The following is a 57,671-nucleotide window of genomic DNA, read 5'->3' as shown; positions in this document are numbered from 1 at the left end:
CTCGAAGCTGATATCCCTGCTTTATTTAAACTTGCTAACGAAGTAAACGAACTTGAGCAAACCACCTTACGCCCTCTTCGTAACCTAGGTGATGTAGCTCAAGAGTTAGCGGTGTTCTTACAAGCCCAGTCACGCAAAATTGATTTAATTATGAGCCACATTCTAGCCTCTGAGCAGCCTGAAGATAACGCTAACTATTGCGATAGCTACGGTGGTGGCGGTGTAAAACTAACTTCAACAGAAGTGTATGAATTGGGTCAAACATTTCGTACTAAGTTGTTCTTGCAGCACGAAGCATCTGCCATTTATTGCTATACCGAATTAGTCGCCATTGAAAAGTGTGATGATGATAAATACCAATACACATTATTGTTTACAGCGATTCGAGATGCTGACCAAGATTTAGTCGTAAGAGCTGCGTTGCATGCTCAAACGCGCCAACTAAAAAAACGTCAACAAGAAAACAAGCAACAAGACAGTTAAAAATCACGCTTTATCGCGCACAAAAAGCTGACATCTATGGCTAAAATGCTAAACTAGCCCCACCTTAGTTTGTTTATTACCTTCATGAAATTTAGACTTTTACCTGAATGGGCTGAGCAAGATGCCGTCATGCTTACTTGGCCACACCAAGATACTGATTGGGCAGCAAATTTAACTGCTGTTGAGCCTGTGTATGTAGCACTTTGCCAAGCAATAAGCCAACAACAAGATGTTGTTATTGTGGCTCATGATAATGCGCTTAAAGCACATATTGAGACATTACTTGAAAACGCACAAGTTGATGCTAAACGCATTCACTTTGTGGTGACACTGTGTAACGATACTTGGGCACGCGACCATGGTCCATTAACCTGTGCGAATATTGATGACGCAACAGAATTAAAAGTAATGGATTTTATTTTTAATGGTTGGGGCAATAAATTTGCAAGTGAACTTGATAATCAAATTAATCAAGTGCTTGTAAAACAAGTTGCTAATCCTAAAAATGGTTATCAGCAAAGTGAACTGGTTCTTGAAGGCGGTGGCGTTGAAATCAACGAACACGGTGTGCTACTTACAACGAGCGAGTGCTTGTTAAACCCAAATCGTAACCCAGAACTTACAAAAGCAGATATAGAAAAAACGCTGGTTGAGCAACTAGGTGCTACGTCGTTTCTTTGGGTTGATCACGGTTACCTTGCGGGTGATGATACCGACAGCCATATTGATACACTGGTACGTTTTGCTCCAAACAACACCCTCGTTTATGTACAGTGTGATGATAAAGATGATGAGCACTTTGCAGCCCTTGATGCAATGGAAAAGCAACTGCAATCATTTAAAACAGCTGAGGGTGAAAACTACTCACTGATTGCCTTACCTTGGCCAAAAGCAGTGTTCAATGAAGATGGTGACAGACTACCTGCCACATACGCTAATTATTTAATTATCAATAAAACCGTTTTAGTACCAATTTATGGTGATGAAAACGACCAACTTGCGCTTGGTCAGGTTGCCAAAGCATACCCAGATCACACTGTGGTGGGTATTAATTGTGTGCCAATTATTCACCAATTTGGCAGCTTACACTGTATTACAATGCAATTACCGCGCGGCTTTTTAGCAGGAACTAACAATGACTAAACCAACGCATTTAAAGGTTGCTCTTGTTCAGCAATCAAACACCGATAATGCTCAAGACAATATGGCAAAATCTATTGCTGGTATTCGTGATGCAGCAAGCCAAGGCGCTAAGCTTATTGTTCTTCAAGAGCTACACCGCAGTTTATATTTTTGCCAAACCGAAGATGTAGACGTTTTTGATTTAGCAGAAACAATTCCAGGTCCAAGCACAGACACCTTAGGCGCACTTGCTAAAGAACTCAATGTGGTGATCGTGTCATCATTATTCGAAAAGCGCGCTACAGGGCTTTATCACAATACTGCTGTGGTACTTGAAACTGACGGCAGCATTGCCGGTAAATACCGTAAAATGCATATTCCTGATGACCCAGGTTTTTACGAGAAGTTTTACTTCACACCAGGTGATTTAGGTTTTGAGCCTATTCACACCTCTGTCGGTAAATTAGGCGTATTAGTGTGTTGGGATCAATGGTTCCCAGAGGCGGCACGCTTAATGGCAATGGCTGGTGCTGAAATTTTAATTTACCCAACAGCCATAGGTTGGGACCCGCGTGATGAAAAAGACGAACAAACACGTCAAAAAGACGCGTGGGTTATTTCACAACGCGCTCATGCAGTTGCCAATGGTGTACCGGTGATCAGCTGTAACCGTGTTGGCCACGAAAGTGATCCAAGCGGTCAAAGTGAAGGTATTCAGTTCTGGGGTAACTCGTTTATCGCGGGCCCTCAAGGTGAAATTTTAGCTGAAGCGAACAACAGCGATGAGCAATTATTGGTTGTTGAATTAGACCAAGCACGTAGTGAAAACATACGTCGAATTTGGCCTTACCTTCGTGATCGTCGTATCGATCACTATCAGGACTTAACCAAGATTTATCGAGACTAAGCAGTAAAAACAGTTTAAAGGAGTAGTAAATGGCGTTTGCGCAATGGGCAGCATTGCCTTGGGTAAAATCTGAAAAAGATAAAATTCAATGGGGACAACTTACCGGTAGCGGGCTTAGCATCGCCATCGCAGAAGGTGTAAAGCAACACAACGAGCTGGTTGTTATTGTCACCCCAGATACGCCAAGCGCCCTACGCCTTGAAACTGAACTCGAATTTCTATTGCCTGAAAACCCAGTCATGGTCTTCCCTGACTGGGAAACGCTACCTTATGATCATTTTTCGCCGCATCAAGATATTATTTCAGCGCGCTTAGCCACCTTAAATACCTTAAAAAAAGAACAACAAAGTGTATTAATCGTGCCAGTGTCGACCTTAATGCTGCGTACTGCCCCTGCTTCGTTTATATATGGTTCGACCCTTAACTTCAAAGTAGGCGATACCCTAGATACGCACACGCTACGTGAAAACCTTGAACAAGCGGGCTATCTACATGTACAACAAGTGATGGAGCATGGTGAATATGCGATTCGCGGCTCTATCGTTGACTTATACCCTATGGGTAGCCCTCACCCATTTCGTTTAGACTTTTTTGATGATGAGCTCGACAGCATTCGTCTATTTGATGTTGAAAGCCAACGTTCAGATGAAAAGGTCGACAAAATTGAGTTACTGCCAGCTCACGAATTCCCAACTAACGACGCTGACATAGAGCGTTTTCGTATCAATTATCGTGAACAATTTGGCGCAAGCTCAGAGCAAGACTCAATTTATATGCAGGTGACTAAAGGAACCTGGCCTGCCGGTATCGAATATTATATGCCACTGTTTTTTGATGGATTGGCAACCATCTTCGATTACTTACCAAGCAATACGACGTTTATGCATTTTGGCGATATAGAACATGCTGCTGATCAGTTTTGGCACGATGTAAATGTTCGCTACGAAAACCGCCGTGTTGATCCACTCAGGCCACTTCTTGAGCCAATTAAGCTATATCAAAGCGTTAATGAGCTGTTTAGTGAATTTGCTAAATACGCACGTATTCGTTTATCGCAAGCCAAGTTAGGCACCAAAGCGGGTCATACAAACCTAGCTAGTAAAGAGCTGCCCAATGTTCGTATTGATCATAAGTTACATGAACCGTATCAAGGTTTAATAAACTATGTTACTAGCGAGAAAAAACAAAAAGGACGCGTACTGCTCTCGGTTGAATCGGACGGCCGCCGCGAATCATTACTTACCTTATTAAAACCAAGTGGTTTAAAGCTCAAAGAATTTGAATCGTTTAGCGATTTTACCAACAGTTCGAGTGATGTTGGCCTAATCGTTTCGCCACTTGAGCAAAGTGTGGTGTTAGACGGTAAACCGCGTTTAACTATAATCACAGAGCAAGAATTATTAGGCATTAAGGTCTCGCAACGTCGACGCCGTAAACATAAATATGAAGCCAGCCAAGATGCGCTTATTCGTAACCTTGCTGAGCTACGCGAAGGCCAACCGATTGTGCACCTTGATCATGGTGTAGGCCGCTATCAAGGCCTAGAAACTATCGATGCTGCCGGTGTGATCACTGAATTTGTTACGATAATCTACGCTAACGAGGCAAAGCTATACGTGCCCGTTTCTGCATTACATATGCTTAGCCGCTATTCTGGTGGCGAAGAGGCCTCTGCCCCGCTCCATAAATTGGGCTCCGATGCATGGGAAAAAGCCAAGAAACGTGCCGCTGAAAAAGTCCGTGATGTGGCTGCTGAACTGTTAGATATTTACGCAAAACGCCAAGCTAAACCGGGCAACCAATTTAAGCTTGATGGCAGTGCATATCGTCAGTTTAGCGACAGCTTCCCATTTGAAGAAACTGACGATCAACGCAACGCCATTGAGTCTGTGCTCGGTGATATGCAAAGTAAGCAAGCAATGGACCGTTTAGTGTGTGGTGACGTTGGCTTTGGTAAAACTGAAGTAGCAATGCGTGCAGCATTTGTAGCCGTAAATGATAACAAGCAAGTTGCGGTACTTGTACCCACCACACTGCTTGCACAGCAACACTATGAGAACTTTAAAGACCGTTTTGCTGATTTACCAATTGAGGTCGGTGTTTTATCGCGCTTTAACTCAACCAAAGAACAAAAAGACACCCTCGATAAAATGGCTGAGGGTAAATTAGATATCGTTATTGGTACTCACAAGCTTATTCAACAAGATATTCAATTTAAAGATTTGGGCTTATTGATTGTTGACGAAGAACATCGTTTTGGGGTGCGTCAAAAAGAAAAAATCAAAGCATTACGTGCCGATGTCGATATTTTAACGCTCACAGCAACCCCTATCCCACGTACATTAAATATGGCAATGAGTGGCATGCGTGATCTATCAATTATTGCCACACCGCCTGCGAAACGTTTAGCGGTTAAAACCTTTGTTAGACAAAGAGATGCAGAGCTTATTCGTGAAGCAATTCTGCGTGAAATTAAACGCGGTGGTCAGGTGTATTTCTTACATAATAATGTTGAAACCATAGACCGAGTTGCTGAAGAAATCAGTGAATGGGTCCCTGAAGCCAGCGTAACAACCGCACATGGTCAAATGCGAGAGCGCGAGCTTGAGCAAATTATGAGTGATTTTTATCACCAGAAATATAACGTGATTGTGTGTACCACCATCATCGAAACTGGTATTGATGTACCGACTGCCAACACCATTATTATGGATAGAGCAGATAAACTCGGTCTGGCACAACTGCATCAATTGCGTGGTCGTGTTGGCCGAAGCCATCACCAAGCGTATGCCTACCTTCTCACTGGTAACCCAAAATCACTTAGTAAAGATGCGGTTAAACGCCTTGAAGCGATTGAATCGCTGGAAGACTTGGGTGCAGGTTTTGCGCTCGCAACTCATGACTTAGAAATTCGTGGTGCCGGTGAGCTGCTTGGTGATGACCAATCAGGTCAAATGCAAACCATAGGTTTTAGTTTGTATATGGAAATGCTTGAGCAAGCGGTCAACTCGCTCAAAGAAGGTAAAGAGCCAACCCTTGAGAACCTACTCGGTCAGCAAACCGAAGTGGACTTAAAGCTGCCAGCGTTATTGCCTGATGATTATATTCATGATGTCAACGTACGTTTAGGTATCTATAAACGCATTGCAAGCTGTGCTAACCTCAATGATATGGACGAGTTACAGGTAGAGCTGATTGACCGTTTTGGTCTGCTGCCTGACGCCACTAAAAACTTATTCAGTTTGCAGCAATTAAAACTGCAAGCCAGTCATATTGGCATTAAAAAGATTGAAGCAAACCCGAAAGGCGGCTATTTTGAGTTTAGCCAGCATACAAAGGTTAACCCTAGCTTCATTATAGGTTTGATACAAAGTGCACCGCAGGTGTATAAAATGGATGGCGCAAATAAACTGCGCTTTGCAATTAGCGAAGCCAACGCTCGCGAACGCTTAAAAATGGTCACTGCAATGATTGCAGATTTCGAGAAAAAGGTTAGCCATTAATGTTGTTTAGAAATAGTTTACTACTGCTTTGTTGCTTATTTACAAGCTCGTCATTTGCAGCACGTTGGTTCGAAATAGAAGTTCTTATTTATAAACAGCGCCCGGCCCCCTATTTACAGGAAGATTTCAGTTTAAAACACGATGAAATCAACGCTAAGCGTAGCAAAGATCTATTAACTCCTGCATACACAGCGCAAGCGAAACAAGCATGTATTGAGGGTGATAGCCGCTTTCGTTCTGATTCATTCACAGACTCTTTAGTGAATAGCAATCCTCACTCAAACGTGTGTGATGACAGTGTTGATTTTTTAGCAAGCTATAATCAACTGCCTGTTACACCTGTTGTTGAACCCCGTGAAGACACAGACGAAATATATTTAATTGCACCAGAACAATTACAGTTTGTTGAGCAAAAAAATCAGCTTGATAGAAAAGGCTTAACACCCATTTTGCACACAGGCTGGCGTTTTCCTGAAATGAGTGAAAAAAGAGCACCGAGTATTCGCCTATTTGCCGGCGATCACTTAGCAAAACACGCAAGTCCAGTAGAGAGTGAAAATAACGATTTTATTAGTTTAGTCGGCCCTACTGAACGCTATATTCCTGAACAATTACAACATGTACCTGAGTGGGAATTAGACGGTTTAATGAAGATTTATGTTCGTCATTACCTATTCATCAATGCTGATTTTGATATTAGTCAGCGTTTAGAAAACGGTGATTACGAAAAGGCACGTTTTTCACAATTTAAACGTGTGATCAGTAACGAGATACATTATTTTGATCACCCACGAATGGGAATGATCCTTCAAATAAGACGCTACAACCATTAATGGATACAATTATGAAAAAATATATGGCAATTGCAGCAGCGGCTGCGGCACTTACTTTAGCGGGTTGCTCAAAAGTAAATTTAGAGAACTACGAAAAAATTGAAATTGGCATGGATAAAGCTGAAGTAGAAGCGATTTTAGGCTCTGCAGATAAGTGCGAAGAAAAAACACTCCACACTAACTGTATCTGGGGTAACAAAGATAAAAATATCGAAATTACGCTAGTATCAGACAAAGTATCGCTTTACAGCAAAACAGGTTTAGACGCTAAATAAACCTACGTGGGTGGCCGAGGCCACCCTTTCATTTTTCATCTTTCAGAATGTCTGTTTGTGAGTAGATACGCTCAATATTGATGATCTTGCTGCGATTTAACGTAATCTTGTAACGCTGATATAAAGTCTCTTCTTCACTTTGCGTGAACACTAAAACCACATTTAACTGATAGCGCCTCTCAACAGCTTGCTTAGATATTTTGTTACTATCAAGATGATAAAGTTTACCTTCACCGCGTTTTAAATAACGAGCAAAGGGTGCCAAGCTAAATTGCATGGTTTGTTGCAAGGTGTCGTAGCCAGGTAAAAACTCTTTGGCGTTAACTTGTGTTTCGCTTGCAAAATGCAGCCACTGAGCAGCTTGTTTATTTTGATGACGTCGCTTTGAAAAAATTCTTCTGACTGCTTTAGGAATACGTTTAAAAGTGGTGTATTCAAGCCAAATGTATTGGCTGGCAATTTTGTCTTTAGTTATGCTGTTTTTAAACTGAAAACGCCATTTTGGCCGCCCTCTAACGATAGCCCGCCAGATCACCCGCGTGATATCTTCTTTAAAAATCTCACGAAGACCGTAAATAACGCCTAAGATCAAAATCAAGGTTGCTGTCACTTCGGTAAAGTTTGAACGTGCATTCAGCACGACAAGCATCACAAAGGCCATAATCACAGCCGTCACCGTGCCCTTCACCATGCGCTTTAAGTAACTGTTTAAATGCCGTGTAGTGCGATTGAGTACCACCCCATGCTCAATTAAACGTTGTAATAGGCGCATTTTATTGGTGATACGGTTGGCATCTTCGAGTGTAGATTGCGAGTTATACTCTTGCTCTTCTCGGTAACTGTTTTCGGCTTTACAAAACTCTAATAGCTCACTGCGTTCTTTCGCAAAATCACTGCTGCGCGGCCCTTCATCTAATAACTTCAAAAAAGACTGCTCGACATGCCAGCTTAAGTAGTTATCCGCGTTTTTATAAAATGGCAGTAACTTTTCATCATCAGGGGTATAGCGTCTTAGTTTTTTCAGCAAGCCTTTTGTTTGCTCGCACAATTCGATAGCGGCAGGATAAAACTCATCGGCTTCTTGGTACTTTAAAGTGTCTTTGATATCTGCATTCAGTGCGAGTCGCACTTGATAACAATACAAGTTTAAGTTTTGTCGATAATCTTGTTGTTCACCTTTGTTTTTACTAACAAAACGGCTTCTAACTAAGGGTAAGTGAATGTTGTTAGCGTTATACGCAAGGTGAGATTTAAAATTGTTGTTAAAGAAAGATTCTTCGCTCAGTGTTTGTGGGTTAACACTCATTTCATTCGGAATGGAAAAATACAGGTCGAGTCGTTGCTCTGTGCGTGGTTTAAGCTCAGGCTCAATAATAAAAGATAAGTTTTCGTCTTGTTTAAGCAATATCACCTCGTTTTTAACTAATGCCCCCTTAGTTTACGCGTTGATAGGCTTTCAGACAATAAAAAAGGCCCAGTAAAAACTGGGCCTTAGTAATCATTTCAAACTAGATTAGAACTTGATGTTCATACCAGCGAAGAAACGACGACCTAGTACATCGTATGTGTACGGGTCAGTGTTTGAGTCATTGTTACCTGAGTAGTAAGGTGCTTGCTTATCGAATAAGTTGTTAACACCTGCAGAGAATGACACTGTGTCGTTCATGATGTATGAACCACTGATGTCGTGGTATACAACAGTACCAACGCTTGGTACTAAACACTCGCTGTCGTCAGCAAGACATGAGTAGCTGTCTAAGCCGTCGATCATACGTGCTTGGTATTGTGCATCCCAGTTGTCGCCAGACGCGTTAAGAGTGAAGTTAGACTTAACTTTCGCGTAGCTACCGATACCTGAAGTTACAAGACCTGTGTAATCGATTGTGCTTGTGCCTGAATCAACGATGTACTCATCAAGAATAGTTACATCAAGACCTGTGCGCCAGTTAAGACCTGCAGCTTCAAATGCATACTTGAAGTTTACGTCGTAACCTTTAGTAGATTCATTACCAATGTTTTGTAATTGGTTGTTGAAGCTAATACGGCCAGTACTTTGGTTGAAGTTGATTGCAGAAGACTGACATAGTGCAGTATCTTGGTTCTTGTATGCACCAGTAGTAGCATCAAGACAGTTTTCAACGATGTATTGGTTGTTTACGCTTGAAATTGAGTTTTCGATTTCGATTTCATAGTAGTCAACAGTCATTGAGAAACCGTCGAACCACTCTGGAGCGTATACGAAACCAGCTGTTACTGTATCAGCAAGCTCTGGCGTTAATTGGTCGTTACCACCAACAGTTACTTCAGCTTGGTCTTGTGCACCAGGGAAGCTAACTTGTTCGAATGAAGGTGATTTACCTTGGTAAAGCTCAGATACTGTAGGAGCACGGAATGCAGTTGAACGAACAGCACGTAGCATTAATTCGTCGTTTACACGCCAAGTTAGACCTAGTTTCCAAGTCTCGTCTGAACCAAATGTGCTGTAATCGAATGCACGAACAGCAGCGCTTAAATCAACCATTTGTGCAAATGGTGCGTCAGCTAGTAGTGGAACAGCAAATTCAACGTACGCTTCGTTAACGTCGAAACGACCACCAGTTGGTTCAACACGTGGGTCATTTGCAAGACCTTGTGAAGTTAGTGAATCTGGAACGTACCATGCTTTTTCTTCACGACGCTCGATACCCGCTGCGAAACCAACGTAACCTGCAGGAAGTTCCATTACTTCACCGTTAAGGCCAGCAGAGATCACTAGTAATTGGCTACCACCTGAGTTGTTTTCAGTGTAGTTGTATTGTGCAAGGTTGCTACCTGACCAATCAGATTGGTTTAGTGGGTTGAAGTCACCCGCTTCGATTGCGTCTTGGATTGAACCCATGTTAAGTAGGTTAGTTGCGCGGTCAACTGAGTCGTTACGACCGAATACTACTGAAGTATCCCAGCCCCAACCGTTGTCGAATGCACCGTCAAGACCAACTACTGCACGTACTGTGTCAACTACTTGCTCATAACCACGAGGACCTACGTCAGTCATACGACGACCGTAAGAGATTTCTTCACCATCAGCTACGCCGTGAGAAAGAAGTGAATCACCCATAGTTGCTGCATCGTAAGTGAAGTCAAACCATACTGGCTGTGGAGCCATTTGTTGAGTTGACCAACGCTTAGAGTAAGTGAATTCTGACACTAAACGAGTATCGTCAGTTAAATCAAAGTGACCAATACCTGTTAGGTTTAAACGACGCATTGGTGTGTAAAGGTAGCTAGTTGCTGAGTAGTTGTATGCATCACCAGCTGAAGTGAAGTCGTGCCACTCGCCGTCAGCTTGACCTTGTAAGCTTGCATTTTCAGCCCAAACGTGACCGAAAGGCGTGTAAGAAGAACCACCACAGTAGAAGCTACCGTTTTCGTAATCTTCTTCGATTGGACAATCAGAGAAATCACGGTCTGCTTGAGAAGCATCGCCACGGTCAGTGTATTGTAAACCAATTACAACATTACCACGGTCAAAGCTTGAACCCATTGTGATATCGAAAGACGTTTCGTCTGCATCGCCTTCACCAGTGATAGCACCGTTAAGGTTCATGTCTAGACCTTCGAAGTCGTCTTTTAAGATGATGTTAACAACACCAGCTACCGCGTCAGTACCGTATACAGCAGATGCGCCGTCTTTTAGTACTTCAACTTGCTTGATCATTGATACTGGGATTGTGTTTAAGTCAACAGTTGATGCTGCGCCAGTACCAGAGTTGATCATACGACGACCGTTTACTAGTACTAGAGTACGCTGTGCACCTAAACCACGTAGGTCAACACGTGCGTTACCGCCTGAACCGTTGTTAACAGCAGGGTTAGTCATCGCACCGCTTGCTGCAGTCATTTTTTGTAGAACGCCATCGATGCTTGATGCACCCATTGCTTTGATGTCATCTGCGCCGATTAAAGTTACAGGACTAGACGTCTCCATATCGGTACGCTTAATGCGAGAACCTGTAACTTGAATTTTTTCAATAGACTCTGCTGCATCATCAGCAGCTAAAACTTGCATGCTTGAGAACATTGGGATTGCTGATACAACAGCTAAACCAAGAATTGATTTTTTCATGTGAAAACCCTACTTGTTGGAAATTTACCTTTAGTCAGGTAGCGCTCGTTATTATTAGAATCACGAGTCAGCGGAGGGCAACTTAGGCGCAGTTAACTGAACGAAAACTGAATGATAGATCAAATAAAAAACAGCAATAAATTACAGTTTCCATTTTAGGTAAAAAGGTTTCACCATGTATCAATGTTAACAGAAAAAAACACTAGAAAATCAGGCAAGTAATAAACTTAAGAACCAAAAAAAACACGATTGAAATCAATTGCACGCACTTTGTAATCAAGTGTAACTAACACCTAATTAGTGCTACAAATGAAATTTTTACAAGTTGATCACACAACGTTATAAAAACCGTAAAGGCTTAGTAAGACTGCTAACCATAGTTATTCACTAAAATTAACTAAATAGACAAAGTTAGCCTGTTTAACAGTGCATTAGAGGATGATTTTTAGGTTTTGTTCCGATTGTTTGTAATTTCACACAAACAAACGACCAATGAAGAGAATTTAAATAGAAAAAGATGACCGGGTCATGACATTGCTCACAGTGTTAATTAAGTTTGTAACACGGTGAGCAAGCAAAAATTGGCTTAGAGAGACTGCAGAGAATCGAAATAATAAAATAGTGTTTGCGGCTGATCGTCTGCATTAATATAAGTAACAGTCATTTTCCAAGTCATTACTGACTCAGAACACGCCCCTACCATAGTATCAGCAGCCCAAAGTTGACCTGACTTTTTAAACTGCAGTGGAATAAACCCCATGTACATAGTGACACCTTCGAGTTTTGCTGAAAGGTTATTTGCATTACTTGGCAGCTTTAGGTTAATTGTAAACGGCGTTTCAGGGCTTATATCAGAATTGCTTAGCCAGATTTCATCATTATTAGGGTAATGACAATGGCTGTTATTTTCGCAACTTGTACTTGTGCTGCCCTCTTCTATACTTTGGCTATCACATGCAGCTAAAAATACACTGAAAAGGAAAATGGGTAATAAACTAGTTCGCACTCTATTTGCCTGTATAAAATAAAAGCGGATACTAGTGAGCTACCCGCGAAAAGACAACCATGCTAAATGGAATAAGCTAATAAAAATACAATCTCTGACAAAAAATAACCAACAAAGCGTTAAAATTTGATTGATGTCATAATTTTATGCAATTGACCTATCTTTTTAAGGTCAAAAATTTTATCATTTCCATCGCAAAAATAAGGGTTTCTCGAGTTTGTTTTCTGAAGCTAACATCTTTAGCTAGCTTTAGGTAACACGCTTGTGAAGTAATAGTAGGCCCCACTTTTTATGAAAGTGGGTAATTCATTTCTAAAACGCATTAATTGCAGCGGAAGCCAGAAAATGAGCCAAACAGTAGCATCACAAACTGAGTACAATTATAAAGTTGTACGCCAATTCGCTATTATGACAGTGATTTGGGGCATCGTTGGCATGAGTGTTGGGGTTCTGATTGCTGCCCAATTAGCTTGGCCAGCTCTTAACTTTGATACACCATGGTTAACTTACTCTCGACTACGTCCGTTACACACGAACGCAGTAATTTTCGCATTTGGTACAAGTGCACTTTTTGCGACGTCTTATTACGTCGTTCAACGTACATGTCAAACGCGCCTTTTCTCAGATAAACTAGCAGCCTTCACCTTCTGGGGTTGGCAACTTGTTATCGTACTAGCAGCGATTACCTTACCTTTAGGTATCACAAGCTCAAAAGAATACGCAGAACTTGAATGGCCAATCGATATTCTTATCGCGATTGTTTGGGTTACTTACGCAGTTGTATTCTTTGGTACGTTAATCAAGCGTAAAGTATCGCACATCTACGTTGCGAACTGGTTCTACGCTGGTTTCATCATTACTGTTGCCGTTTTACACATTGTAAACAGCATGGCAATTCCAGTTTCACTTACTAAATCATACTCTATCTACGCAGGTGCTGTAGATGCAATGGTTCAGTGGTGGTACGGTCACAACGCTGTTGGTTTCTTATTAACTGCTGGTTTCTTAGGTATGATGTACTACTTCGTACCAAAACAAGCAGGTCGCCCTGTTTATTCTTACCGTTTATCGGTAGTTCACTTCTGGGCACTTGTTTCTTTATACATCTGGGCAGGTCCTCACCACCTACACTACACTGCGCTTCCAGACTGGACGCAAAGCTTAGGTATGGTTATGTCAGTTATCTTATTCGTTCCATCTTGGGGTGGTATGATCAACGGTATCATGACGTTATCAGGTGCTTGGCATAAACTACGTACTGACCCAGTATTACGTTTCTTAGTTGTTTCTCTATCTTTCTACGGTATGTCTACGTTCGAAGGCCCTATGATGGCTATCAAGTCAGTTAACGCGCTTTCTCACTACACTGACTGGACTGTAGGTCACGTACACTCAGGTGCACTAGGTTGGGTTGCAATGATTTCTATCGGTGCTATCTACCACCTTATCCCTGCACTATTCTCACAAGGCCGTATGTTCAGTGTTAAATTAGTTAACACGCACTTCTGGTTACACACTGTGGGTGTTGTTCTATACATCGTAGCAATGTGGATCTCAGGTGTAATGCAAGGTCTAATGTGGCGTGCAGTAAACTCTGACGGTACGTTAATGTACAGCTTTGTACAATCGTTAGAAGCTTCTCACCCATTCTATATCATGCGTTTCCTAGGCGGTGTATTCATCGTAACTGGTATGCTAATTATGGCTTACAACGTTTATCGTACAGTGACAGCGAAAAAAGACTCGCTTCAACTAGACGCTGACGCACAATTGGCATAATGGAGTAGGACGATGAGCAATAATAATTCACAAAACAAACACGAAATAGTCGAAAAGAACGTTGGCCTTATGGCTATCTTGACTGTTTTTGCTATCAGCTTTGGTGCACTTGTTGAGATTACTCCACTAATGTTCCAAGACGATACGACTAAACCTGTTGACGGCTTACGCCCTCTTACAGCGTTAGAAATGGAAGGCCGCGATATCTACGTGCGTGAAGGTTGTTACAACTGTCACTCTCAAATGATTCGTCCTTTCCGTGATGAGGTTGAGCGTTACGGTCACTACTCTGTAGCTGGTGAAACAGTATGGGATCACCCATTCCAATGGGGTTCAAAACGTACTGGTCCTGACCTAGCTCGTGTTGGTGAGCGTTACTCAGACGATTGGCACCATGCTCACTTAATGGATCCGCGCGCTGTGGTTCCTGAGTCAAACATGCCAGCGTTTCCTTGGTTAGACGAAAACAGAGTTGATACAACCCATACTCTTAAAAAGCTTCAAATATTCCGTGATAGCTTCGGAATTGATAAATCAAGCGACCGTTACGACGGTAAAGGTTACGGAAGTGACGAAGAGCTACAAGCTGACATTGCGAAAATCGAAGCCATGAACGATGGTAAAGGCGCAACTGAAATGCAAGCTCTAATCGCTTACTTACAACAGCTTGGCACACACTTGAAGTAATTATTATGGATTACGGAACATACAGAGGCATTTTGACTCTGGTAATTTTAGTACTGTTTATTGTGATTGTTGTATGGGCATACAGCAAGCGTAGCAAAAGCCGATTTGATAACGCTGCTAATGCCATTTTTGAAGATGAAAAAAAACACAACAACACAATCTCTAACGAGGAAAAGGAGTCTGAGAAATGACTAGCTTTTGGAGTATTTGGGTTATCGTATTAACCCTTGCGTGTCTTGCTATCATCTTCGGCCTACTTCTGTGGAACTTAAAAAACTACGCAGGTGTGAAAGAAGGCGAGAGCTGTGGTCACGAGTTTGACGGCATTGAAGAACTTAACAATCCACTTCCAAAGTGGTGGACATACATGTTCTTCGCAACATTCATTTGGTCTGTCTATTACCTTGCAGCTTACCCAGGTTTAGGTAACTGGGAAGGTTTAGGTAAATGGACAAGTTCTAACCAAGGTATTACTTCTTTAGCTGAGTCTAAAGAAGCAACTGAACAAGCATTAGCTAACGGTGAGAACGTTCAATTAGACCAAGAGTATATCGCTGCTGATGAGCGTTTTGGCCCAATCTTTGAGTCATTTGCTAAGCAAGATATTGAAGCACTAGTAAAAGATGAAAAAGCGCTTGAAATTGGTCAACGTTTATTCTCACAAAACTGTGCACAGTGTCATGGTTCAGATGCACGTGGTGGTCAAGGCTTCCCTAACCTAACTGATAAAGATTGGTTATATGGCGGTACACCAGACAAGATCAAAGAAACGCTTCTTTACGGTCGTGTTGCTGCGATGCCACCTTGGGGTGCTGCACTTGGCGAGCAAGGTGTTAAAGAAATGACAGCTCACGTACTTAGCCTTTCTGGCCGTACAGTTAACCAAAAAGACGCTGCTGCAGGTGCTGCTAAGTTTGCAATGTGTGCTGCGTGTCACGGTGCTGACGGTAAAGGTTCTGTTGCACACAACTTACCATTTGGTGCGCCTAACCTAACAGATAACATCTGGTTATACGGTGGTTCTAAACGTGCTGTTGAAGAAACACTTATGAATGGCCGCGCCGGTGTAATGCCAGCATGGAAAGACATTCTTGGTGAAGATAAAGTTCACCTATTAACAGCGTACGTTTACAGCTTATCGCAAGATAAATAACCACGCGGTTAATAAAATGTATAAACAATTAATCTTTTAATTCAATAGATTAATTAAGATCAAAAAAGCCTCCATCTGGAGGCTTTTTTTTAGTCTTTTGCTTTTAGATCCGATAAAATGCGTACAACGTTTTTAAAGGTATAAGTCTATGAAACCCACTCCTTGGTATAAAAACTTTTGGCCATGGTTTTTAATCTCTTTTCCACTTGCAGCTATCATCGGCTGTGCTGGTCTTATTTATATGGCAATTGGCAACGGCCCAGATATGGTTGTTGACGATTATTATAAAAAAGGCAAAGCAATCAACCTTGAACTCAGTAAATTTAATAAAGCTAAAGCGCTTTATTTACATGGCGATTTAGATATTACTAACGATAAAGTCACGTTCACTTTTACGAAAGGTGATGCTAGTAATGTTCATTCTTTAAAAATGTCATTTTATCATCGCACCATTAAAGCCAATGACTTTGATGTGAGCTTAATGAAAAACGCCCATGGTGATTTCACTGCCCTACTCGACACCCACGTTGATGGTGCATACACAGTGTTTATTGAACCAATCGATAACAGTTGGAAACTTAAAGAAGATGTAATTCTGCCAACTGAAAAAACGATTTCGATTAGCCCTGAATATAAGTAGTAAACTCTAATGTCCGATAATTGCTTTCATTGTCTTGAAAGTGTGCCAAAAGGCTTTAATGCGACTGTCGAAATAGACGGTAAGGCACAACCTATGTGTTGTATTGGTTGCCAAACGGTTGCTGAGAATATCGTCGCCCAAGGCATGACCGATTACTATAAATTTAGAACTGTACGCTCTGGAAAGGTTGAACAACTAGTTCCAGAGCAGCTTGAATTGATTAAAAGTTACGATAACGAAGATATTCAAGATGAGTTTATTTCTGCCACAAATGACTTATCAGAAGTACTTCTTACCGTCGAAGGTATCACCTGTGCTGCCTGCGCTTGGTTAATCGAGAAACAATTACTTAATTTAAAAGCAATTAAGCGCGTGGATGTAAATACATCAACTAATCGTGCCATGATCCAGTGGGATAAATCGGTCACACCGCTTAGCCAAATTATCACCTCATTACACGAAATCGGCTATAAAGCGTACCCATTTCAAGCAGATCTTGAAGCGAGTCAAAAACAACAAGCCGCAAAAGCGTACATCCGCCGTTTAGGGGTTGCGGGTCTGATGACCATGCAAGTTATGATGTTCGCCTTTGCTATGTATTTCGGCATGTTTTCGGGCATGGAAGAGAACTTCGAGCAGTATTTTCGCTGGATAAGCTTGGTCCTTGCGTCACCGGTAATTCTTTACAGTGCCCTGCCATTCTTAACCAATGCCATTAATGGTTTAAAAGCCAAACAGCTGAATATGGACTTACCTGTTTCATTAGCGATCTTTGGTGCCTATGGAGCCAGCTGTTATGCCACGTTAATGTCGGTTGGCGAAGTATATTTTGAATCTATCTGTATGTTTACCTTCTTATTATTATTAGGTAAGTATTTAGAATTTAGAGCTCGTTTAAAAGCCAGTGAGTTTACCGCTAACTTACAAAAGCTACTGCCGCTCACTGCAAGAATCATTAATAGCGATAATCAAGAATCAATTATTGCGGCTAAAAAACTAAAACTGGGTGATGTTGTGTTGATCAAAGCAGGTGAAACCATTCCTGCTGATGGTGTTGTTACAAAAGGCAAAACCACGGTTGATGAAGCCATGATGACGGGCGAGCATCAACCCGTTAATAAGTTTATCAGCCATCAAGTTTACGCAGGCACTATTAACCATGATGGTGTGATCAGTATAGAGATCAACAAAATAGGTCAAAATACGCTGCTTAATCAAATTATTAAATTACAACACACCGCGTTAACTAAGCGTCCGCGATTAGTCGAAATCACGGATAAAGTCGCGCAGTGGTTTGTTGCTTGTTTATTGCTGTTCGCCTCAATTACAGCGATTGGTTGGTATCAAATTGACCCTGAACATGCCTTTTGGGTCACTATTTCGGTGCTTGTTGCAACCTGTCCTTGTGCACTGAGCTTAGCGATCCCTACTGCCCTTACCTGTGCAGTAGCAAGCTTAACAAAGCGTGGAATTTTAATTAAACAAGCCCACGTATTAGAAACGCTACCACAATTAACCGATATTGCCTTTGATAAAACAGGTACCCTGACCCAAGGTCGTTTCACTATAGAGCGTGTTGAACTAGTAAATAGCCAGTACAGCGAAGCTGATGCATTACGACTAGCAGCACAACTTGAAAGCTTCTCTGAGCACCCTATTGCTAATGCATTTGCAACTTACAATGACTCAGTTAATCCGATTGAGAATGTGACAATCGAACCAGGTAAAGGCATCACCGCAGAACTTAACGAACAACATATCGCGATAGGTAAAAGCGGTTGGTTTGATACCGAAAAAGCAGATGCTCAAGCAACCTTGTATATCGATAAACAAATTGTGGCGCGCTTTTACTTAGCAGATAGCCTTCGCGGTAATGCGGATAAGTTGATCGCTGAATTACATTCGCAACAGATAAAATGCCATATGTTAACGGGTGATGCGTCGAACAGTGGTGAGCGAATTGCAAAACAATTAAATTTAGATACCGTGCATGCAGCATGTAGCCCACGTGACAAACAAACCCATGTCGAAGCACTTGCCAGTAAAGGTGCCATTGTTGCTATGGTGGGTGATGGCGTGAATGACAGCCCTGTATTTGCCAGTGCGCATTTATCGATTGCGATGGAAACCGGCGCTGATATTTCCAAAAACAGTGCCGATGTGGTATTACTCAATAGTGATCTAACCGCCATAGAGCATTTGCTCACAGTGTCGAAAAAGACGCGCCGTATTGTAAAGCAAAACTTGGCATTATCACTTATTTACAATGGTTCGATTTTACCATTGGCAGCCCTTGGCCTTGTTGCTCCTTGGATGGCTGTAATTGGTATGTCTGCAAGCTCCATTTTGGTTATTACCAACTCATTAAGGTTATTAAAACTATGAGTATCATCTACATGCTTATCCCGATCGCCATTTTATTTGTGCTGATTGCTATCGGGGTGTTCTTTTGGGCTGTTAAAAGCGAACAATTTTCTGATTTAAACAAACAGGGCCACAGTATCCTGTTCGAAGACGATAAAGAGCAGCACAACAAAAGTAATGATTGATCCGCTGTTTATTAGTGCATTTGTAATGGGGTTGTTAGGCAGTGGTCATTGCCTAGCCATGTGTGGTGGCATTGCCAGTAGTTTACAGCTTGCCGCTAATAAAAACCGTGCTGTCAGTTTTTCTGTTGCTTATAACCTTGGCCGTGCGCTTAGTTACATGCTTGCTGGCGCGCTAGTCGCTGGAATTAGCAGCCGTTTTGCAGCGCAAAATACCACGATTTCAATAGCCTTATCGTTTTTAAGTGGTATTTTCATGCTGCTTGTTGGGATTTATATTATGCGCTTAGCAGCAACCCTACAGTGGCTAGAAAAGCTTGGCAAAACCTTAATATGGCAGCATCTAGCGAAGCTCAATCGTTATTTGTTACCGGTTGATACAACCCCAAAAGCCCTACTATATGGCGCTTTATGGGGCTGGTTGCCCTGTGGTTTAGTTTATTCAGCGCTAACCTGGGCACTCACTAGCCCATCAGCCTTACATGGTGCAGGTGTTATGTTGTTTTTCGCGTTAGGAACCTTTCCTGCCATGATAAGCGTAGGTCTAGTCAGCCAGAAAATAAACACTATTTTCAACCATGTTTGGACTAGGGTTATTCTAGGCAGCGTAATAATATGGTACGGTATATACTTATTAATTATAGCAACCGATAAGCTAGTTCATTAATCTTACGTGTTGTTAACTTATTTGAATGGATTTGATGTATGGACTTCTCACAAAACAAGTCAAAAGGCTTATGCACAATTAGCTGTAATAATTGCAGTATCAGCCAGCTATGTTTGCCATTTTCATTAAACGGTCAAGAAATGGATCGTCTCGATGAAATCATCGAACGTAAGAAACCACTGCATAAAGGTGATTATTTATTTGAATCTGGCGAAAGCTTAAATGCCATTTATGCGGTACGCTCAGGTTCGTTTAAGTCTTATACTTTATCAGAACAAGGTGATGAACAAATTACTGGTTTTCATCTAGCGGGTGATTTAGTTGGTTTCGATGCTATTAACAAAATGGCTCATCAAAGTTTCTCACAAGCCCTTGAAACTTCAATGGTATGTGAAATTCCATTCGATACATTAGACGAATTAGCAGGTAAATTACCTAAGCTACGCCAACAAATTATGCGTTTAATGAGTAATGAAATTAACTATGACCAAGAAATGTTATTGTTACTCAATAAAAAGTCAGCTGAAGAGCGTCTAGCCAGTTTTATTTATAATCTTGCAGAGCGTTTTGGTGAACGTGGTTTTTCGCGTAAAGAATTCCGTTTAACCATGACACGTGGTGAAATAGGTAACTATTTAGGTTTAACAGTTGAAACAATTAGCCGCCTTTTAAGCCGCTTCCAAAAAGCAGGTTTAATCAAGGTAGAAGGTAAATTTATCACCATTTTGGACCAACAAGCGCTTGCAGCAACAGCGGCGATTAAATGTAAATAGAGTTTGATTTAACGCAACTTTCTATTGTTTGCCCCTTTAACTGTTCTAAATTTAGGTTACACTCAAAGTACTACTTTTTGCGGAACAGTTAAGGAGCAGCACATGGACGCAATTAAACGAATTTTAGCAGTTATAGACCCAACCAAAGAGCAGCAACATAGTTTAAGCCGCTCAATTGATCTAGCCAAAAAATCTGGCGCGACCATCACTGCTTTCCTCAGTATCTACGACTTCTCTTACGAAATGACCACTATGCTTTCTTCTGATGAGCGTGAAGCAATGCGAGAAGCCGTTATAAAAGACCGCCAAGAATGGTTAAATGAGCAAATTGCACTTTACCCAGAGCTTACCATTGATAGCTGCGTGGTTTGGCATAATCGCCCTTACGAAGCCATTATCAATACAGTGATCAACGATGGTTTTGACCTTGTTGTAAAAGGCACTCATCAACACGATACGCTTAAATCAGTTATTTTCACCCCTACTGACTGGCACCTCATTCGCAAGTGCCCTGCTCCAGTTTTACTTGTTAAAGAGAAAGAGTGGCCGGCAAAAGGGAATATTTTAGCTGCAGTAAACGCAGTGAGTGAGAATGAACAACACCTTGAACTTAACAAGCGTATTATTAATGACGCTCGCTTCATTTGTGACTTGGCCAACGCAACGCTTAACCTTGTGAATGCTTACCCAGCAACACCTGTTAATATCGCGATTGAAATCCCTGAATTTAACCCAGGTGTTTATAACGAATCAGTTAAGAAGCATCACTATGAATCAACGCTCTCGTTAGCTGAAGGCTTTGCTATTGACCAAGCTCATTGCCATATTGAAGAAGGCTTACCAGAAGATGTTATTCCTGATGTTGCAGCGCGCTTAAACAGCGAATTAGTTGTAATTGGTACAGTTGGCCGTACTGGCTTAAGTGCTGCGCTTGTCGGTAACACTGCAGAGCACGTCATTGATAGCCTTGACTGCGATGTGTTAGCGTTAAAACCAGATGGCTATGTAAGCCCACTTGCTAAGTAACCTATTGAATAGGGATTAAAAAAGCCCCAGTTTGGGGCTTTTTTTTATATACAGTTTGGAGGTTTTTATATATTTGTTACATCAATAAATAATGATTCATCAATGTTTGTAGAAGAGACCACCGCCTCGCTAAAATCATAGCTTTCACGATTGCCTTCTCTATCAAGTGGTAAGTTTTCAAAATCAAATAAGTTTCTGTCTGCAAGCTGGCTTGGGCTGACATTCTGTAAAGACTTAAAGATACTTTCGACACGACCTGGGGTTTTCTTATCCCACTCTGTCAGCATGGCTTTGATTGATTGACGCTGCAGGTTTTCTTGTGAACCACATAAATTACAAGGAATGATCGGGAAATCTTTGTGCTCGGCGTATTTAATTAAATCTTTTTCACGGCAATAAGACAACGGACGAATGACCACGTTACGTTCATCATCAGAGCGTAATTTCGGTGGCATCGCTTTTAATCGTGAACCATGGAACATATTTAAGAACATTGTCTCAACGATATCATCCATGTGATGACCAAGTGCTAGTTTGGTTGCACCAATTTTTTCTGCAAATGAATAAAGTGTGCCGCGACGAAGTCGTGAACACAGACCACAGGTAGTTTTGCCCTCTGGTACTTTTTCTTTTACAACTGAGTAAGTATCTTTATCAACGATGTAATACGGGATATTTAGCGTTTCAAAGTAATCAGGCAAGATATGCTCTGGAAAACCTGGCTGCTTCTGATCAAGGTTTACCGCAATCACTTCAAATTTAATTGGCGCTGCTTTTTGTAAATTAAGCAAAATATCTAGCATTGCAAAAGAATCTTTACCACCACTGATACATGCCATAACAACATCACCGTCTTCGATCATGTTGTAATCAGTAATCGCGGTACCAACATGCCTTCTTAGACGCTTTTGAAGTTTATTAAATTCAAGAGTTTCTTTTCTAGTATCAGTTTGATTCATTTGCTCTGCTCATACAGGCTTTACTAAGCCATGTTTCATAGTAAAAAGTTCGGCGTGGATTATACGGACTTTTTGAGCGAGTTGAAATGATTAGCGTGGGATAATTAAAGCGCTTCACTGGAGAAGATACCACGTAAAGCAAAGCGCTTTGGGAATAGACTCAAAGGTTTATGAATTTATAGGCTCAAAGTTTTAATTTTCTGACTTCTGCAAACTAACTTCTTATTTATTTTACAATGCATTTATAACGGGAAGCTGTACAAGATAGGTCAGGCCAATCATCTCTGCCCCAGCAGTATTTATCATTTCTAAGTGGCTTAAGATGCCAAACAACTGGGTTGCCTTTTTTATCTAAGCGAGTTTCATTTTCAAGTTGCACTCGAATTAAATTTCTCTCTGTCGAAAGAATAGTATAAACAAAGGTTTTTCTTGCTTCAGTCTCAGAAATAAACCCTTGTTCGTCATAAGAAATTTCTAATGTTTTGTTATTAAAGGTTATAGTATGAAAATTAGCTTCACAAACTGGGCTATTTGTAGACTGCCATGAGCCTTGTAACTTAGTTTGCATTTCTTGGTTGATAGGTGAATAACTGCTACAAGCTGAACATAGCAGTAAAATAACAAAAAATGCCGGTATGATTCTCATAAATATGCTTTTAAGTCCCTGAAAAGTTGACGTTTAGCATAACGAGAATCGGAAAAATGTCCAGCAATAAGCTTAATACAAAAATAAAGGGCACATTAGCCTTGTGCCCTTTATTAACTTTAAGCGTTTTTAGTATCAGCCTTATTCTTTGCCATTCGTTTAGCACGTTTTATTGCCGATTTTTTCGATGCATTTTTCTGCGCGATTTTTAACACTTTAGCCTCTTTCAACTGCTTTTTAGCAGCTTTCAATCGCTTTTTTGCATTATCAGCGAGACTCTCTGCTTCATTGGCACACTTTACAGCTGCTTGTGCTTTAAGTGCTGCATCTTTTGCAAGTTCAGTGGTTCTAGCCACTTCTTTTTTGCTTTTTTCGATAATTTTTTCGAGCTTAGCAAGGCGCTTCTCAAATACTGACTCTGAATTTTGCATTGTACTCTCCTTTACTGACGCGTCGACATACGGGTAGGTTCAGTGACAATAAGCGAATCGACCCGATTGACTATGTCGTGATCTTTTTCTGGGTAATCCAAACAGCTTAAGAAATGACGCATACAGTTTATACGCCCGCGTTTTTTATCATCAGAGCGAATTTGTGTCCAAGGCGCATCTTTAGTATGGGTATGAAACATCATGGCATCTTTGGCGTCACTATAATCATGCCATTTAGCTAGTGATGCCATATCAACCGGGCTCAATTTCCATTGTTTTAGTGGGTCGTTTTGGCGCGATTTAAAGCGTCTAAATTGCTCTTCTCTACTGACCGAAAACCAATATTTAAATAACTTAATACCGCTATTCACCAACATACGTTCAAGTTGGGGTGTTTGGCGCATAAATTCCAAATACTCGTGGTCATCACAAAACCCCATTACCTTTTCTACTCCTGCACGGTTATACCAAGAACGATCAAATAGTATAATTTCCCCTTTGGTGGGTAGGTGGTTAATGTAACGCTGAAAATACCACTGATCACGCTCTCTTGCAGATGGCTTCTCTAAAGCCACTACGTGCGCCCCACGAGGGTTTAAGTGCTCCATAAAGCGCTTTATAGTGCCACCTTTCCCTGCCGCATCTCGCCCCTCAAATAGAATCACAATTTGCTGGTTGGTCTCTTTTACCCAGCCTTGCATTTTTAAAAGCTCAATTTGTAATTCATGCTTATGGCGCTCGTACTCAACCACCTCCATTTTACGCTTGTATGGGTAATGGCCATCGGCATTCCATTTTAAACTTGGGTTTTTAACATTTAAGTCAAAAATAACATCTTGCTTAGCTTTCGCTTTTGATAACTTTTGCGACTTAATTGAAACGGCTTCGACATCGACTGTCTGCATAACGACTCCTTTTTTACTATAACTACCTATATTTAGATTTCTATAGTTTTACTTTAAGTCAGTTATTACTTATGAGATTGATCTATATCTATCTTTTAAACACTTAAAAAATTGTTTAAAAATAATTGGATAGCACTTTACACCTAATTAAAATCAAGGTCGCACAACCAAAATCAAGCCCTTTTTCTATAGTAAAAAACAACCAGTAAAAATTCATATATTCATACTGTTTTTACATTTAAATACAAGCCGCTCTTTAAACTGCGCAGCAATACAAATGCTTAGCAAAAACATGAATTGAGAAAATAATCTAGACAAGAGAAGTTGCTATTTAGAACGTGCTATTTACATTGAATTTTGTAAATTTAGGCTAAGCCCAAAATACTAAGCAAAATATTGAAAAAAGAGACGTCTTCACTACTAATTAAAAACGAAAAAGAGACCTAAAAGGTCCCTTTTGAATAGTTATCAAAGCTGCGGTCAGATTTTTTACGCGCTATTTTACAATCCACGGTGTGGCGCTAATAAGCTTGCCATGGCTGGGTAAAACGCTTTTATCATCTTGCCACTCATCACTGACCTTCACTGAGCAACGCAACTCTTTACAGCTAACTGCATTTGCTGAAACAGCATCTTGAGTATCAAATTTCAGCACAACACCTTGTTGTTCTGGTAACAAGAACCACATGAGTTTGCTTACAAAAAAGCCCGACAAATCAGATAATAACTCTTCAAACTCTTGATTGAGTGTATATAAGTTTGCCTTGCTAAGTTCAAAATCAGCCAAGTCCGTTGCTTCAATTTGTAACTTTAATTGGCAATCATGTTTTGGATTTTCAGGTTGAACAACAATTACGGCTTTATCAGTATCTAGTTGCTTATCAAAAGGTAAAAGTAACTGAGCCTTATCTGTGTAAGTTAAGTCAAACTCTTGTTTTTCTGTAATAATTTTACCAGACTTAATTGTACACACTTCGTTAGTAGCAATATCAGATAAGTAAAAATTAACTTGAGCGTATTGGAACTCGCCTTTATTAACGACTTTTAAACGATCGTAAAAGCCATCATAGGCAACAACAAATTCAGTTGCGGCTGCCTTAGTTGCAACCGCACTTAGCGCAACCGCAATGGTTGCGGCTTTAAACCATGGAAGGAGTTTATTCATCAAAGTAAGCTCTGTTTTGATTTATCATTTTATTTAATTCTTCAATGTACGCTTCACGGCGCTCAGAATACGACAACAAACCTTGTGTAAGAATGGTCGCTTCAATTGGCTTTTGCTGACGACGTAAATCGGCACGAATTGATCGTAAATCTTTATAGGCCGCATGGGTATTAATATTTTTAAAATAAGAGCTTACCGCAGCACGTACCGACTTAAAAGCGGTCACTTCATGGGCTGCTTCGTTGGCACGACGTTTTGGGATCATGCCGCAGCCTTTTTTATAACACCACTGGCCGAAGAAATTTAAACCAATGCGTGCAAAACGAGAGGTACCCCATGCTGATTCATTCGCCGCCTGCATAAGCGCAAGCTCTTTTGGAATGATATCAACACGACGCAGCGCTTGAGTAAGCGATAAAGTGTCAATGGTGGCTGGCAACTTATAGCTGGTTAAGATTTTTTTAATATCTGATTGCTGTTTGCTAGTCAGTGGCTCATTGTATTCAAGCATCATGCGCGCAATTTCTAAGGTTGCGCGTTGCTGTAAAATTTTCTTGTTTTCAGCCTCGACATGAGGGCGAATAAAATCAAAAAATGCATGTTTCTTTTCTTTCACATCCGTAAATGCTGCAAAATCCGGCAGTTTTACGTTATGCAATGGCTTTTCTTTTTTGATTACGCGCTGGGTTCCTTTTGGCGTTGTCTGTGTTTGTTCAGACTCTTCTACGACTACATCTTCTTTCATAAATGGCGATAATATTGCCCATGCAAAAAAAGCGGTCAGTAAAACTCGAAAAACGTACTTAAGCATGTATTCTCTCAAATAAACTACTACTCATGTGCGGTAACGTCACGCACATACAAAGGCGGAGTATACCAAAGCTGTGGATTTTTGGCGAATTTGCCCGAAGCACTCTACCCAAAGTTTATACAGAACCGGGTAAGAAACGGCCAATTTGCTCGCAATTTTCAAGCGCTTGCGTATACTGAAAAGCAACCAAACGAGAAATAGGAAGGTTATTTTTATGTGCCAATCTTGGCAAGCTCGTATTATTGACCAGCAAAAATATCGTCCAAACGATAATCGCTCAGCTTGGCAAGTTGACCGCTCTCGAATTATTCACGCCGCTGCATTTAGGCGTTTGCAAGCTAAAACCCAAATTATGGGTATTGGCTTGAATGATTTTTACCGAACCCGTCTTACTCACTCATTAGAAGTGGCCCAAATTGGCAGTGGTTTATTACGCCACTTGAAAAAGCAACACCCTGAATTTACGAATTTTCCGAGCGGTAGCTTACTCGAAACCTTGTGTCTTGCTCATGATATTGGCCACCCTCCTTTTGGTCATGGTGGTGAAATAGCATTAAATTACATGATGCGTGAGCACGGTGGTTTTGAAGGAAACGCGCAAACACTCAGGATTGTCTCTAAGCTTGAGCCCTATTCAAATGGCTATGGCATGAATTTAACCAGACGCACCTTGTTAGGTTTTATTAAATATCCTGCCTTTATTGATGATTTGTGGCACTGCATTCCACCTCTAAGTGAACAACGTAGCTTTATTAAAGCCGATCATTGGCGCCCAGCTAAAGGCTTGTATAAAGATGATAAAGATGTTTTCGACTGGATCATTGAGCCACTGTCCGATAATGATAAAGCACTGTTAAGTAGTCATTATAAGGTTGATGAATTTAGAGCCAAAACCCACTACAAATCGATAGACTCAGCAATTATGGAATTAGCTGACGATATTGCATATGCCGTTCACGATTTAGAAGACGCTATCGCCACCGAGGTTTTAACGTTAGCAGATTGGCAAAACCATGCACTTGAGCAGCTACAAGAGCTAGACTCAGCGTGGCTAACCACCCATTTGAGCTCGATAACCGCCAGACTCTTCTCGCATCACGAGTACGAACGAAAAGATGCCATTGGTGAGTTGGTTAACACCTTTATTATTAACGCTCAGTTAGTTGTACAAAACGCAGATTTCGAATCTGAAATACTGCAGTACACAGTAAGCCTACCGGATGAATTTGCCGAAATTCTTAACGTGCTAAAACATTTTGTTTTTAAACGTTTAATTCGCGAGCCAAAGATGCAGCAAGTTGAATTTAAAGGGCAAAACCTGCTAATTGAGCTATTTAGTGCCTTTGCCAGCGACCCTATGCGGTTACTGCCAGAAACAACGCAAGAAATGTGGCTTAATGCGCACCAGCAAGGCGATAACGCAATGCGTATAATTTGTGATTATTTATCAGGGATGAGTGATGAATATGCTTATAAGACCTATCAGCGATTGTTTTTGCCATCTGCCTAACTAATTTTTGAACAGCACAGTGAATTGTTCTAGAATTAAACAGGTTATTAGCAATAATAATGACACTTCTTTGAATGCATTTTATTTAACATGGACTGAAATAATGCTCAAAAAATACCTGCTTATTAGTACTGTTGTAGCAAGCTCATTTGCTTGCTACGGCGCAGAAACACTTCCTGACCCGCTACTTGAAGAGCGTAGCATAATCATAAAAGATGCCACCCATTTTGATTGGATACGACTTAACTCTGGCGAATGGCTCAAAGGTGAACTTGTCTCCTTGTACGACAAAGAAGTCGAGTTCGACAGTGATATACTCGACACATTGATGATTGACCGTGCCGATATTTATATGATCATCTCAGACCGCCATCATACTGTTCGTTTTAATGATGGTTCAGAGCTCAGTGGCACGCTCAATATTTCAGGCGGTTATGTGAAAGTCGGTGAACAAGAAGCTAAATATCGTTACCGTGATTTAGTTTCTATCGCACCTTCTGTTGAAAGCGAATTAAGCGCGTGGACTGTCAAAATAGCGCTGGGCGCTGATATATCAAAAGGCAATACTGACCAAACCGAATATTCAGCGCGTGCTGATATCAAGCGCCGTACGGCGTCTAGCCGTTTTCTCGCAGAGTTTTTAGGCTATCGCACCACCAGCGATGAACAAGTAACTAAAAATAACATTCGTGCTAACGGTACCTTCGACTGGTTTCAGACCCAAAAAATGTATTACCGTCCTATCTTCTTCGAGTACTACCGTGATCCGTTTCAAAATATCGCCAACAAATACACTGTCGGTGCCGGTGTTGGTTACTATGTGATGGATACCGATAAAACCGAATGGGACTTCTCAACAGGCCCTGCTTATCAAAAAACTGAGTTTGATACCGTCGCTAGCGGAGAAGAAAAATCTAACTCATCTTGGTCATATTTTATTGGCACTAATTACGAGTTAGAAGTCACCAAAAAAATTGATTTTACCCTTAACTATCGCTACCTAACTGCAAACAGTGACGCCGGTGGTGATTCTCAATATGCAATGGCCGCATTTGAATTTGAAATCACAGATGATATCGACTTTGATATGTCATTAGTATGGGATTACTTAGCCGACCCAATTGCCGATGAAAACGGGGTAGTACCTGAAAAAGAAGATTACAAAATGATTTTCGCACTGGGTATTGATTTATAATCCCAATTCGCTTAATCGATACAAAAACGCCGAGCTAAGCTCGGCGTTTTCATTTTAGTTAAGTAATATATACATAACCTTATAGCGATTTAACACCCATGTTGTGTAGGGTAAAGCCATAAATATCAGCGTATTGATCGATGATCTTACTTGTAGGTGTTCCTGCACCGTGACCCGCATTTGTTTCAATACGAATCAGATACGGGTTTTGTTTTGCACCTTTTTCTTGCAGCTCGGCTGCAAACTTAAATGAATGCGCAGGCACAACACGGTCATCATGATCCCCAGTTGTCACTAAGGTTGCTGGATAACTAACACCCGCTTTAACATTGTGCACAGGTGAGTAGCCTTTTAAGTAATCGAACATTTCTTTACTTTGTTCACTGGTGCCGTAGTCATACGCCCAACCAGCACCCGCTGTAAAGGTGTGGTAACGCAGCATATCTAAAACACCTACAGCAGGAAGCGCTACTTTAAATAGCTCAGGGCGCTGTGTCATAACCGCACCAACTAATAAGCCACCATTTGAGCCGCCACGTACCGCTAGGTAATCAGGTGAGCTGTATTGTTTTTCATTTAAGTACTCAGCTGCTGCAATAAAGTCATCAAAAACATTTTGCTTTTTAAGCTGCGTACCATTTACATGCCACGCTTTACCGTACTCGCCACCACCACGAATATTAGCAACAGCATACACGCCACCGTGCTCAAGCCAAGCCGCAATTGTAGGGCTATAGCTTGGGGTTAAACTTACGTTAAAGCCACCATAGCCATATAAAATAGTCGGATTTTTACCGTTAAGCTCAGTGCCTTTTTTGTACGAAATAATCATCGGCACTTTGGTGCCATCTTTTGATGTATAGAAGACTTGTTCAGAGATATATTCTTCGCTATTAAATTTAGCGCCCGACTTGCGATACACATCAGACTTTCCTGATTCAACATCAAACGAGTAGGTATTGCCTGGTGTAGTGTAATTCGTAAATGAGTAATAAAGTGTTTGTGCATCGTGCTTACCACTAAAGCCATATGCAGTACCTACACCTGGCAGGCTGATGTCACGCACCAATTTACCTGATTTATCGTATTGTTTTACTTGCGAAATCGCATCAACCATATACTTGGCAAAGAAGTAGTCACCGCCTTTCGAAATGCTAAGTACATTGTCAGTTTCAGGGATTAAATCTTGCCAATTTTCTGGGCTAGGATCAGTGGCATCCACTGTCACTACACGCATATTGGGTGCGTTTAAGTTAGTCACCAAATACAGTTTCGAGCCGTCATTATCAATAATTGAGGTATCTGAGTCAGTGTTATCTAAAATCGTCACTAACGTGCTGTCAGGCTTAGTTAAATCTTTGATAAACAGTTTATTACCTGAAGTTGAAGTACTTGCAGCGATAATTAGATAACGATTATCACGGGTCACTTCAGCACCAATATAACGATGTTTCTGTGCCTCTGTGCCGCCATATATTAATTGGTCGTCAGCTTGTGCTGTACCTAACTTATGGTAGTAAACTTTATGTTGATCTGTTTTTGCAGACAGCTCACTGCCCTTTGGCTTATCGTAGCTCGAATAATAGAATCCTTCGTTGCCAAGCCAAGAGATACCACTGAATTTTACATCGACTAATGCTTCTTCAATCGGCTGTTTAGTCGCAGTATCAATAATGATAATTTTACGCCAGTCACTGCCACCTTCAGAGATTTGATAAGCCGCTAAAGTGCCGTCTTCAGTAAATGTTAAACCCGACATTGAAGTTGTGCCGTCACTACTGAACGTATTTGGATCTAAAAACACTTCAGCTTCTGAGTCGCCTTTTTTACGATAAACCACATACTGATTTTGCAGACCATCGTTTTTATAAAAGTAGGTGTACTCACCCTCTTTAAACGGCGCTGTCACTTTTTCGTAGTTCATCAGCTTTTCGAGCGTGGTTTTAAGCTCATCGCGATAAGGAATATTTTTTAGATAAGAAAACGTAACGTCATTTTCGGCTTTCACCCATTGTGCGGTTTCGTCGCTCATATCGTCTTCTAACCAACGATATGGGTCTGCTACTTGCTCACCGAAATATTCGTCAACAACATTGCCTTTTTTAGTTTCTGGATAATTCACAGCAGCTTTAACCTCTGCAGTTTTTACAGTTTGTTCTGTGTTTGTTGGGGTTGATTCACCACACCCCGCCAGTGCAACTACAATTGCACATGCAAGCGTTTTCTTGATCATAATAATTTTACTTTTTAGTTATTGTTAACAAATTGAAAGTAAAGTTAATACAAAAGAATGTCTAGCAATTTGCGGTTAAACACAGGGTCTGCTGTAAACCAATGTAAAAACAAAAAAGCCACGTTATTACGTGGCTCTTTATAACGATGTAATCGCTCAGCAATTATACTTTTGTTAACCAGCCATGAGTATCTGCTGATTTACCCCATTGAATATCATTCAATGCTTGGCGTAATTTTGCGACTTTTTCACCCGGCTCACCCGACCCCACTTTAAACTCTTGGTCGTTATGAATAAGCGTGCCAACCGAGGTTAGTACCGCAGCGGTACCCGATAATGCAGCTTCAGTACCCGGCTTGGCAGCTCTTTCAAGCAACTCAGACACAGTAAAGTTACGCTCAGATACAGTCATACCTAAATCTTTCGCAATCGTTAAAATACTATTACGCGTCACACCGTGTAAGAATGTGCTATCAAGTGCTTTTGTGATGATTTCATCACCATCAATTAGAATGAAGTTTGCAGCACCCGTTTCTTGTACATCGCCACCTGGGCAGAATAAGATTTGATCTGCTTGATGTTCAGAGCGAGCCTGTAAAATTGGGCCTAATGCACTTGCGTAGTTACCACCACTTTTAACCATACCCATGTGAGGTGCACAGCGCATGCCATCTTCTTCAAGTAATACACGTAGTGCTGTAGCACCACCAGCAAAGTAATCACCCACTGGCGAAAGTAATACATACAGTAGTGAACTCATTGACGGTGCAGCCGCTTTACCAATAGCCGCTTCTGTACCAATGTGCGTAGGACGAATATACATAGACCCCGGTGGTGCTGGTGTTTCGTCAGCGTACTCTTTAACAATGTCTTTGATCATTTGCTCAAGCATGCTTTCGTCAAAGTCAGGTAAGTTAAGTAACTTAGAGCTTTGTTTCATACGCGCAATGTTAGCATCCATACGAAAGATATAGACCGAGCCATCTTCGTGACGAAAAGCTTTTAATCCTTCAAAACAGGTGCTTGAGTAATGTAATACGTGAGCACCCGCATGTAATTCGATTTTATCAGATGGGACCAGCGCGCTTTGACTCCATGAGTTATCAGCAAAACGTGCTTGGATCATTTGTGGCATAAATACAGTACCAAATGCGGCCATTGTTGTTCTCTCTTGTTTGGACTACTTTTACCCCATTGTATGCTAATCCATCCCCGTTTAACCATAGCAAACTAGTGCCTTTTATCGATTAAAATGATAATAATTCGACCGTTCGGTACAAAAAATGCGCAACTCAAGCTGCGCATTGTTTACTGAGAACTATTCACTGGCAAATGACAATAAATTATCTATAGTTCATTTTTGCTGTAAGGCGATTAAAAAAGCCCGGGAAAAAACGCTTAATAGTCGGTGCTAAACCACTAATACCTTCACCAATAACGACCTCATCTTTCTCGGCTTCAATGGCTTTGATCATTTTTGCAGCCGCTTTTGCCACATCCATGCCGTTTTCGATTGATTGTTCTGGTTTATTTTGCGGCTTACCTTGGCCATCTAACGAATTATGCGCAATCGCTGTTTTAATTGAACCCGGGCAAATAGTCAGGCAATTCACATTTTTATCGGCTAATTCTGCTCTTAAGCAATCCATAAAGCCAACAACCGCATATTTAGAGCCCGAATAACCAGTTCTGAACTTTGAACCGACTTTACCCGCCACACTGCTAATTGAGACCACCATGCCCATACCTTGGTTAACCATCTGGGGTACGACCGCCTTGGTTAAGGCAATTAAACCAAAGTAGTTTACTTCCATCAGTTGGCGATACACAGTGAATTCATTTTCTAAAAATAAACTGCGCTGCGACACTCCACCGTTATTGATAAGCACATCAATGCGGCCAATTCGCTCAATCACTGCGGGCATATCTTCAAGTAAGGCTTCAGGTTTCGCCAAATCTAGGGCAACCACGTGATGATTGCCACCGAGCCGTTTATTCAGCTTATTGAGCTTATCTTCATTGCGGGCAGACAGTATTAGCGTTGCCCCTTTAGCTGCTAGTTGCTCACAAAGTGCCTCACCAATCCCAGAAGATGCCCCTGTAACCCAAACTGTTTTGCCATTTAATTGCATGTGTGTTCCTTATTATTGTTGTTATGCTTTGTTAGGCCCTGCATGTTGTTCAATATGATCAGCAATATCTTTATAAAAACCAAGCATAATCAAGAACTCTGCTAATACAAATAAAGGCCCTATTACCAAACCAATTAAATCGTCAACAAAGGCTGGCTTTTTACCTTCAAAATAATGGCCAATAAACTGAAACACCCAACCCACCACGAAACTGCCAATACTCACGGCGAGCCATAATTCTGTTGAAAGTGACACTACAGGCTCAGCAGCAATGCTTAACGCACTTAAGCATACAGTCATAATTAACCCCATAGATAAGCTAAGCATTAAGTAATAAAGACAAGTGAATACAATCACCACGGTTGCCAAGGAGATAACAGCAGGCTCAGAGATAAGCGTGACTCTTTGTAATAAACAAATAATCGCAAACACAATTAATGGAATGCCAATAAAGTGAGTGTAAATATTGCGTTTAGAACGGTGGTAAAGGGCGTAATTTGTTAGTTGTTGTTTTAACGTTTTCATTATTTTTCCTGCCAAAACTGTGTTCAAAACTCAGATTAGCAGATAATTCACCGCCAAGAATGTCAACTATCCGACATTTACAGTAGCTAGCTTAAACTCTCACATTAAACCAACGCATCAATAACTTTGCCTTTTTCAGCTTCTGGCTGCATATCCATGCGTTCGCGTCCCTTTTGATACTCTTCATCAAGCATCGCTTGCAGCTCATTCATTTTTTCTTGTAGTGCTTTGGTGTCGGCACCTTGTTGCTGCATTTGTTCCGCAAGTTTTTCTATTTGCGCTTTTATTTCGTCAATTTTCTCTTTATCAACCCCGAGTCGCTGATAAACCAAGGCTTCTTGCGCCTGAGCTAAAAAAGAACTGGGCTCAGACTGCTTTTGTAAAAGTTGGTGTGCTGAAGATGCAGGCGTATGCATGGCCTTCACATCATCAATGCGTGTTATTTGCGACAACTTAGCAGCAGCCGAAGCGTGATAAGGGTTATATTGATTATGAAATGTAATTGCCACAAGTTGTCTTCCATTTAAGCTTGATTACAACTTTGTAGCAATTTTAGTTCCAAACTAGCATTGAGATTGCAATTTATCGATATCAACAATTTCAATCGATTGATATTTAAGATTAATAATTGAATCAGCTTGCAGAGATTGTAATATTTGATTAATGGTTTGCCGTGTTAAATAGGTCATATCGGCAAGTTGTTGCTGGGTAAGCGGCAAACAGCTTTGGTGTGACGATTGATAAAGCATGCATAACCGCTTACTCACCTTTTGCTTTGCTGTAAGGAGTGCGTGATCTTCTAATGAGTCAAACAGGTTTCGCACTTTATTGGTAAGCAGCAGCCCAAAGTCATGCCAATAAGCAGGATGTTCTTGTAATAACAGGCTTAATGCCCGCTCAGGAACGTGTAAAAGCCGTACCGCAGTTTGAGCATACACATCGTGGGTACGTTGACCACCATCAAACAGAGCCACTTCACCAAACCACATTGCACTGGTTACAAAACTAAGCACGGCTTCTTTGCCTTGGCTATTAACCCCAGAAACTCTAAGCACGCCATTAATAACACAATACAGACCGGTATTTTCATCACCACGCAAAAACAATGCATCACCCGCATTTAAGGTGATTAATTTAGCATTTTTTACTAGCTTGTCCCTAAATATTTGTGTGCGATTTTTAAACCATTTGTCTTGGTTAATTACCGAAAGGTCTTGTTCATTCAAGTGTTTATACTTTACATTGATTAAATAATTAGTAATTAATAATAAAAGGATACGGGATGTTAAACAAACTACTTTCGACCAGCCTACTTCTCAGTGCTATTTCTACCCCTGCATTTGCTAGTGATATTAATTCTGAACTTAAATCTGCCAATAAAAGCGTCAGCGAAAAAGTCATTAAATGGCGCCGTCATTTGCATCAAAACCCAGAGCTTAGTAACCGTGAGTTTGAAACAGCTAAATACGTGACTAAGCATTTACGTTCTCTAGGCCTTGAGGTTCAAACAGGTGTGGCACATACCGGTGTGGTTGCAAAACTTAAGGGGGGCAAAAAAGGCCCGCTTATTGCGCTACGTGCTGATATGGATGCATTACCTGTTAAAGAGCAAGTAGACTTACCTTTCGCGTCAACTCAAACAACAGAGTACAAAGGCAATACCGTTGGCGTAATGCATGCCTGTGGTCATGATAACCATGTGGCTATTTTAATGGCAGCCGCTGAGTCTTTAGTAAAAATTAAAGAAGAGCTCGCGGGTGATATTCTGTTTGTCTTCCAACCTGCTGAAGAAGGTGCACCAGATGGCGAAGAAGGTGGTGCTGAGCTTATGCTTAAAGAAGGCTTATTTAAAGAAAAGCCAGAAGCCGTATTTGGTTTACACGTAACCAGCTCTCTTAATACCGGACAAATTGGTTTTCGTGAAGGGCCGCTAATGGCCAGCGCCGACAAATTTACTATCACAGTAAAAGGTCGCCAAACTCACGGTTCTCGCCCTTGGAATGGTGTTGACCCAATTGTGGCGTCATCACAAATTATTATGGCAACACAAACCATCGCTTCTCGCCAAGTTGATGTGACCAAAGCGCCTTCTGTGGTTTCATTTGGTGCCATTAATGGCGGTGTGCGTAACAACATCATCCCTGATCAAGTTGAAATGGTGGGCACAATTCGTACCTTTGATCAAGAAATGCGTGCTGACATTAAAAAACGTTTAGCTAAAACCGCTGAGATGGTAGCTGAATCAGGTGGCGCAGAAGCACATGTTCACATTGATCATGGTTACCCAGTAACAGTGAACGATGTTGAATTAACCAAGAAAATGACACCAACACTTGCTGGTGTAGTTGGTAAAGAAAACCTGATCACAACGCCACTTATCACAGGTGCCGAAGACTTTAGTTACTACGCCTTAGAAACACCAGGCATGTTCTTTTTCTTAGGTGTCACACCAAAAGGTCAAGATGCGGTTACAGCACCTAGTAACCATTCACCACACTTTTTTGCAGACGAAAAAGCTTTACAGCTTGGCGTAAATGCAATGACGCAATTAGTGGTTGATTACCTAAAATAAGCGGATTGAGATAATCACTAATCCTACTGGCGGGTGACATCCATTACCCGCCCTATTTTCTTTGCTGTTCAGCATCAATAAAGCTCATTTTGCTAGGGTTAACTTACTAACAGGTAAGGAAGCCCCATGACATCAGAATACTTTCATTTTTTAAGCATTATCGGTGTAGCGTTTTTTGCTATTTCTGGCACTTTACTGGGTCATGAAAAAAGTGTTGGTGGTTTTGGTGTGGTGGTCGTTGCCACAGTCACCGCCTTGGGTGGTGGCACACTTCGAGACATATTACTTAACAAACCGGTATTTTGGATAGCTCAGCCCGATTATTTGTACGCAACTTACATAGCCATATTTGCGTCTATTCTATCAATTCGTCACTTACCCGATTTAAGTAACACCACCATGCTATTAATGGATGCCGTAGGGATGGCTATTTTCAACATTATTGGTATCGAAAAGGCACTGATTGGCGGCGCAGATATGATTGTTGCCATCACCATGGGTATGACCACGGGTATTTTTGGCGGCCTGATGCGTGATGTGATCTGCCGTGAAGTGCCTCTGGTCATGGGCGAAGAACTTTATTCAACCGCATGCTTATCTGGCGGGTTAACTTACGCGGCTTTATTCACCCTTGAGGTGAGTTATATTTGGTGCATTATTGGCGCATTTACGGTAACGGTATGCTTAAGATTAGGCGCCATACACTTTGGCTGGCAACCTAATCTGTTTCGTAAAAGCAGCTTTAAACGCTCTTAGCAGGTCATATAAATACAGCCATCGAGTGGCATGTCCGCGGGGTACTGGGTTTGTATAAACCCCATTTTTTCATAAGCTGTTTTAGCAAGGGTATTATGGGTATATACAAACAACGACAAGCTATCACACTGCAATTGCTGTTTGCCCTGCTCTCCTAGTAAGTTTATCAACACTTTTGCAAGACCTTTGCCACGTTCACTTGGCGCGATAACTAGCCGCCCTAAATGACAACGCCCTTCACGTAAATAGTATTGCCCAAACCCTAACATCTGGCTTTCGTCATTAACCAACGCGAAGGAATTCAGCGCATCTAGGTTTAAATCGTTTTTAAAGCTTTGCATATCGAATGGGTAATCAAAAAATGGCCCAGACCAAATACGCAGTTCTGCCTCTGTGTTAAACCACCCCATTAACTCGTTGAGATGGTCACTCGTTACTTTAACTAGCTTCATGTTTTAACCTATCGTATAAACCTGATGCACGAGTAACAGATTTATTCATCGCCATAAGCAGTACATTTTTATCGGCCACCAGCTCAAATGTGGTTTTCGCGCGGGTGATACCCGTGTAAACCAATTGCCTATTAATGCCCTGATTAGCCTGTTTTATTGGCGGTAAAATCATTGCGGTATAAGCAAATTCAGAGCCTTGCGACTTATGAATTGTCATGGCATACACTTTATCGTGAGCAGGTAAACGTGCGGGCGAAAAGGCGCGAATATTTTCTTGTTCATCAACAAACATGGCTTTTAACTGACCTTGCTCATCATGCATTAAAATACCTATGTCGCCATTAAACAGTTTTAGCTGGTAGTCGTTTTGACTGATCATAATTGGCATACCCACATAATGCCTTTGATATGGCGAGATTAAACCCTGTTGTGCCAGTGCTTTTTCAATACGCTGATTAAGGCTATTTACACCATAATCACCCTCTCTGACGGCAGCCAGTAACTGATAATACGCAAATGCTTTATGCACATTGGCAACACTTGCCCCTTGCTGGATAAACTGCAAATAATCGTGATATTGCAACGCCGCTTGTTGCACAAAATACTCAATCGGTTTACTGATCACGCTGTAATTAAGTTTAAGGTCTTTAAAGCCACCTTGATTAATCGTTTGCTCAACGTAGCCCAGTAAGCCTGTGTTATTGGTATTTACAGCTTGTGCTAATTGACCAATGCCGCTGCTGCCATCAAAACGATAACTTTGCTGTAAAAACGCAATACAATCGTTAAGTACAAAATGACTGCTCGCCGCAGGTATCTCGCTCTGATTATTAAAACAAACGCGATTAAGCTGCGCTGCTCTTTCACTGCTGTAATCTGGCATTTTGCCAAGCTCTAAGCCTTGGCAGAGGTCGCTAAGAATACTGCCCGTATCAACCGAGGCTAATTGGTCTTTATCACCCAGTAAAATAAGTCTTGCATGGCTTGGAAGTGCCTCGATTAGTTTTGCCATAAGCGATAAATCTACCATCGATGCCTCATCAATGATCAGTACATCTAAATGCAGCGGATTACGCTTGTTATGGCGAAACTTATTGGTATGCGGAATAACGCCCAGTAAACGGTGAATCGTTTGCGCGCTTTCAGGAATAAGTGGCGCGATATTATCAGGGATCATACTAAGCTTTTGCTTTGCCCCTAAAATCGACTCGGTTAAACGCGCTGCCGCTTTACCTGTCGGTGCAACCAGCTTTATTGTTAGCGGTGCACTGGCATACAAAGATTGTAATATTGCTAGTAGCTTAGTTACTGTGGTGGTTTTACCGGTACCTGGGCCGCCAGTGATCACACTAAAGCCTTTTGTTGCGGCAATCGCACAGGCTACTTTTTGCCAGTTTAAGGTTTTAATAGGATCGCTTGGGTTTGTTGTATGTTCACTATTAGGAAAATACACCTCAAGTAATGCCGTTAATTCGGCTTCATCAAGGGTGAGTTCTTTCGTTGCTAAATGATGTAAACGCGAAGCCAAAGTGGTTTCGTACTCTGCCAATCGGGCAAAGTAAAGTTTATTGGCAAACAACAGCAGTGGTTTGTCGTCCCCGACACACTCAGCATTCATTAGTTTATTAACAGCCTCATTAAGGCCAAATTCCATATCAAACGGGGTTAAAACCTCAGGGGCTGCAATGCTGGCATCAGCTAGGCTTTGCTCTCTTATTTCAAACGGGTTTTGCCAGTTTATATTCACGAGCTCTAAACAGCTGTGCTGACTTTGCTGCGCAGCCGCAAGTAATAAAATCAGGTAAAAAACCTCATTGTGCGCTGCATCGTTATTCTCTATCAACGATTGTGAACCGGCTACTGTTTCTGTACCAGTCAATAGCTCTGCGAGTTTCACATCAACTAAGCGAATACGTTTTGCCTCAAGTAAATAACTCAGTAATGGTTGCGTTTTAATCTCTTTGGCAGGTAACACTGAATCGCTTTGGGCATGTTCTGCTGGTTGTTCTGGCTGCTTATTCATTGGCTCGTTTGGCTCATGGTCATCAAAGCCGAATGTCATTTGACTCATAGCATGGCTCCTTGTGCGAATAAGCTATCAAGCTCAGTTATTTGCTGTTTCGTAAGCTGATTAAAATACACCCCTTGCCCTTCGCTCATGCCACGTAAGAAGGTGTAGTAAACACCGCCTAAATGCGTATCGCTATCGTAATCTTGAATACGTTGTTTTAATAAGCGGTGCAATGCCACGGTATATATCAAATACTGCAAATGATACTGGTGACTGGTCATGGCTTGCTCTAGTTGCTCATGTTGGTAGTCAGCCGCACTATTGCCTAAAAAGTTCGATTTATAATCAAGAATATAATACTTACCCTGCCAACAAAATATTAAATCTATAAAGCCTTTTAGTAAGCCTTGCACCTCACTAAAATCAAGCTGCCCGGGTAAATTAAAGTGCTTTACCAACACTTGGTTAAGCTTATCACTTGAGAGTGATAACAGGGGTAAGTTAAATTCCATTTCGACCAAACAGGTCTCAGGTTCAAGTACTGATAAACTAAGCCCTTTATCGTTTAATGGGCAATTCAGTGCAGCAAGGATCCACTGCTCGGTCATTTCCTGCCAGCTATCGTCAATATGGTATTTTTCGAATAACGTTTTGATCACTTTATCTAGGGCGTGGTCGTCTTGCTCCATGGCTGGACGCTTTAACGCATAAGGGTCGGTAAAGTCTAATTGCTCAAATATTTCATGCAAACAACTACCCGGCTTTGCCCCTTTTGGGAAGCTGTAAGGTGTTAAAGCATTGGCATTTTGGGCTAAAAACTCATCTTTTTCGTGGTCTTCATCACTGCGGCCAAGTTCAATATGATCAGTATGCTTTTTCAACGTTAAGCTACTAAAGCTGGTTGAGCGCCAATCACGCTGAATGTCTGCTTTAACAGTATTAACTTGGTAGGCTTGCTCACTGTCAGCACCAGCAAATGTTAACTTTTCAAGCTCATCCGCTTCGCTAAACGCCTCATAGTGCATGTGCGAAGAGCCTTCACAAAATTGTTGTAACAACGTGCGCCATTCATCGCCCGATTTAATCTCTAACCCTGCAAATAATACGTGGCCGATACTGGTACTTTGAATTCCAGGGCGAGCACTACGACCTTGCGAAATGTTATACATACCCACAGAGCAAAAATGCACGGCACGAGTCAATGCCACATAGAGCAAGCGTAAATCTTCAGCCAAGCGCTCTTGCTCTGCTTTTTGCATTGCGTCGTCACTTTTAGCAAGGTCATAAATCAGCTTACCGTCTTTATGATAAAGGGCTTCTTTGCTTTCCCGATAGCCACAGGCAAACGGCATGAATACAATCGGGTACTCTAAGCCTTTTGAGGCGTGCATGGTGACAATTTTCACCAAATTAGCATCGCTTTCTAGGCGTACTTGCACCGCTTCACCATCTTGTTGACTAACTTTTTGCGCAAACCAACGCAGTAATCTGTGGGTGCCCTCAAGCTCAATTTGCTTTTGCTGTAAGATTTCCCCTAAATGGCGGAAATCGGTGAGCCAGCGCTCAACGTTGTAACCTAAGCCCTGCCAACGTGCTGCGAGCTGATTATGGCTTAATAAACGCTCGAGCATCGCCATAGCGCCCTGTTTATGCCAAATATGAGCAAGCTGAGCAAAAAAGTTTAAATGTTCTTGCCATGCACTTTCATTTTCGTGAAGCTCATAAATACGGTTGTAGCTTAAACAAAACAATGGCCCTGCTAGTACACCACGCAGTAATGATTCATCATACTGTCCATGCAAGGCTGTTAAAAAGTTCAGTAAATGATGACTAAGCTCTTGGTTAAAAACACTATCTCGCGATAAATACACACTGGCAATGGCGGCTTCTGCTAGTGCGTTTTTCATCAGCTGTGCTTCGTTTCGGTCACGCACTAGCACGCAGATATCGGCGGCAGTGAGAGGCTTTCCTGCAATAGTTGCAGCGCCTGCATCGGCTTGCTTGAGTAGCTCAGTAATTTTTTTCGTATACTGCAAAGCCAATGCCTGTTGAGCCACCCCTTTGCTGGTTGGCTTGTTGTTCGCTTCGGCGTATTCATCAACAAAAACCGAAAATTCAAACGCACTTGGCATTTCACCGTTCATTAAAAACGCTTTGTCTTGCTGTTTTCCCTTCGCATTAACCTTTTGAAATGGGATTGCGTCGTTATAAATAAAGCTATTGTCATTTTTAGCAAATAAACGGTTTACGCTATCAACAACCCCTTCACTTGAGCGGTAGTTGGTATCTAGGGTGTATTGCTTATCATCTGAAACAGCTTGTTTTGCGCCAATATAAGTAAAAATATCTGCACCACGGAAACCATAAATAGCCTGTTTTGGATCACCTATCATGGCAAGCGTGGTGTTTTTAATGCCATAAATGCGGCTAAAAATACCATATTGAACTGGGTCGGTATCTTGGAATTCGTCAATCATGGCAACCGGAAACAATGCGGCAATTTTTTCACTTAATGCTTGGCCTTGCTCACTTAAAAGTGCCTGATGCAAGTTACTCAGTAAATCATCTGGAGTAATAACGCCTTGCTCTTGCTTGCGTTTAACTAATGCACTTGCCACCCATTTAGCAGCGTATTGCACTATCGCAATATTCAAGCCGTTATTGATAAGGCTACTGAGTTTAGCCATTTCATCAAACTGAGCCAGCATTTCATGACTCAGCAAGCTGCCGTTTTTCTTATAATTTGCAGGGTCGCTTAAATTCTCTGTGCTCCACACTTCGAACGAGTATTTGCTGGTACCAAATACAAAAAATAGCTCATCATTGTTTATATACTCTTCAAGCGCAGCAAGGCTGTTTTTTCGGCCTGGGGTTTTTGAACCACTTAAATCAGATGCTTTTACAGCATTAATAAACTCACTCTCACGGCACGCAGTTTTAAATGCAGGTACTTTTGCCACAAAGTTGTCGCGCGCTTGCCATATATCGTCAAGGTCGTACTCAGGGGTGATTGTTGCCTCTTGTTTATTGAGTAAACTCACTACCTGTGAATACAGTGACGCCGGCACAGGGAAAATATCGGTAATTGCTTGCGTTCGCTCTTTTGATTGTGGGTAAACAAAGGCACGCCAAAAGTCATTAAGGGTTTCTTGAATAAGCTCACGCTCATCTAAAATAAACTCTAAGTTAAACGCCACCCCTGACTCAAAAGCATGTTGTTTCAGCATTCGCTGACAAAAGCCATGAATGGTGAATATAGCGGCTTCATCCATCGACTTTGCCGCAGCGTCTAGCAAATCAAATGCGGCGTGTTTGTCAGTTACCTCATTAATTACTTGCTCAATCAGCTCATCATCTGGCTTTTTACCAAGCAGTGCATCTCTGGCATTGATTATACGCGCCCGCACACGGTCTTTAATTTCTTGGGTTGCAGCCTCGGTGAAAGTCACCACCAGTATTTGCTCAACACTTAGAGGCGTATTTAATGCTTCATCTTCACCGGTCGCTTTTTGTAAGCCCAACAAATACCGTAAATACAAACCTGTGATTGTATAGGTTTTACCTGTACCGGCACTGGCTTCAATAAGGCTTTGCCCACACAGCGCCATACTCATTGGATTAAGCGTTTGCATGATCTGCCTCCTGTGCTAATTCAACAATTGGCGATAACAGCAGCTCGCTCCATTTTATAAACTCTTCTTCACAGTCTTTAAGGCTCTTTATGGTTAAACGAATATACGGGTTTTCACCTTCACCTATGCCTATGTATTGCGGCGCGAATTTATTGTTTGCTTTGACCATGTCTTTATCTGTTTTTATGTACTCGTAACCACTGACCGGAAAAAACGCCACTGGACGAGTTAAAAGCGTTTCATAAAGCGAGAACCAATCGTTTAAATAGCTGCGGGCATCGTCTTCTGACAAGGGTGAAAAACTAATTTGCTTGTCTAAGCCAAGAATAAGGGTTTCAACAGGCTGACCCATTATTTGCGCCGCTAAATGATGCACAAAGCCACGAATTACATCTTTTGCTTTAATACTGGCGGTGCGATAAAACACCTGTTTTTGACCATAAATATGATTTAACCAACCTTCTAGTGTGGTATTGGCAATTTTAATATTTACTTCAACGGGTAATGCTTCATCACCTTGAATATGCGCTTTCACTTGCCCAGCAAGCGCATCAACTCGGTGCTGCATACTTTCAAACACAAGGTCGCCAACATGGGCTTGGGGTAATTCACCGCGCTGCATAATTTGCGCTTTATTAAGCGGTAGCTCTTGAATGCTCGCTTCGAGAATTTCATCGAGGTAAAAGTAGCGGCGTAATGCATCTAAACTAAATGGCTCTTCATCTTTAGCGATATCGTTAAATTGCGGTAAGCGTAAACCCAAACTTTGTTGATAAAAGCTCTCGTGCGGCTGGCAAATACTACGAATAAACTGAGTTAACTCAACACTGCTTTCTGGCTGAACACTAAGCGCTTGCTGAGGTTCAGGATTAACAGCTTGAGTTGGCATCCACACAGGGTTATAGCTGTGTAATTGTGTGGCTAACGGTTTGTTTGCTTTTTGCTCGTCATCTGTTTTCTCTGTTAGATAATAAGCTGGGTTAAATGGCTGTAAGTGCTGATAATTAATTAGCGCCTCTGGTAGCTTTAAGTGAGTGTCTTTATCAGCAAACTCAAAACTACGGGCTATGTATTCCAAAAGCTCGCTCACTAAAGTTGAGGGCATTCTTGGTTGGTTATCAAAACAAGAACGGCCAATATAACTGATGTATAAATTCTCACGGGCACTTAAAATCGCTTCTAAAAACAGGTAACGGTCATCAAGTTTGCGAGAGCGGTCGCCTTTTTGGCGTTTTGAGAAAGGCACTAAGTCAAAACCGATTGGCTGAACGGTACGCGGATAATCCGCATCATTTAAACCTAGCATGCACACCACTTTAAATGGCACTGCACGCATTGGCATCAGCGTACAAAAGTTAACTTGCCCCACTAAAAAGCGCTGTCCTACGCCTTTTTCTTGAATACCTTGTTTTACAAGGTAACTAACAATGCGCTGCGAAACAGCTTGTTGGTAATCGCCATTGTCATAATGCTTAATCAGTGTATCGAGCACTTTTTGCAGTACTAATAAATCCCAGCTTTGTTCGCCTTCATCGCTGTACACATCGTTTAATAACTCTTTTAGAATTTCTGCCTTTTCGTTAAGCGGTGCATCGGCTTGAAGCTTAGCTTTATAACGGGCCAGTACATCAATAAATTCAATGAGTTTATTTAAAGTATTTAATGCCATGCCCTCAACTTCATCGGCACTGTAAATCCCCGAAAACGGCAATTGTTCATCACGTTGTGCAACACCTAATAACAAGCGGTTTAGGCCATGTTGCCAAGTGTTTAAATCTATTGCGGGTAAGCCAAAACTGTCTTTGTGGGCGGCATCTAAGCCCCATTTAACGCCAACGCGTTCAAGCCAAAAACCAATTTGCTCATATTCATGGGCTTCGAGGTTAAATTTTTCGGCAATTTGTGTGACTTGCAGTAAATCAAGAATGTCAGACACACCAAAGCGTGAGTAAGGTAAATCAGCTAAACTGGCAAACGAGCTAAGCACAGGTTTTTCTTGCTCTATCGCTAAATCGGCTAACGCATAAGGGATAAAGCGTCGCCCTTCGGCACCACCAAACACCGCCTCAATATACGGGCTGTATGTGCCAACATCCGGCATCATTACAATAATATCTTTCGGTGTTAGCGCTTTATTTTCATTGAATAAATTGAGCAAGTAATCATGTAGTCTTTCTACTTCACGAAGTGGAGTGTGACAATCGCTCAGCACAATGCTGGTATCATCTGCCTGAATTGGCAGTTTGCCTTCGTCATTAATGAACCATTCTTTATCAGGCGTTAATGACTCACCCTTGAAGGCTAATTGGTAAATTTCAGACTGAATTTGCGATAGCAAGCTTTGATCAAAATCGTTATCGAATCCGTCTAGCCACTGCGCATCTAGTTGTAGTAGCTGCTCAAAATAGTCTCGGCCTAATTTACCCCATGACGAGAGTAGCGGATTACCAATAAAAAAGTACTCGTGATCAGGGTTTTTAGCGCTGTCTTCAAGTGCTTGTAACTGCGGGCGTTTGGCATATTTAGCAGCAATTTTGGCTGCTGTTTTTTCATCGAGTGTGTCGCCCCAGTAATGCTCACTGGGGTTGAAGAAAAACAAAAATACCTGCGTTTTTTTCGCAATAGCCTGAAACACTTCAAGCTGGCTGCTCGCAATTGCAGAAATACCAAATAAACTAATACGCTCAGGTAATAAGCTTGCGTCCATTTTTTCAAGGGCTGCAAGGAGTTTGTCTTGCATGTTGGCGCGGTGATATTGGCTTTGCCCAAGCTCTTTACTGTGCGCCACCAGCTTGCGCCAAAGATCTGGCTGCCATGGCGCAATACCCACATCAACATCATCAAGCTCATCGATGCCCTGCTCCCAAGTGGCAATCCAATTAGGGCGATACATTAAATATTGGTCATAAACGTCGGCAATTTTCTCGCACAAGGCAAAGGTTTTTTGTCCTTCACTGTCACCCTCTAAATAGGTTTTAAGTGGTAAATACAGCGGCTCATCAATGCAGTTTGGTAAAATCGCAAACAGCTTCCAAGCAAGGTTCGCTTTGTTATACGGAGATTCACTGGGTACATCTGGCAATAATTGTTGGTAAAGCTGCCAAATAAAACTCGAAGGCAGCGGAAAATCGACCTGAGCGGCAATCCCTAAGTGTTCGCTTAAACCTATTTTTAGCCACTGCGACATACCCGGTGACTGCACGAGCACAATTTCTTTTTTAAAAGGGCTCGTTAACGGATTAACTTTAAGAAGAGCGTGAAACCGCGCTTGCAGTGCTTCCATGCGATTTGATTGAATTATATTCAGCACTTTACACTGTCCTTGCTTGAAACTAACTAATTGACACAGTGTAAGATATTTTAATTAGATGGGATAGAGAGAAATACCCGCAAACAAGGCTTATTCCATGTTAGCGGGCATGAACTGCGGGCATGAGCTGCGGGCATGTGTTTAGGATATGCGCAGCAGGCAATATTTACTGGTATGGGCTTATCGTCGATAACGCAAACTCGGTGTGCATTATCTCATCCCCCTTAATCCCTTTAAGCGCAATACGAATGGTAGGGTCTGCTTTTTGCCAATCGATTGTTAAATCGCCGTAGTTAACTTCATGAGTGTAATCACCCACACGGTGTTTATTAGGGCTAACATCTTTCCACTTTTCGGTAAGCCCAGAACTAGTCATCTCATATAACGGGTAATCTAGGTTTTGTTGATACTTAGACAGCTCACCCCAGTGGGTATCGCCACTGACAATAATCACACCATTTACTTTATGCTTTTTAATAAGCGCAAATAAACGCTCACGATCAGCCGGATAATTTGCCCATGACTCCCAGCCTGTAAAATCAGCTAATAGCTGCAAGCTTGAGGCAATGATTTTTATCTTCTCATCTGACTTAAGCTCTTGTTCGAGCCATTGCCATTGGCTTTCGCCAAGCATAGAGGCGTTTTTATCAGTTGTTGGGCTATAAGGCCCTTGTTTTGCAGGTTTTCGCTCAAGTTGGTAGGTTATCGCCGATACGTGATTTAACGGTGCGCGATTAAAACGCAGATCAGGCATGATGACTTTTACTGTTTGCTCACCTTCACCGTACGTGTACGAAGTGTAAATACCATCTTCACGAGTCCTGCGAGCAGAATCCGCAGGCTCTTGCCAAAAGTCGAGCATGATTTTTCGTGACTGCTGTTTTTTCGGGTATTCACTGCCAGCATCATTTTCGCCATAATCGTGGTCATCCCACATGGCAATGATTGGCGTATTCGCACGTAATGTTTTAAAGCCCGGCTTTTGCCCTAAACGTTGGTATTTATCAGCAAGTACCGACATATCTTCGGTATCACCATAAATGTTATCGCCAAGGAACATAAATAAATCGGCTTGCTCTTTGTTGATGGCATCAAAAATCGGAATAGCCTTGTCTTGATGACCACATGAGCCAAACAAAATTTTACTTGGCGCGGCAATCGCACTCACACTACTAACCAGCATTAACCCAGATAAGGCGCTTTTAAACAAACTAAAAGTTAAACTCATTTTAAAATCTCCTTAATTGGCGCGGCCATTTTCGGGTTAACTTGCTGACTGTTGACGCCTAAAATATTCAGCACAGTTGCCGCTACTTGCGCTTGTTTGAGCTCATTGCTTGGCTTAATTAAGCCTGTTGCTTTTATATCTGGGCCAATCGCTGCTAACCAAATATGCTCAGAGCCAACAATGCCGTTTGGAAAACGCTGCTTTCCTTGCTCCGAACGTGCCAAAGCACGCTTCGAACTATGATGCTGCCAATCATCAGCATGACTGCCACGGCCATGATCGGTCGTGATGATCAATGTGGTATTGTCTTTATAGCCCGGTGTTTGTTGAATTGTTTGCCAAAGGTCACGAATAAACGCATCGCTTTGTTTAGCCGATTTTAAATAGGCATCGTATTTACCGTTATGGGCAAAGTCATCGGTTTCACCCAAGCTAATAACCAGCAAACGCGGCTGTTTATTTAATAAATATTGTTTGGCAAATCGGTAGGTAAAGCTGTCGAGGCGAACATTGTGCCAAGGACTTGGGATCTCGCTTTGCATTTGGTTTAGCAGAGTCACTTCCTTTGACTTCACCGCATCAAAAGTTTCAAAGCCAGCATTAACATAAACCCCACTGCGCTCACGATTTACAATATAGGGAAACACATCCCAGCTACCAAAAAGCGCGGTTTTACCTTTAAATTCTGGCTGAGTATTTAAACTCTCTAAAATGGTTTTATTGGGGTTAGGCACTTTATCGTTACTATCGATATTTTCATCTACCATACCGGTTAAAATTTCACTGTAACCAGGGTATGAGAAATACCACGGGTTGCTTACCGACATGAATGAGCCTTGAGTTCTATCGCCAATCAAAACGCCTTGCTTTGCCAATGTTTCGCTAAAAAATGGCATTAACGCTTGAGTTCGTTTTGTTTGGTCATCTCGCCAAAAAAGCGCCTTTAGTTCATCTGTATCTGCAACAAAATCAGTGTTATCGATTAGGTTTTTATCTGCACCAGAGAACACTTCTTGCCAGCGAAGGCCATCAAGAGTAACGAGCACTACATTGTCGGCAGCTTTACTGTTTAAGCTTAATAGTGCTGCCGCTACCACCGCCGTGGCTAAAATTAATTTTTTCATATTTCACCTGCAAAAAAGCCCATCAACGATGGGCTATTTAAAACGTTAGCTTATTACTTAAAACTGCGCTGTCAGTGTTAAAGCTGCGGTACGTGGTGCACCAATAAAGTAGGTAGAGCCATTACCTGTACCACCTGCGAGATATGATTTATCAAACAGGTTATTCACCACAAATGCAAGGTCGAGTGATTTAAACACGCCTGAATCAAGACTGGTGTTATAACCTATGTTTAAATCAACCAAGGTATAACCATCAACTTTGTTACGTGAACGAGTTTGTTCATCAGTCCATGCACCTAAACGCTCACCTGTGTATTTAGCCGATAATCCAAAGCGGAAATCACCGCTGTAGTAGTCTGCCGATACCACAAATAAATCTTGTGCTGAGTCAATCACTTCATCACCCGCTTTAAAGCTGGCTGATGCATCTTCAAGTAACTCACCCTCGCTGTTGTAAGCACTTGGATCGTTCGATTGATACTCAGAGTTATTGTACGTATACGATGTGTAAAGGTTCCATTTGTCAGTCAGCATATAGCTTGCAGAAAGCTCAACACCCGTTGACTCAATACCACCTACGTTGATGTAAGAACCGTTCGTGCCAATCGTGTAGTCAATACCATCGGTATCACTGCCCGGAGCAATAAAGGTAATACGGTTATCAAATTCGATGCTGTAAGCGGTTGCCGTTAAACGTAAACGGTCATCACTGTAACGCACACCTAGGTCGATGTTTTCAGCTGTTTCAGGTTCAATTTCGGTCAGTGTTGATGAATCACGTTCAAGTACACCATCTTTAATTGCTGCAAAGTTTTCGCTGTAGCTGGTAAATAACTCTGTGCTTGCAGATAGCTGATACAGCACACCACCGCTGAATAGCACGTCTGAATCACTGTCGATTTTATCTGAGTATTCATCTTCAAAATGGTTATAACGCTGCAGCTCAACAAGATACTGTTTAGCACCTAAATTAAGCGTGAAATCACCTAAACTGATTGAATCTTGTACGTACCATTTGAATGTATCTGTTTCGAAAGTGTTCTTGTACTGTGTCCAATACGGCGTATGGTCAAAGTGATGATAGACACGGGCGTCAATAACTTTATGCCAGTCACGTGACTCATCGCGGTCTGTTTGTTCAAACCAAAAGCCGGCTTCAATATCATGATTAGCAAGGGTTACTTGGTATTCACCGGTCATACCTAAGCGGTCTTTTTTATAGTGAGTATGACGATACGACATAACTGGAATCGCATCATCTGGGTAACAGGCTGGGTTTAAGCCAGGGCCTGAAGACCATGGCCATTCTAAACTTGCCGTACAACCTGCAGCTGGTGCAAGTGGGTTGCCTTCGCTATCTGTAAAGCCATAGCTGCCAGCATTTTCGCCGCCAATCGTTGTTGGATTGCCATCGCCATCAACCGGCGACGTTAAATAAGGCGGGATCCAATCGCCACGACCTGAATTTTTATGATAGTAAGGCGACAAGCTTAAGTTTGAAGTGGCACTTAACGCGTAATCAAACTTTACATACGCAAGGGTATTTTCACGCAGTGTACCCCAGCCCTCAGCAAACATTTGATCAAAATGCGGCACGCCAGTCCAATTCCAAGTTAAACGATCCCAATCAGGGTTTTGTTCAAACTCACTAATGCTGATGCTGTTATAGTTAATTTCATGAACATCATCATACGAAACACGACCCGTTACGGTTAAGTCGCTAAAGTCTGATACAAACTTCGCTTCGATGTGCTGGTTGTCTTTACCACCATTGCTACCATCTCCAACCCAACGGCTGGTGTCTGTTTGCGAATAGCTGATATAAGCTTGCGTGTTATCAAACACAGTGCCGGTTTCGTGCTTAACAAAGTAACGGCTAGCGTTATGATCGCCCGTTGTGTAAGCAAACGTAGTGCTTTGCTCTGTGCTCGGTTGTGCACTCACAAAATTAAAAGTACCACCTAATGCTTCGAGTGATGCAGAGGCAATATCAGACGTACCTTGCCCTACTTCAACTGTTGCTAAGTTTTCGCTGTCTAAGTAACGGTTTGCTTTTGCACCGCCACCATAGTTAGAACCGCCATTAGGAATACCATCAATCGTCATACCTAATTGCTGTTGATTACCATCGATACTAAAGCCACGCATAGTAATGGTGGTTGACCAGTCGTCACCACCGAATGCATCACCTTCGTTGATGCTAATACCCGGTAGGTTATCAATCACGGCTAACACACTTGATACTGAACTTTGTTGCTCAAGCATGGCAGGTTCAATAACGTTATTTGCATAACTGGTTGGCTTTGCAACAACGGTAATTTCTTCAATTTCGTTAGTCGTGTTTGCATGTGCCGATGTTGCTAAAAGCGTTGCGATCACAAGGCTTAGCTTGGTTTTTTTTGCTACTGTGCTCATTGTTTTTCCAAGGTTACGTATTTAAAAGCGGGCACAGTATGCAGAGCGTGTATTACATTTAGGGTCAAAATTTTTGACACAACAGTTAAACAATTAATGCATTTTCATGGCAGATTTAAGACTTAACTGTTTAATATATAAGAAAGTATTAGAAAAAACGCCCAGTTAAATTAACTGAGCGCTTGTTGGTTGGACAATATTATTAGATTTTCTTAAATCAATTCAGCCAGCATTTCGTCGCTGTATGGTGTTAATGCTTCACCATTTTTAACTTTACTGATGTAATCTGGGTTCGCAATGAATGGGCGACCAATCGCAATTAAATCAAATTGGTTGTTATCGATAGCTTGATTAGCCGCCTCAAAACTATAGCTACCTACCCCTACTAAGGTACCTTTGTACGCACCGCGCATATATTCAGACGCCGACTTATCACCTAAGCTTGCAAAGCGCATGCTGTCATCAAAAATACCCACATGTAAGTACGCAAGATTACGTGTTTCAAGGGCTGGTAATAGATAATCGAATACCGCTTTATCACCGTCGCTTTCGGTCATATTAAAATACGCACCTGGCGATAAACGTAATGCAGTTTTATTTGCACCAATTGCTGCCACTACTGCATCAACGACTTCAAGAGCAAAACGCGACATGTTTTCTGGTGTTTGACCGTATTGGTCTTCACGTTGGTTGGCAGCAAAGTGTAGGAATTGATCAATTAAGTAACCATTCGCACCATGAATTTCAACCCCGTCAAAACCCGCTTCAATTGCATTTTCCGCTGCTTTTGCGTAGTCAGCAATCAAACCTTGGATGTCTTCGATGGTTGCCGCTTTTGGAGTAACGTAAGTTAACTCACGCATTCTCGGTACCGAACCTTCTACACCAATTGCTGATGGTGCCAGAACATCACCACCAAAAAAGTGAGGGTGTGCAACACGACCTACGTGCCAAAGCTGAGCAAACATTTTGCCGCCTTTGGCGTGCACAGCATCGGTGACTTTTTTCCAGCCTTGAATTTGTTCACTGGTAAATAGACCCGGTGTATTTGGGTAACCTTGCGCATCTGGACGAATAATCGTTGCTTCGCTAATAATTAAGCCCGCATCGGCACGGCGTGCATAATAATCAACCATTGCTTGGGTTGGTACGAGATTATCGTCGCTCATACAGCGTGTCAGTGGTGCCATTAGTACACGGTTTTGCAGCTCAATGCTGTCATTTAGTTTAAATGGAGAAAGTAAATCGGTTGTCATGGTTTTATCCTTATCTTGAACATACATTCAAGATAAGGGCGAAACAAACATACTTCAAGGTTTATTTTGAATAATCGTTCAAGATTACGTAAACTTCGTTTATACCAATTCGCTTAATTAAGTGGTCTATTTTGAGGCAAGAAAACCTCGTTGATAACAAGGCAAAAATTTCGTTATTTAGTTGTGCTCGGCAATTGCTCCTGCATTGCTCTACCTTCTGCATCCATGCAGTCGTAAATCAGAAATTTTTAACGCGGGTAGCGACAGGTTTAATCCCTCAAAATGACTAAGTATTATTGCGGATTGGTATTATATACCGTGAGGAGCCTTAATGAGAACTGCTGAATTTGATACTGAATTTGTACTACGCCAAGCAATGCATGCTTTTATGCAATATGGCTATGCGAAGACCAGTATGCAAAAATTAAAAGAAGTGACTCACCTTCATCCGGGCTCTATTTACGCGGCTTATGGCAACAAAAAAGGCTTATTCTTAGCCGCTACCGAGCAATATCAAAAAGACAGAAACCAACAATTTACTGCCCTTTTTAATGACCAACAATCAATTTTATCGACCCTCAAACATTACTTAACAGTGATTGTTGATGAATGTATTGAAGGTGAAGTTGCCAAGGTGTGCTTACTTACAAAGAGTATTTCTGAGGTTGAAGGCAATGACCCACAAATTTGTACTGTGCTACGTGGTAACCTTAATGCCTACGAGCATGCCCTCGCTGAGCAGCTTCAAAAAGCCCTTGATAACCACGAATTTAAAAGTAGCAAGTCAGCTCAACAGTTGGCGCGCTTTTTAGTGATGGGCATATACGGTATTCGTACCTATGCACTCACAAATCAAGATCCAAAATCTCTGCAACAACTTGCTGACGATCTATTCGCTGCATTAGTAAATTAATTTAGCTATTAACTTTACTTGTCATATTTATTTATCACCTTATGATTAAGGTGTAGCTGTGTATAACTAAAAGAGTGAGCCTATCATGAATAATGCAACTGCTAAACGTGTTGAAACTGAATTTGATACTGTTCTTGCCTTAGGGGCAAAGAAACGACTCGCTTATATGTTTGAAACGGTTCAAGAGTTTAAACAAGTGTGGATCCTCAATGACGAACATGGCTGTGTCATGCTCTCTAACGAAGACGACGACTGTGTACCTGTGTGGCCTAGCCGCGAATTTGCACAAAGCTGGGCAACCGGCGAATGGCAAGACTGCACACCAAAAGCCATTCCTGTAAAAGATTGGTTAAGCCGCTGGACACCTGGCCTTGAGCAAGATGATTTACTCATTGCGGTGTTCCCAACAGATCAAGACGACGGCACCATTTTATTCCCCGACGAGTTTGACTCACAGCTGAGAATGCCAAAGAAACGATTTTAAATATAAGGGAGCCATGTGCTCCCATTTTTTATGCGATTTGTTGTAACCGCAGTGCTGAAATATCTTTTATCGGTGACTTACCAAAAAAGCGAGTGTATTCACGACTAAACTGCGATGGGCTTTCATAACCCACTTTTAAGGCTGCAGAGCCTACATCAATTCGCTCATTCAGCATTAATTGTCTTGCCGCCTGCAAGCGCAGATTTTTTACATATTGCAACGGGCTCATTTTTACTACATCACGAAAATGCAGCCTGAATGTCGAGGGGCTCATGTGTGCATCACGGGCCAAATCATCAATTGAAAATTGACTAGTGTAGTTTTCTTTTAACCAACATAAGGTCTTGGCGATTTTTTGATGGGCTGAGCCAGACATTACAATCTGCCTTAAATAAGGGCTATGCGGACTATTTAACAAGCGCAATATGATTTCTTTTTTAATAAGTGGCGCAAGATTAGCTTTTAAGTGTGGCTCATTGTCGAGTTGAATAAGCCTCAGTAAAGCATCAAGTAAGCCGTTATCAGTATCAACCACCGACATAGCTTGGTGCTTAGGAAACTTGTCTTGCCCTGCAAACTCCATTTCAGCAACAATGTGGCTGATTTCATGAGTATCTAAACGCAAGTAAAGTCCATAAAATGGCTGCTCTTTACTGGCACGAGTAATATGCGACGCAACAGGCACATCGACTGAGGTAACCAGAGATTGGCCGTCAGTGTAATCATAACTATGCTCACCCAGCACAACTCGCTTTGCACCTTGCAAGCTAATGCCCAGTCCTAATTCATACACGCAGGCCATCGGCAATGAGACTTCGCTTCGTCTGAATACCAATAACTCAGGTATAGCTGTTTCAAAACTACCATCTGCAATCGCTATTGCTTTCACTGCTTCTATTAATGCCTGACGCATTTAGATTACCTCACATAAATACTCAATTAAGTGTATCACCGTAATTTAAGGTTAGGACCATTAAAGGTAACAGTTCGTTGTTTTAGGCAAAAATTAAATCATTTATGGCAAGCAGAAACGGCCATTATCGACCATAATGTATTTTCATTTTTTCGATTGCATGCTCTATGCAATCAGCCACTGCTACAAAACCTCAATACATTCAATACCTAAAATCAAAAGAGAAATTATGAGCCATAACAACACGGATTTATTTGTGTTTGTCGCGATCGCTGCTTTGGTCACCGTTCATGACAAGCCTTTGTTAAAACGAGCATGTCAGCACGCATTGAATGATGGCGTTTCAATGCAAGAGTTGTGTGATATTTTACCGCATATTAGTGTGTATTCTGGGGTGCCAAAAGCATTGCTGGCGCTAGAGATTTTAAACTCACTTGATGATATTCAAGGTTCAAATACATTGCTTATCAAGCGCACAGAGCAGCAGCTAAAAACTGCACTCACATTTGGTCAGCTGCCGTTTGGCATAGAGCAGCAGAACAACACTGTATTTGAGCTTGCCTCTTTAGGCGCTTTATTTGCATTAGACGATGCCAGCAGCTTAGTTAGCGAACAACTTAAACGCTGTGTATTACTTGGTTATAGCCGTGACCAACTTGAATTACTAGTGATAGAACTTGCAAGGAAAGTCAGCAGTCACATAGCCATGCGTGCTAAATGTAATCTTGAAAAGCACTTTGCTATGGTGGGGTAAAATTAAGAAATGGCGGTGACGGAGAGATTCGAACTCTCGATACGTTGCCGTATACACACTTTCCAGGCGTGCTCCTTCAGCCACTCGGACACGTCACCTAAGGCGCTAACTAAGATTTTAGCGAGGCGCTATAGTATGAAAACAACCCTACCGACGCAAGGGCTTTTTAAAATAGTGCAGTTAAGTGATTAGTAATCAAACAAAAAAGGCAAGGTGAACACCTTGCCTTTTGTATAAACATTAACGCTGAAGCGATGCTGAGAACTCTAACATACGGTTAAGCGACTTTAATGCGCCTTCGCGTAAGTCCATATCAACAAACACTTCTTTACCTTCAGGGTCTGTCAGTGCTTCTTCAATCGCTTTTAAGCCATTCATTGCCATCCACGGGCAATGTGCACAGCTTTTACAGGTTGCGCCTTCACCTGCTGTTGGTGCTTCAAAGAATTCTTTCTCTGGGCATAACTGCTGCATTTTGTAGAAAATGCCACGGTCAGTCGCAACGATGAACTTTTTGTTGTCCATGGTTTGCGCTGCTTTGATTAGTTGGCTTGTTGAACCAACTGCATCAGCTAAGGCTACAATCTCCGCAGGAGACTCTGGGTGAACCAATACAGCCGCATCTGGGTGTAAGGCTTTCATATCCTTAAGTGCTTTGGTTTTAAACTCGTCATGAACGATACAGGCGCCATTCCACATGATCATGTCTGCACCTGTGTTCTTTTGAATGTAAGAACCTAAGTGTTTATCTGGACCCCAAATGATTTTTTCGCCTTGCTCATCAAGGTGCTCAACGATCTCAAGCGCACATGAAGAAGTCACAATCCAATCTGCACGCGCTTTAACAGCGGTTGATGTATTTGCATACACCACTACCTTGCGATCAGGATGCTGATCACAAAACGCTGAGAATTCTTCAATTGGGCAACCTACGTCTAATGAACAGGTTGCAGCAAGCGTTGGCATAACAACGGTTTTATTTGGCGTAAGGATTTTTGCTGTTTCGCCCATAAAGCGAACACCGGCTACCACAATTACATCTGCGTCGTGCTTAGCGCCAAAACGCGCCATTTCTAGCGAGTCGGCAACACAACCACCTGTTTCTTCAGCAAGTGCTTGAATTTCAGGATCAGTGTAATAATGGGCAACAAGAACGGCGTTCTTATCTTTTAATAATTGTTTGATACGTGCCTTGTACTCAGCTTGCTCGTCTTTTGATAACGGAGCTGGCTTTGGAGGGAAGATATAATCTTCAGGCATAATTTGTTCAGCTAGACTCATTTCTCGACCACTTAGTCCACAGTGCATTCATGGCGCGAATTATACGAGAATATGACGCTAAAGAACAGTATTGCTGTGCGCTGTTAAGATAAATAAAAGATAACTTAGAAAGAAATGATAAATAAGAAATGGTGGGTCATGATGGACTTGAACCATCGACCAATGGATTAAAAGTCCACTGCTCTACCAACTGAGCTAATGACCCGCTCTGAATATTTAGATGCGTAAATCCGCCGATGTGAGATACCATTTTAGAAATGGTGGGTCATGATGGACTTGAACCATCGACCAATGGATTAAAAGTCCACTGCTCTACCAACTGAGCTAATGACCCGCTCTGGATATTAAGATGCGTCAATCCGCCGATATACAATACCATTAAAATGGTGGGTCATGATGGACTTGAACCATCGACCAATGGATTAAAAGTCCACTGCTCTACCAACTGAGCTAATGACCCGCTCTGGTATTAAATGCGTTAATCCGCCGATATAAGACCATTCAAAGAATGGTGGGTCATGATGGACTTGAACCATCGACCAATGGATTAAAA

Annotated in this window: 47 protein-coding genes, 5 tRNA genes and 1 pseudogene (2 of these 53 cut by a window edge); 23 read left to right on the top strand and 30 right to left on the bottom strand. The window is 41.7% G+C overall.

Translation table 11 applies throughout. The features are described 5' to 3' along the window. The 6 genes from NH153_RS13880 to NH153_RS13855 form a co-directional block, all read left to right on the top strand. Nucleotides 1-483 carry the 3' portion of a hypothetical protein gene (locus tag NH153_RS13880; protein WP_063704838.1) on the top strand. 111 nt of this gene lie to the left of the window's left edge, so 483 of the gene's 594 nt are visible here — the last part of the coding sequence; its start codon lies off the left edge, out of view; the stop codon is at nucleotides 481-483. Between the two features lie 84 nt (nucleotides 484-567). Then, nucleotides 568-1,626 carry an agmatine deiminase family protein gene (locus NH153_RS13875; protein ID WP_063704836.1) on the top strand — a complete coding sequence of 353 codons (1,059 nt, stop codon included), beginning with the start codon at nucleotides 568-570 and terminating at the stop codon, nucleotides 1,624-1,626. Further along, nucleotides 1,619-2,512, top strand: coding sequence for a carbon-nitrogen hydrolase (locus NH153_RS13870; protein ID WP_063704833.1), 894 nt, complete (start codon nucleotides 1,619-1,621; stop codon nucleotides 2,510-2,512). Before NH153_RS13875 ends, NH153_RS13870 begins: the two co-directional genes overlap by 8 nt. A gap of 29 nt (nucleotides 2,513-2,541) precedes the next feature. Next, complete coding sequence (gene mfd / locus NH153_RS13865; protein WP_063704831.1) at nucleotides 2,542-6,015, top strand: transcription-repair coupling factor; 3,474 nt, start codon at nucleotides 2,542-2,544, stop codon at nucleotides 6,013-6,015. Continuing rightward, on the top strand, nucleotides 6,015-6,848 hold the full coding sequence (locus tag NH153_RS13860) for a CsiV family protein (RefSeq protein WP_063704828.1): 834 nt from the start codon (nucleotides 6,015-6,017) through the stop codon (nucleotides 6,846-6,848). Before mfd ends, NH153_RS13860 begins: the two co-directional genes overlap by 1 nt. 11 nt (nucleotides 6,849-6,859) lie before the next feature. After that, nucleotides 6,860-7,123, top strand: a complete 264-nt coding sequence (locus NH153_RS13855; RefSeq protein ID WP_063706142.1) for a DUF3862 domain-containing protein — start codon at nucleotides 6,860-6,862, stop codon at nucleotides 7,121-7,123. Nucleotides 7,124-7,151: 28 nt separating this feature from the next. On the opposite strand, the gene NH153_RS13850 is transcribed toward NH153_RS13855, so the two are convergent. The 3 genes from NH153_RS13850 to NH153_RS13840 all read right to left on the bottom strand — a co-directional run bounded on the left by NH153_RS13850 (nucleotide 7,152) and on the right by NH153_RS13840 (nucleotide 12,234). Continuing rightward, nucleotides 7,152-8,528 (bottom strand): hypothetical protein, encoded by a 1,377-nt coding sequence (locus NH153_RS13850; protein ID WP_063704824.1) that lies wholly within the window; start codon nucleotides 8,526-8,528, stop codon nucleotides 7,152-7,154. Nucleotides 8,529-8,636: 108 nt separating this feature from the next. Beyond that, complete coding sequence (locus tag NH153_RS13845; protein WP_063704822.1) at nucleotides 8,637-11,228, bottom strand: TonB-dependent receptor plug domain-containing protein; 2,592 nt, start codon at nucleotides 11,226-11,228, stop codon at nucleotides 8,637-8,639. Nucleotides 11,229-11,814: 586 nt separating this feature from the next. Beyond that, a complete protein-coding gene (locus NH153_RS13840) occupies nucleotides 11,815-12,234 on the bottom strand; it encodes a hypothetical protein (protein ID WP_063704819.1) in 420 nt (139 codons plus the stop codon). 345 nt (nucleotides 12,235-12,579) lie between these two features. On the opposite strand from NH153_RS13840, the gene ccoN reads away from it, so the two are divergent. From ccoN to uspE, 10 genes are all read left to right on the top strand, one after another. Continuing rightward, nucleotides 12,580-14,013 (top strand): cytochrome-c oxidase, cbb3-type subunit I, encoded by a 1,434-nt coding sequence (gene ccoN / locus NH153_RS13835; RefSeq protein ID WP_063704817.1) that lies wholly within the window; start codon nucleotides 12,580-12,582, stop codon nucleotides 14,011-14,013. Nucleotides 14,014-14,025: 12 nt separating this feature from the next. Then, nucleotides 14,026-14,700, top strand: a complete 675-nt coding sequence (gene ccoO, locus NH153_RS13830; protein WP_063704815.1) for a cytochrome-c oxidase, cbb3-type subunit II — start codon at nucleotides 14,026-14,028, stop codon at nucleotides 14,698-14,700. Nucleotides 14,701-14,705: 5 nt separating this feature from the next. Next, on the top strand, nucleotides 14,706-14,891 hold the full coding sequence (locus NH153_RS13825) for a cbb3-type cytochrome oxidase subunit 3 (protein ID WP_054561331.1): 186 nt from the start codon (nucleotides 14,706-14,708) through the stop codon (nucleotides 14,889-14,891). After that, nucleotides 14,888-15,853, top strand: a complete 966-nt coding sequence (ccoP, locus tag NH153_RS13820; RefSeq protein WP_063704813.1) for a cytochrome-c oxidase, cbb3-type subunit III — start codon at nucleotides 14,888-14,890, stop codon at nucleotides 15,851-15,853. Before NH153_RS13825 ends, ccoP begins: the two co-directional genes overlap by 4 nt. 148 nt (nucleotides 15,854-16,001) lie before the next feature. Then, entirely contained in the window at nucleotides 16,002-16,493 is a 492-nt protein-coding gene (locus NH153_RS13815; RefSeq protein ID WP_063704811.1) for a FixH family protein, read from the top strand. 9 nt (nucleotides 16,494-16,502) lie between these two features. Next, entirely contained in the window at nucleotides 16,503-18,878 is a 2,376-nt protein-coding gene (locus NH153_RS13810) for a heavy metal translocating P-type ATPase (RefSeq protein WP_063704809.1), read from the top strand. Then, the gene (gene ccoS / locus NH153_RS13805; RefSeq protein WP_054553052.1) at nucleotides 18,875-19,042 is read left to right on the top strand and encodes a cbb3-type cytochrome oxidase assembly protein CcoS; all 168 of its coding nucleotides are present in this window, start codon (nucleotides 18,875-18,877) and stop codon (nucleotides 19,040-19,042) included. Before NH153_RS13810 ends, ccoS begins: the two co-directional genes overlap by 4 nt. Continuing rightward, nucleotides 19,035-19,706, top strand: coding sequence for a sulfite exporter TauE/SafE family protein (locus NH153_RS13800; RefSeq protein WP_063704807.1), 672 nt, complete (start codon nucleotides 19,035-19,037; stop codon nucleotides 19,704-19,706). Before ccoS ends, NH153_RS13800 begins: the two co-directional genes overlap by 8 nt. A gap of 38 nt (nucleotides 19,707-19,744) precedes the next feature. Continuing rightward, nucleotides 19,745-20,479, top strand: coding sequence for an FNR family transcription factor (locus NH153_RS13795; RefSeq protein ID WP_063704804.1), 735 nt, complete (start codon nucleotides 19,745-19,747; stop codon nucleotides 20,477-20,479). A 102-nt stretch (nucleotides 20,480-20,581) separates the two neighbouring features. Beyond that, complete coding sequence (uspE, locus tag NH153_RS13790; protein WP_063704801.1) at nucleotides 20,582-21,505, top strand: universal stress protein UspE; 924 nt, start codon at nucleotides 20,582-20,584, stop codon at nucleotides 21,503-21,505. A gap of 65 nt (nucleotides 21,506-21,570) precedes the next feature. Here the strand turns inward: uspE and ttcA are convergent, their stop codons facing one another. The 6 genes from ttcA to NH153_RS13760 all read right to left on the bottom strand — a co-directional run bounded on the left by ttcA (nucleotide 21,571) and on the right by NH153_RS13760 (nucleotide 26,422). Then, nucleotides 21,571-22,464, bottom strand: a complete 894-nt coding sequence (ttcA, locus tag NH153_RS13785; RefSeq protein WP_054553048.1) for a tRNA 2-thiocytidine(32) synthetase TtcA — start codon at nucleotides 22,462-22,464, stop codon at nucleotides 21,571-21,573. A 226-nt stretch (nucleotides 22,465-22,690) separates the two neighbouring features. After that, entirely contained in the window at nucleotides 22,691-23,110 is a 420-nt protein-coding gene (locus NH153_RS13780; RefSeq protein WP_063704799.1) for a hypothetical protein, read from the bottom strand. 119 nt (nucleotides 23,111-23,229) lie between these two features. Then, a complete protein-coding gene (locus NH153_RS13775; RefSeq protein WP_063704797.1) occupies nucleotides 23,230-23,541 on the bottom strand; it encodes a hypothetical protein in 312 nt (103 codons plus the stop codon). Nucleotides 23,542-23,552: 11 nt separating this feature from the next. Then, nucleotides 23,553-24,446, bottom strand: a complete 894-nt coding sequence (ppk2, locus tag NH153_RS13770) for a polyphosphate kinase 2 (protein ID WP_082874071.1) — start codon at nucleotides 24,444-24,446, stop codon at nucleotides 23,553-23,555. A 496-nt stretch (nucleotides 24,447-24,942) separates the two neighbouring features. Continuing rightward, nucleotides 24,943-25,611: a DUF2987 domain-containing protein gene (locus NH153_RS13765; RefSeq protein WP_063704795.1), complete on the bottom strand. Its 669-nt coding sequence runs from the start codon at nucleotides 25,609-25,611 to the stop codon at nucleotides 24,943-24,945. Continuing rightward, the gene (locus NH153_RS13760) at nucleotides 25,604-26,422 is read right to left on the bottom strand and encodes a glucosaminidase domain-containing protein (protein ID WP_063704793.1); all 819 of its coding nucleotides are present in this window, start codon (nucleotides 26,420-26,422) and stop codon (nucleotides 25,604-25,606) included. The genes NH153_RS13765 and NH153_RS13760 overlap by 8 nt, the downstream gene beginning before the upstream one ends. Nucleotides 26,423-26,636: 214 nt before the next feature. Here NH153_RS13760 and NH153_RS13755 point away from each other — a divergent pair, with 214 nt between their 5' ends. Both NH153_RS13755 and NH153_RS13750 read left to right on the top strand, forming a co-directional pair. Continuing rightward, nucleotides 26,637-27,932 (top strand): anti-phage deoxyguanosine triphosphatase, encoded by a 1,296-nt coding sequence (locus NH153_RS13755; RefSeq protein WP_063704790.1) that lies wholly within the window; start codon nucleotides 26,637-26,639, stop codon nucleotides 27,930-27,932. Between the two features lie 103 nt (nucleotides 27,933-28,035). Continuing rightward, nucleotides 28,036-29,127, top strand: coding sequence for a DUF481 domain-containing protein (locus tag NH153_RS13750; protein WP_082874070.1), 1,092 nt, complete (start codon nucleotides 28,036-28,038; stop codon nucleotides 29,125-29,127). Between the two features lie 79 nt (nucleotides 29,128-29,206). On the opposite strand, the gene NH153_RS13745 is transcribed toward NH153_RS13750, so the two are convergent. The 6 genes and pseudogenes from NH153_RS13745 to NH153_RS13720 form a co-directional block, all read right to left on the bottom strand. Then, entirely contained in the window at nucleotides 29,207-31,360 is a 2,154-nt protein-coding gene (locus tag NH153_RS13745; RefSeq protein WP_063704788.1) for a prolyl oligopeptidase family serine peptidase, read from the bottom strand. A gap of 163 nt (nucleotides 31,361-31,523) precedes the next feature. Then, nucleotides 31,524-32,525 (bottom strand): annotated as a pseudogene (locus NH153_RS13740) (branched-chain amino acid aminotransferase); the annotation flags it as partial. 178 nt (nucleotides 32,526-32,703) lie between these two features. Continuing rightward, nucleotides 32,704-33,492, bottom strand: a complete 789-nt coding sequence (locus NH153_RS13735; RefSeq protein WP_063704783.1) for an SDR family oxidoreductase — start codon at nucleotides 33,490-33,492, stop codon at nucleotides 32,704-32,706. A gap of 21 nt (nucleotides 33,493-33,513) precedes the next feature. Further along, on the bottom strand, nucleotides 33,514-34,017 hold the full coding sequence (locus NH153_RS13730; protein WP_063704781.1) for an Mpo1 family 2-hydroxy fatty acid dioxygenase: 504 nt from the start codon (nucleotides 34,015-34,017) through the stop codon (nucleotides 33,514-33,516). Nucleotides 34,018-34,121: 104 nt separating this feature from the next. Further along, nucleotides 34,122-34,526, bottom strand: coding sequence for a hypothetical protein (locus tag NH153_RS13725; protein WP_063704778.1), 405 nt, complete (start codon nucleotides 34,524-34,526; stop codon nucleotides 34,122-34,124). 54 nt (nucleotides 34,527-34,580) lie between these two features. After that, nucleotides 34,581-35,243 (bottom strand): Crp/Fnr family transcriptional regulator, encoded by a 663-nt coding sequence (locus tag NH153_RS13720; RefSeq protein WP_063704776.1) that lies wholly within the window; start codon nucleotides 35,241-35,243, stop codon nucleotides 34,581-34,583. 56 nt (nucleotides 35,244-35,299) lie between these two features. Between NH153_RS13720 and NH153_RS13715 the strand changes: the two genes are divergently transcribed. Both NH153_RS13715 and NH153_RS13710 read left to right on the top strand, forming a co-directional pair. Next, entirely contained in the window at nucleotides 35,300-36,589 is a 1,290-nt protein-coding gene (locus tag NH153_RS13715; RefSeq protein ID WP_063704774.1) for an amidohydrolase, read from the top strand. Nucleotides 36,590-36,715: 126 nt separating this feature from the next. Continuing rightward, a complete protein-coding gene (locus tag NH153_RS13710; RefSeq protein WP_063704772.1) occupies nucleotides 36,716-37,345 on the top strand; it encodes a trimeric intracellular cation channel family protein in 630 nt (209 codons plus the stop codon). Here the strand turns inward: NH153_RS13710 and NH153_RS13705 are convergent. From NH153_RS13705 to NH153_RS13670, 8 genes are all read right to left on the bottom strand, one after another. After that, nucleotides 37,342-37,797, bottom strand: coding sequence for a GNAT family N-acetyltransferase (locus tag NH153_RS13705; RefSeq protein WP_063704770.1), 456 nt, complete (start codon nucleotides 37,795-37,797; stop codon nucleotides 37,342-37,344). The two genes, NH153_RS13710 and NH153_RS13705, sit on opposite strands and share 4 nt — an antisense overlap. Beyond that, nucleotides 37,784-39,859 carry an exodeoxyribonuclease V subunit alpha gene (recD, locus tag NH153_RS13700; protein WP_156503653.1) on the bottom strand — a complete coding sequence of 692 codons (2,076 nt, stop codon included), beginning with the start codon at nucleotides 39,857-39,859 and terminating at the stop codon, nucleotides 37,784-37,786. The genes NH153_RS13705 and recD overlap by 14 nt, the downstream gene beginning before the upstream one ends. 5 nt (nucleotides 39,860-39,864) lie before the next feature. Then, nucleotides 39,865-43,440: an exodeoxyribonuclease V subunit beta gene (recB, locus tag NH153_RS13695; protein ID WP_063704768.1), complete on the bottom strand. Its 3,576-nt coding sequence runs from the start codon at nucleotides 43,438-43,440 to the stop codon at nucleotides 39,865-39,867. After that, complete coding sequence (gene recC / locus NH153_RS13690; protein ID WP_063704765.1) at nucleotides 43,427-46,750, bottom strand: exodeoxyribonuclease V subunit gamma; 3,324 nt, start codon at nucleotides 46,748-46,750, stop codon at nucleotides 43,427-43,429. The genes recB and recC overlap by 14 nt, the downstream gene beginning before the upstream one ends. 166 nt (nucleotides 46,751-46,916) lie before the next feature. After that, nucleotides 46,917-47,978, bottom strand: coding sequence for an alkaline phosphatase D family protein (locus NH153_RS13685; protein WP_063704763.1), 1,062 nt, complete (start codon nucleotides 47,976-47,978; stop codon nucleotides 46,917-46,919). Continuing rightward, nucleotides 47,975-49,102: an alkaline phosphatase family protein gene (locus tag NH153_RS13680; RefSeq protein ID WP_063704761.1), complete on the bottom strand. Its 1,128-nt coding sequence runs from the start codon at nucleotides 49,100-49,102 to the stop codon at nucleotides 47,975-47,977. Before NH153_RS13680 ends, NH153_RS13685 begins: the two co-directional genes overlap by 4 nt. 57 nt (nucleotides 49,103-49,159) lie before the next feature. Further along, complete coding sequence (locus NH153_RS13675) at nucleotides 49,160-51,517, bottom strand: TonB-dependent receptor domain-containing protein (protein ID WP_063704758.1); 2,358 nt, start codon at nucleotides 51,515-51,517, stop codon at nucleotides 49,160-49,162. Between the two features lie 212 nt (nucleotides 51,518-51,729). Then, a complete protein-coding gene (locus NH153_RS13670) occupies nucleotides 51,730-52,773 on the bottom strand; it encodes an alkene reductase (protein WP_063704756.1) in 1,044 nt (347 codons plus the stop codon). Nucleotides 52,774-53,104: 331 nt separating this feature from the next. Here NH153_RS13670 and NH153_RS13665 point away from each other — a divergent pair, with 331 nt between their 5' ends. Continuing rightward, a complete protein-coding gene (locus NH153_RS13665) occupies nucleotides 53,105-53,686 on the top strand; it encodes a TetR/AcrR family transcriptional regulator (protein ID WP_063704754.1) in 582 nt (193 codons plus the stop codon). A gap of 85 nt (nucleotides 53,687-53,771) precedes the next feature. Continuing rightward, a complete protein-coding gene (locus tag NH153_RS13660) occupies nucleotides 53,772-54,170 on the top strand; it encodes a DUF2750 domain-containing protein (RefSeq protein ID WP_063704751.1) in 399 nt (132 codons plus the stop codon). Between the two features lie 28 nt (nucleotides 54,171-54,198). Here NH153_RS13660 and NH153_RS13655 read toward each other — a convergent pair whose 3' ends face one another. Next, the gene (locus tag NH153_RS13655) at nucleotides 54,199-55,083 is read right to left on the bottom strand and encodes an AraC family transcriptional regulator (protein WP_063704748.1); all 885 of its coding nucleotides are present in this window, start codon (nucleotides 55,081-55,083) and stop codon (nucleotides 54,199-54,201) included. A 229-nt stretch (nucleotides 55,084-55,312) separates the two neighbouring features. Here NH153_RS13655 and NH153_RS13650 point away from each other — a divergent pair, with 229 nt between their 5' ends. Then, nucleotides 55,313-55,837: a carboxymuconolactone decarboxylase family protein gene (locus NH153_RS13650; RefSeq protein WP_063704746.1), complete on the top strand. Its 525-nt coding sequence runs from the start codon at nucleotides 55,313-55,315 to the stop codon at nucleotides 55,835-55,837. A 10-nt stretch (nucleotides 55,838-55,847) separates the two neighbouring features. Here NH153_RS13650 and NH153_RS13645 read toward each other — a convergent pair. The 6 genes from NH153_RS13645 to NH153_RS21765 all read right to left on the bottom strand — a co-directional run. Further along, nucleotides 55,848-55,935, bottom strand: a tRNA-Ser gene (locus tag NH153_RS13645). Between the two features lie 142 nt (nucleotides 55,936-56,077). Continuing rightward, nucleotides 56,078-57,118 carry a quinolinate synthase NadA gene (gene nadA / locus NH153_RS13640; protein WP_063704744.1) on the bottom strand — a complete coding sequence of 347 codons (1,041 nt, stop codon included), beginning with the start codon at nucleotides 57,116-57,118 and terminating at the stop codon, nucleotides 56,078-56,080. A 129-nt stretch (nucleotides 57,119-57,247) separates the two neighbouring features. After that, nucleotides 57,248-57,323, bottom strand: a tRNA-Lys gene (locus NH153_RS13635). A 53-nt stretch (nucleotides 57,324-57,376) separates the two neighbouring features. Then, nucleotides 57,377-57,452: transfer RNA gene (locus NH153_RS13630), tRNA-Lys, on the bottom strand. Nucleotides 57,453-57,502: 50 nt separating this feature from the next. Continuing rightward, nucleotides 57,503-57,578, bottom strand: a tRNA-Lys gene (locus NH153_RS13625). Nucleotides 57,579-57,627: 49 nt separating this feature from the next. Next, nucleotides 57,628-57,671, bottom strand: a tRNA-OTHER gene (locus NH153_RS21765); it runs 94 nt beyond the window's last position.

Source organism: Pseudoalteromonas gelatinilytica, assembly GCF_001641615.1.
Classification (GTDB): domain Bacteria; phylum Pseudomonadota; class Gammaproteobacteria; order Enterobacterales; family Alteromonadaceae; genus Pseudoalteromonas; species Pseudoalteromonas gelatinilytica.
The sequence above is the reverse complement of the archived record's forward strand: the minus strand, read 5'-3'. Positions and strand labels throughout refer to the sequence as shown.

Bases quoted from the DNA above. Each gene is read 5' to 3' on its own strand.
- NH153_RS13875 (WP_063704836.1), top strand. From the start codon at position 568: ATGAAATTTAGACTTTTACCTGAATGGGCTGAGCAAGATGCCGTCATG.
- NH153_RS13870 (WP_063704833.1), top strand. From the start codon at position 1,619: ATGACTAAACCAACGCATTTAAAGGTTGCTCTTGTTCAGCAATCAAAC.
- mfd (WP_063704831.1), top strand. From the start codon at position 2,542: ATGGCGTTTGCGCAATGGGCAGCATTGCCTTGGGTAAAATCTGAAAAA.
- NH153_RS13860 (WP_063704828.1), top strand. From the start codon at position 6,015: ATGTTGTTTAGAAATAGTTTACTACTGCTTTGTTGCTTATTTACAAGC.
- NH153_RS13855 (WP_063706142.1), top strand. From the start codon at position 6,860: ATGAAAAAATATATGGCAATTGCAGCAGCGGCTGCGGCACTTACTTTA.
- NH153_RS13845 (WP_063704822.1), bottom strand. From the start codon at position 11,228: ATGAAAAAATCAATTCTTGGTTTAGCTGTTGTATCAGCAATCCCAATG.
- ccoN (WP_063704817.1), top strand. From the start codon at position 12,580: ATGAGCCAAACAGTAGCATCACAAACTGAGTACAATTATAAAGTTGTA.
- ccoO (WP_063704815.1), top strand. From the start codon at position 14,026: ATGAGCAATAATAATTCACAAAACAAACACGAAATAGTCGAAAAGAAC.
- NH153_RS13825 (WP_054561331.1), top strand. From the start codon at position 14,706: ATGGATTACGGAACATACAGAGGCATTTTGACTCTGGTAATTTTAGTA.
- ccoP (WP_063704813.1), top strand. From the start codon at position 14,888: ATGACTAGCTTTTGGAGTATTTGGGTTATCGTATTAACCCTTGCGTGT.
- NH153_RS13815 (WP_063704811.1), top strand. From the start codon at position 16,002: ATGAAACCCACTCCTTGGTATAAAAACTTTTGGCCATGGTTTTTAATC.
- NH153_RS13810 (WP_063704809.1), top strand. From the start codon at position 16,503: ATGTCCGATAATTGCTTTCATTGTCTTGAAAGTGTGCCAAAAGGCTTT.
- ccoS (WP_054553052.1), top strand. From the start codon at position 18,875: ATGAGTATCATCTACATGCTTATCCCGATCGCCATTTTATTTGTGCTG.
- NH153_RS13800 (WP_063704807.1), top strand. From the start codon at position 19,035: ATGATTGATCCGCTGTTTATTAGTGCATTTGTAATGGGGTTGTTAGGC.
- NH153_RS13795 (WP_063704804.1), top strand. From the start codon at position 19,745: ATGGACTTCTCACAAAACAAGTCAAAAGGCTTATGCACAATTAGCTGT.
- uspE (WP_063704801.1), top strand. From the start codon at position 20,582: ATGGACGCAATTAAACGAATTTTAGCAGTTATAGACCCAACCAAAGAG.
- ttcA (WP_054553048.1), bottom strand. From the start codon at position 22,464: ATGAATCAAACTGATACTAGAAAAGAAACTCTTGAATTTAATAAACTT.
- NH153_RS13780 (WP_063704799.1), bottom strand. From the start codon at position 23,110: ATGAGAATCATACCGGCATTTTTTGTTATTTTACTGCTATGTTCAGCT.
- NH153_RS13775 (WP_063704797.1), bottom strand. From the start codon at position 23,541: ATGCAAAATTCAGAGTCAGTATTTGAGAAGCGCCTTGCTAAGCTCGAA.
- ppk2 (WP_082874071.1), bottom strand. From the start codon at position 24,446: ATGCAGACAGTCGATGTCGAAGCCGTTTCAATTAAGTCGCAAAAGTTA.
- NH153_RS13765 (WP_063704795.1), bottom strand. From the start codon at position 25,611: ATGAATAAACTCCTTCCATGGTTTAAAGCCGCAACCATTGCGGTTGCG.
- NH153_RS13760 (WP_063704793.1), bottom strand. From the start codon at position 26,422: ATGCTTAAGTACGTTTTTCGAGTTTTACTGACCGCTTTTTTTGCATGG.
- NH153_RS13755 (WP_063704790.1), top strand. From the start codon at position 26,637: ATGTGCCAATCTTGGCAAGCTCGTATTATTGACCAGCAAAAATATCGT.
- NH153_RS13750 (WP_082874070.1), top strand. From the start codon at position 28,036: ATGCTCAAAAAATACCTGCTTATTAGTACTGTTGTAGCAAGCTCATTT.
- NH153_RS13745 (WP_063704788.1), bottom strand. From the start codon at position 31,360: ATGATCAAGAAAACGCTTGCATGTGCAATTGTAGTTGCACTGGCGGGG.
- NH153_RS13735 (WP_063704783.1), bottom strand. From the start codon at position 33,492: ATGCAATTAAATGGCAAAACAGTTTGGGTTACAGGGGCATCTTCTGGG.
- NH153_RS13730 (WP_063704781.1), bottom strand. From the start codon at position 34,017: ATGAAAACGTTAAAACAACAACTAACAAATTACGCCCTTTACCACCGT.
- NH153_RS13715 (WP_063704774.1), top strand. From the start codon at position 35,300: ATGTTAAACAAACTACTTTCGACCAGCCTACTTCTCAGTGCTATTTCT.
- NH153_RS13710 (WP_063704772.1), top strand. From the start codon at position 36,716: ATGACATCAGAATACTTTCATTTTTTAAGCATTATCGGTGTAGCGTTT.
- NH153_RS13705 (WP_063704770.1), bottom strand. From the start codon at position 37,797: ATGAAGCTAGTTAAAGTAACGAGTGACCATCTCAACGAGTTAATGGGG.
- recD (WP_156503653.1), bottom strand. From the start codon at position 39,859: ATGACATTCGGCTTTGATGACCATGAGCCAAACGAGCCAATGAATAAG.
- recB (WP_063704768.1), bottom strand. From the start codon at position 43,440: ATGCAAACGCTTAATCCAATGAGTATGGCGCTGTGTGGGCAAAGCCTT.
- NH153_RS13685 (WP_063704763.1), bottom strand. From the start codon at position 47,978: ATGAGTTTAACTTTTAGTTTGTTTAAAAGCGCCTTATCTGGGTTAATG.
- NH153_RS13680 (WP_063704761.1), bottom strand. From the start codon at position 49,102: ATGAAAAAATTAATTTTAGCCACGGCGGTGGTAGCGGCAGCACTATTA.
- NH153_RS13675 (WP_063704758.1), bottom strand. From the start codon at position 51,517: ATGAGCACAGTAGCAAAAAAAACCAAGCTAAGCCTTGTGATCGCAACG.
- NH153_RS13670 (WP_063704756.1), bottom strand. From the start codon at position 52,773: ATGACAACCGATTTACTTTCTCCATTTAAACTAAATGACAGCATTGAG.
- NH153_RS13665 (WP_063704754.1), top strand. From the start codon at position 53,105: ATGAGAACTGCTGAATTTGATACTGAATTTGTACTACGCCAAGCAATG.
- NH153_RS13660 (WP_063704751.1), top strand. From the start codon at position 53,772: ATGAATAATGCAACTGCTAAACGTGTTGAAACTGAATTTGATACTGTT.
- NH153_RS13655 (WP_063704748.1), bottom strand. From the start codon at position 55,083: ATGCGTCAGGCATTAATAGAAGCAGTGAAAGCAATAGCGATTGCAGAT.
- NH153_RS13650 (WP_063704746.1), top strand. From the start codon at position 55,313: ATGAGCCATAACAACACGGATTTATTTGTGTTTGTCGCGATCGCTGCT.
- nadA (WP_063704744.1), bottom strand. From the start codon at position 57,118: ATGAGTCTAGCTGAACAAATTATGCCTGAAGATTATATCTTCCCTCCA.